Genomic DNA, 57,671 nt, shown 5'->3' on the forward strand with positions numbered 1-57,671 from the left:
CGTAGTGCCACCTTACTACGATTCAATGATTGGTAAATTAATCACTTATGGTGAGACCAGAGAAGTGGCTATTGTTCGAATGCGCCATGCATTAGACGAGCTGGTCATCGGTGGAATTAAAACCAATGTTGAACTGCACAAAAGTATCATGGCCGATGAGGTCTTCGCTGCTGGTGGCGCTAATATTCATTACCTAGAGAAAAAATTAGGTATGGGTGGACACTAACTTTTTGTAAGAACAACCATTAAGTTTAAAAAGAGCGTTTATAGCTCTTTTTTTATGTCTGTAGCATAGCTGCGGTTACCTGCTCTTTTTCTAATGTTATACTATTTAAAATTTATAATATTGAGTTTGTTTATGCCTTGGATCCAACTAAAAATAAATAGCCAAGCAGATTATGCTGAGCAAATTGGCGAAATGTTATCAGCCAATGGTGCCCAAGCTGTGACTTTTGTGGATGCTAAAGACACACCTATGTATGAACCTAAACCTGGTGAAGTGATGCTCTGGCCAGACACACAAGTAGTGGGATTGTATGACGCACAATATGATATGTCTCGGGTAGTCAGCCAGCTTAGCAAATCCAAATTATTAGGCAAAAACTTCAATCACAAATTAGACCAATTAGAAGACAAAGATTGGGAACGAGAATGGATGGTAAATTTTCATCCTATGCAATTTGGCGAGCGTTTATGGATTTGCCCCAGCTGGCGTGATGTGCCGGATCCAAATGCAGTGATTGTGATGCTCGATCCCGGATTAGCTTTTGGTACTGGTACACACCCCACCACCAGTTTGTGTCTAAAGTGGTTAGACAGTTTAGAACTGTCTCAGGCAACAGTAGTGGATTTTGGTTGTGGCTCAGGCATATTGGGTATAGCAGCACTGAAATTAGGCGCCAAGCGTGTGGTAGGCATTGATATCGACCCCCAAGCGTTACTCGCCAGTCAAGACAATGCAAATCGCAACTATGTAGGCGAAAAAATAGAATTATATCTGCCACAATATCAACCTAAGTTACAAGCTGATGTGGTGTTAGCCAATATTCTCGCAGGTCCATTAAGGGAGTTAAAGTCGGTTATCAGTGCCTATTGCAAACCCGGTGGTAAGTTAGTGTTGTCAGGTATTTTGGATAAACAAGCAGAAGAAATTAACGCTTTGTATAGCGATGTATTTGATATGCAACCTATTGCTATTGATGGGGAGTGGGCGAGGGTGTCTGGGGTTAAAAAGTAAAAGTTATTGAGGACAAATTTGTTTAGATAGCACTAACGAAAAATGCTGTGACTTATCATACAAAGTTCGAACTCTTCCTTGTTCGAAATTCTTCGAAAATCCTATTTTATGCTACTATCATCAGAGATATTTGTCAGCAAGGTGCTGTAAATTGCTTACAGCCTAATAGATTATTTTGAATTGGTTGACTCAGCTGGAAGGTGTATTCGAGAAGATAAAGCAGGATATTTTGACGTTCATCACAGTCCCATTCTTGAACGTTGAGGTATCAACAATAAACAGTGGTTCATTCATGCCACTGAATTTAAAAAATACTTCAGCACCGCAGTAGGTAGCGAGTATATGCTGCGACAATGTAAAAATTATACTAACCATCAAAAAATACGTGGCAAGGAAAAAGCTAAAGTATCATTTAAAGGGGCTTAAACCTCGCTAAATCAAAAAAATACCACTACCCAGTAACGGTGTAAAACAAGGTGGCATGTGATTTGCATTATCAATTGAATGCGGAAACTTAAGTACTGATTTACCTTCCAAAGATCCAACCAAGTATGTATCCACTCCCTTAAATGTAAAATATTTTGGTCATCAAGGTGCTACAGATTTAACGAAAGTGCTAGCTTACAAAAATGGATGTTTGGTTTTTGCCATCGGAGTTGAATTACTATGAGGCTTAGCTATTTGTCAAAACAAAGCTTGTACCAAAACTTTCTGGTAACCTTTAGATAGATATAGTTATACAAACATCAATTTTAGCCACTCAAACAACCACGAGACCTTGATATGGCCGACTACGCCTCAGCAAACACATCACCTGCTACAACTGAATTAATAGAAAAGCCTATAACGCACTTAAAAGAATCAAACAACGCACTAATTGAGCAGGCTGGAAACGTAACCGACACAAGTACAACTACGTCTGAAGTTGAACCGTCGAGTTTACAAGACTTTGATGTGGTTGATAGTATCAGTCAGGAATTAGAGCAAGTGAATGCGATTTATCAAATGGTGGTAGAGTTTTTCGTAGGTTATAGCTTCCAGATAATTGGTGCTTTGCTCATTATGCTGGTGGGTATACTCGTGGCTGGTAAAGTAAGCAAAATGGTTGAACGTTTATGCCTTAAAAAGAAGCTAGATGTCACACTTTCAAGCTTTATCGCCTCTACCATCAAAATTATCATTGTGGTTTTGATTGGTATTATCGCACTAGGTAAATTAGGCATTAGTGTCACTCCCTTTGTGGCAGCGATTGGAGCGCTATCACTTGGTGCTGGATTAGCTATGCAAGGGCTGTTGGCTAATTATGCGGCGGGTCTCAATATTATTATCGCTCGCCCTTTCATAGTCGGTGATACTATCGAAGTGCAAAAAGTGACCGGTTTAGTGAAAAAAGTTCAACTTGCTTACACAATGTTGATAGACGAAGACGGTACAGAAATAACAATCCCAAACCGGCATATAGTTGGTGAGATCATCCACAATTCTTACTCCAACATGCTGGCAGAAATAAGCATCGGTATTGCCTACAGCGAAGATGCACCGAGAGCCATCCTGGTCATCATGCAAGCTTTAGCTAAAATTGAAGAATTACAAGATATTCAGATGCCGTTAGATGAAGAAGGTGTGCCAAAAACCGAGCAGAAATTACAAGTCGGTATAGGTAGCTTTGGTGCCAGTAGTGTTAATCTCTCGGTTCGAGCCTGGTTGCCTACTTCCAGATTTCACCAATTACGCTTCAAGTTGAACGCTGCAATTTATGCCGCTCTCAACGAAAATAATGTGAAAATCCCATTCCCTCAACACGAAGTACGTATGTTAAATGATTAGCAGGAGTATTGTTAATTTCTAAAACCAAAACAGTCGGACTGAATACATAGGGTAAATAGTGGCGACTATCGGAGTCGAGATGTGAGGTTTGGCTGCTTATTTCATTTTTTGAGTTGGTATTTAAGCTTTAAGCTTCGTCTATCGGTAGGTTGCGCAAACGTCACCTTAAAAATCAGAATTCGCTACGTTCTGTAATTTTTTCGATGAATTTTATTAGGAAAGTGGTGCCGACTACCGGAGTCGAACTGGTGACCTACTGATTACAAGTCAGTTGCTCTACCTACTGAGCTAAGTCGGCACACAGGAAAATGTTACAAGGTGACGCTAATTTTGGAATGTTGGTAGTCTGCTTTGTTGCAGCTTATCCCAAAAAGAAAAGCTATTTTATTCATAATTAATATGTTGTCAATCAAATAAAAATATTTTTCAAAAGGTCGTTTAAAGTTTCAGCAATCTGGCTGCTTCATCTTTTAGCATTGGAAAATATTCAATCGGTACGTACTCAGACAAAGCCTGCATTGTTTTCCCTAGTTCAGCATAGTTATCTGCACATAAGTTGAAGTGCCCCATCTTACGCTTTTTGCGAGGGGTTTTACCGTACCAGTGAAGATGGCAGCCGGGAATACTCAGCATGTCCCTTGCAAAATCTTTGCAACCTATGATGTTTATCATGGCGGTAGGTGATGTGACTTTCGTTGAGCCTAATGGTAACCCCCTCACTGCTCTAAGATGGTTTTCAAACTGGCAAGTATCTGCACCTTGCATTGTCCAATGCCCAGAATTATGGACTCGTGGTGCTATTTCATTAACCAATAGTTGTTCTCCAATTTGGAAAAATTCAACTGCCAACACACCAACGTAATCTAGTGATACTGCTAGTTTGTTGAAGATATCTTGTGCTTGTTGGTTAAGTGCATGGTCAACTTGCAGAGCAGGAGCAATAGAAACATGCAATTGACCATGATGATGTAAGTTTTCTGCAAGTGGATAATAGGCAATTTCGCCCTTATTGCTTCGAACTGCTACCAATGAAAGTTCGCGATCAAAACTGAGCATTTTCTCAACCACCAAAGGAACTTTATGTAAGTCTAACTTGGACAACTGCTGTTTCAGTTCAGGCAATTCGTTTTTATTTTGTAAACGCCATTGGCCATAACCATCATAGCCATCTCTGCTTGCTTTGATAATTAACTTTTCGCCAAGCTTTTCAACAGCCGCCTCTAATTGTTCAACATCGGTAACGACTTCAAACGGGCAGTTGGTGATAGCCAGTTTTTCGAGTAATTTTTTCTCGCGAACTCTATCAGCCCCCGTCAAAATTGCCTCTACACTGGGTTTGAGTTTGCCACTACCATGGACTAACTCGAGTAAATTTTCAGGAATATGTTCAAATTCAACAGTGATGGCGTTCACTTCTTCAATCATCCGTTCAAGTGAGTTATTGATTATTTGTTTACTCACCGGATCGACAATTTTATTATCCGCTACATCTACTGCCTGAACACTTATTCCAAGTGGATAACCAGCCAAAGCCATCATTCTGGCTAACTGCCCTGAACCAAGAACTAATATGCTCATTTACACAATCTCATGTCAGTTTTTATCATAAAGAGGGAAGGACTAATTCGTCTTGTGCAATTACAGTGGCGGTTTGTTCTGCTCGAAAGTCTTTGATTGCTTGTTGCACATCTGGATTTTGCAAGGCGATTACCTGTGCTGCTAACAATCCAGCATTGGCAGCACCGGCTTCACCAATCGCTAAAGTGCCTACTGCTACTCCTTTGGGCATTTGCACGATAGATAGTAAAGAATCAATACCGTTCAATTGACTTGAGCGAACAGGTACACCAAATACAGGTAAAGTAGTATGTGCTGCGATCATACCGGGCAAGTGCGCTGCTCCCCCTGCACCGCCAATAATGACCTGGTACCCTTGTTCAGCTGCTTTTTCGGCAAAATCTGTGAGCAGATTCGGGGTGCGATGTGCTGAGACAACTTTGGCCGTATAACTCACGCCAAGCTTTTCTAACATGAGCGCTGCGTTTTGCATGGTAGGCCAGTCAGACTTGGAGCCCATTACTATTGCCACGTTTGGCATAACTTTCTCTCTTAAATCACATTTTATGATTTAGGGTAAATCAATCCCCTAAAATTTTGGACACATATTGTAGCTTATAGCTTGCAGCATAGAAACCACCCTAATGGTAGTTTTGCTAACGTCTATTGGAGGGCCTGTTTTAGTGCAGTTTCATGTAATCCAATGTTAAGTCTGTTAGTAATTTTACGCCTGTTTTCATACCTGAATCGTCGACATAAAATTCTGGCGTGTGGTGGGCTGGGGCATCGGCTTCGGATATATCTAAGGGCTTACCGCCAATCCACATATATAGCCCTGGTATTTTTTCTTGAAAAAACGAAAAGTCTTCTGCGCCCGTCACGGGTTTGCTATAAATAACATTCTCACGGCCAGCACTTCTAATCAGTGTAGGGACCATTTTTTCAGTTAGTTCAGGATCGTTGTAGGTGATGGGGTAGTTGTAATCCAAAGGCAAAGTTACTTCAACTTCAGCACGCATACTGTCAGCAATACCTTTAACCTTTCTGGGAACCGCTTCATACATGTGTTCACGGGCCGCTTTATTTAAGGTACGAATGGTACCTACTAATTCAACTTCACTGGGGATAATATTTGAGCGGTTACCACCATGAATAGAGCCTATTGTAACCACGGCGGCTTCATCAATGAGTTTAATTTCACGGCTGACTATGGTTTGTAAACTCATAATAACTTGCGCGGCTGTAGTAATAGGATCCACGCTTAGCCAAGGATAAGCGCCGTGGGCTTGTTTCCCCTTTATGACAATTTTGAACGGGTCAACCGCAGCCATTGTGCCACCTTCTTTGTAACGTATTTTGCCTACGTCGGTATCAGCACTAATATGTAACCCGAAAATCACATCTACGGTTGGGTTATTGAGAACACCCTCTTCAATCATCAGTTCAGCACCACCTTTTTCGCCTCTAGGCGCCCCTTCTTCGGCGGGTTGAAATATAAACTTCACTTTACCGCGAAGTTCACTCTTCATGTTCACTAAAATTTCTGCAGCACCCATTAGCATAGCGATGTGGGTATCATGTCCACAGGCATGCATGACTGGCACGTCGTTACCCTCAAGCTCACCACGTTTAGTCGATTTCCAGGGTAAATTATTTTGTTCTAGTACAGGTAGTCCATCTATATCGGCACGAAGCGCCACTACCGGCCCTGGTTTGCCACTATCAAGTACTGCTACCACCCCAGTTATAGCAACGCCTGTTTGTACTTCTAATCCAAGGTTTTGCAGGTGTTTAGTAATATACTTTGCCGTTTCAAATTCGCGGTTAGATAGTTCTGGATTTTGGTGTAAATGATGTCGCCACTTAATCACCTGAGGTTCTATATTCTTAACCATTTGCTCTACGTTCGAGGTGGCCGATATTTTAGGCGTGAAAATTAAGAATATTAATAAGACGGGTATTAACTGTTTCATTGATAATCGACTGTAAGTGAATGAATATCTAATATGTTAAAAGCAAATCCGCTTGTCAAACATTAAGAATAATTATTACAAGATATTCCTAAAAAGCCATAAAAAAATCCGCTTGCAGTTTCCTGAAGCGGATTGTTGTCACTTAACAAAAATATTAGCTTCTTTGTTTGCGCATAGCAGTAAAAAATTCATTGTTTGTTTTAGTCATAGACAACTTACCGATAAGAAATTCCATCGCGTCTATTTCTGACATTTCATGCACTATTTTGCGTAATATCCACATTTTTTGCAATTCGTCTGGTGTCGTTAATAACTCTTCACGACGAGTACCAGAACGATTGTAGTCGATCGCAGGGAATACGCGTTTTTCAGCAATTTTACGGTTCAGGTGTAATTCCATATTACCTGTACCTTTAAATTCTTCGTAAATAACCTCATCCATTTTAGAGCCAGTATCAATCAATGCTGTGGCAATGATTGTTAAGCTACCACCTTCTTCGATGTTACGTGCGGCACCAAAGAAACGTTTAGGTTTATGCAATGCGTTGGCATCTACACCACCGGTTAATACTTTACCTGATGAAGGTATCACTGTGTTATAGGCTCGAGCTAAGCGGGTAATTGAATCGAGTAAAATGACCACGTCTTTTTTGTGTTCAACTAAACGTTTGGCTTTTTCGATTACCATTTCAGCAACTTGTACGTGGCGACTCGCCGGCTCATCAAACGTAGACGCTATGACCTCACCACGCACCAGGCGTTGCATTTCGGTCACTTCTTCTGGTCGCTCATCAATCAACAGGACCATCAAAAGACATTCTGGGTGGTTAGCAGCAATAGATTGTGCGATATTTTGTAACAGTAATGTTTTACCTGCCTTGGGTGGTGCAACTATTAAGCCACGTTGACCGCGGCCAATGGGGGAGGCTAAATCTAAAACTCGTGCAGTAATATCTTCACTACTACCATTACCACGTTCCATGATTAAACGTTCATTAGCGTGTAATGGCGTTAAGTTTTCAAATAATATTTTATTACGTGCATTTTCAGGGCGGTCATAATTGACCTCACTTATTTTTAATAATGCGAAATAACGTTCGGTATCTTTTGGAGGACGTATTTTGCCTGAAATCGTATCGCCAGTTCGCAAGTTGAAGCGCCTGATTTGGCTAGGCGAGACATAAATGTCGTCTGGACCTGCCAAGTATGAAGAATCGTTGGAACGCAAGAATCCAAAACCATCTTGAAGAATTTCTAGTACGCCATCACCAAAAATATCTTCACCGCTTTTAGCGTGAGATTTAAGGATAGAAAAAATAATGTCTTGTTTGCGTGCGCGAGCCATGTTTTCTAGCTTCATGTCTTCGGCTAGGCTAACCAGTTCACTGATAGGTTTATTTTTGAGTTCGGTAAGATTCATAATTGGTGGGTCTTTATGCTAAAAGCTTGTCTTAAAAGCCAGTTTGATTGATTGATTCAAAGGTAATTACTAAAGTACATCTCTGATTTGAGCGAAGTGTGGGTGTGTTCAGGTTTTTAACATATAAAATTTAGCACCAAATAATTCCTGAGTCCAGTGAATTGTCTACTTGTCAGACGATTTAACGCCATCCTGAATATTTCTGCCTGCGGTCTAGGCCCTTGTCAAAAACATAAGTAACAATTTGTTTACAATAGGAATAGGCTCTTCAGGCAAGTTGATGGTTTAGCAACTACAAAAAGCTCAGCAAGTGCTGAGCTTATATATTTAATTATTTATGATAATAAATATTAAATATTTTCGTGCAAAAACTCTAAAAGTTGGGCTTTTGATAACGCGCCTACTTTCGTTGCTGCTACGTTACCGCCTTTAAATAGTAATAAAGTAGGTATACCTCTTATGCCATACTTAGGCGGCGTTTCGTTATTTTCATCGACATTCAGCTTGCCAACTGTTACTTTGCCGTCAAATTCGTCAGCCACTTCATGCAGTATAGGTGCGATCATTTTACATGGACCACACCATTCTGCCCAAAAATCAACTAACACAGGACCAGCTGCATTGATAACATCAGCCTCGAAACTGTCATCAGATAACTGGATGATTTTGTCGCTCATTATTTTCTCCGTAATTTTTCTCTCGCTGACATGACTCAGCGTGGTTATGATTGTTATATAGAAACTGGTTTTTAATGCAAGCAATGATAAGCTATAAGCTATGCCAACTACACATTTAACCGATACAAAATTTTCAGACTTACCTATTCAACAGCAGGTTGTATATGCGTTGTCTGAGGCCAATTTCAACCTTTGCACACCTATTCAAGCGTTGAGTTTGCCGCCCTTACTTGAAGGTAATGATCTTGCCGGTCAAGCGCAAACGGGAACAGGTAAAACCATTGCATTTTTGGTGGCCACTTTCCACTATTTGTTGACCAACCCTCAAGACTCAAAACGTCAACCTAGGGCAATCATTATGGCGCCCACCCGTGAGTTAGCTGTGCAAATTTTTAACGATGCAGAACTACTTAGCCAGCACACAGGTTTATCACTTGGTTTAATTTATGGGGGCGAGGGCTATCAAAGTCAACGGGAGAAATTGCAAGGTGGTGTAGATATTATTATCGGCACCACGGGTCGTATTATCGATTACTATAAACAAAATATCTTTTCATTAGCCGCTATTCAGGTTGCGGTATTAGACGAAGCTGACCGTATGTTCGACCTTGGTTTTATCAAGGATATTCGTTATTTATTTAACAGAATGCCCAAACCTACTGAACGTTTGAGTATGCTATTTTCTGCTACCTTGTCCTACCGCGTTCAAGAGTTGGCTTATGATCACATGGATAATCCTACTCATGTTCAGATTGAGCCAGAAAGAAAAACTGCTGAACGGGTAAAAGAAGAACTATTTTACCCGTCAGATGAAGACAAACCATACCTTCTACTCACTTTGATGGAAGAAGAATGGCCAGACAAAGCTATAGTGTTTGCGAACACTAAACATGGCTGTGAAAGAATTTCTGATTGGTTAGAAGCTGACAAGCATAGGGTGGGTTTGTTAAGCGGTGATGTACCTCAGAATAAACGCCTAAAAATACTAGAGAATTTCACCAGTGGTGTGCTTGATGTATTAGTCGCTACAGATGTTGCAGCTCGTGGTTTACATATTCCTATGGTAAGTCATGTCTTTAACTACGACTTACCAGACGATGCAGAAGATTATGTGCACCGTATAGGTAGAACGGGTCGTGCTGGTGAAAGTGGCAGCTCTATTAGTTTTGCTTGCGAAAAATACGCCCTAAACTTACCGGCGATTGAGGAGTATGTTCAACACTCAATACCAGTGACAGATTACAACCCAAATGATTTAATGCGTGACATCACCCCACCTAAACCACGTTTTAAAAAGCGTATGCAAAGTGGTAGGAGTCACCAAAATCGTCCTTCAAGTCCACGCCCTAATCGGAATAGATGAATAATAACATCGAAGTCATTGCCCCCTTCGCTCAGCCTGAGCAATTGTATGCAGCTGTAGATCTAGGCTCCAACAGTTTTCATATGGTCATTGTTCGGGTTGTGGCTGGTAGTGTGCATATTATTGGTAAGGTGAAGCAAAAAGTGCGTCTTGCCGCTGGGCTAGATGAAAATATGCTGTTAGACCAATCTAGCCTCGAGAGAGGATGGCAGTGCCTTGAAACATTTGCCGAACGTTTACAGGATATTCCTCTTTCAAATATAAAAATCGTTGGCACTGCTACTTTACGTTTGGCAGCTAACGCTGACGTATTTATAAAAACAGCTGAAAAAATTCTCAAACATAAATTGAATGTGATTGATGGTGAGGAGGAGGCTAGGCAAATATATTTGGGTGTGGCTTACACCTCGGCTAATCAAGGCAATTCTTTGGTTATTGATATTGGCGGCGCAAGTACAGAAGTGATTGTTGGCAATGATATGACCCCAATTCATTTAGTTAGTATGAATATGGGATGTGTGACGTTTAAGGAGCGGTTTTTTACTGATGGTAATATATCGGAGCAGAGTTTTGAGCTTGCGATTAATGAAGCCAAGTCTTTATTAGAGCCAGTGATAAATGATTTTATTAGTTTTGACTGGCAGCAATGTTTAGGCGCATCAGGTACTCCCCAAGCTATTACTGAAATTTTGGTGACACAAGGGATCAGTGACTCTATACGCATTGATTATCTGCGTAATTTAAAACAGCAATGCATTGACTGTGTGACCATAGATTTATTACAAATAGATGGTTTAATCGAATCAAGACGAGCGATTTTTCCTAGTGGCTTGGCTATACTGATTGCCCTTTTTGAGCAATTAAATATCCAAGAAATGCATATATCAGGTGGGGCGCTTCGCGAAGGCCTTATTTATGGCATGTTAGATAACATGCAGCAAAATGATCGAAGATTGCAAACTCTCGAGCAATGTATTGAACGTTTTCATATAGATCCTGAACACGCTTATCGCGTCAAAGGTATTGCGCTTAGTCTGTTTAATCAAGTACAAAACCAGATGTTCTTAGGCAAGGTAGAGTGTGAAGCGATGTTGATGGCATCTGCCATGTTGCATGAGACTGGTTTGCATATCGAATACAAACTGCACCATCAACATGGCGCTTATATTCTTAGTCATTTACCCATGGTGGGTTATACACAACACCAACGTGCTGGTATCAAAACATTAGTGCAAAGTCACAGACAGGAAATTAACCTCGGTTTGTTTGACTCTTTCCATCCAGAGGTACGCCAAGCACTTTTGGTGTTAGTTAGAGTATTACGCTTATCATGCTTACTCTCCATTCGCCGCAAAGACAATTTGCTAGCAGATTTTAATCTAATTATTTCAGATGAAAAGTGGACACTCACTTTTCCTAAAGGCTGGTTAAAATCACACCCATTGATTGATGCGGAGCTAGCCAACGAAAAATGGCAACAGCATAAAGTAGGCTGGACATTAGAGTGTTTTTAAATTTACCTTGTTGATTTAGAATAACAAAAACAGATAAAAATTAAGAGGTTGTTGTTTAATTATGAAGCCAAGATCTTCTAGTCTGGTTTCAACAGTATGGCTGCCTGCTTTGCAAAATAAGTCAAGATACCATCTGCGCCAGCTCGCTTAAAAGCAATCAGAGATTCTACAATTACCTCATCTTCATTGAGCCAGCCATTAGCAAACGCCGCTTTGTGCATGGCGTATTCGCCACTGACTTGGTAGGCAAAAGTGGGCACTTTAAATTCGTCTTTACAGCGCCTGACTATATCTAGATAAGGCATGCCGGGTTTGACCATCACCATATCTGCACCCTCTTTTAAGTCCAAAGCAATTTCGCGCATAGCTTCGTCCGAGTTGGCAGGATCCATTTGGTAACTTTTCTTATTACTACCTTTAATATTACCTGCCGATCCCACTGCGTCTCTAAATGGCCCATAATAGCTTGAAGCGTATTTAGCCGAATAAGCCATGATACAGGTGTTAATAAAGCCATGACTTTCGAGTGCTTGGCGAAGTGCACCGACACGTCCATCCATCATATCAGAGGGTGCAACGATATCAGCGCCTGCTTGTGCATGAGATATTGCTTGTTTGACTAAAACCTCGATAGTTTCATCGTTTAACACATAACCTTGCTCGTCAATCAGGCCATCTTGGCCGTGAGAGGTAAAAGGGTCGAGTGCTACGTCTGTGATAACAGCAATATTAGGTATCGCTTGTTTGATGGCGCGAACTGCTCTTTGCGCTAAGCCATCTGGATTATAAGCTTCGCTTGCACACAATGTCTTGGCTTGCATGGGTGTCACGGGAAACAATGCAATAGCAGGAATGCCAAGTTCTACAAGTTCATGTGCCTCTTTGACTAGCAAATCAATAGATAAACGCTCTACACTGGGCATAGAGGAAACGGATTCTTTTTGATTTACACCTTCTAACACAAACATGGGGCAGATTAGATCACTGACGGTTAGTGTGTTTTCGGCAACTAACCTGCGGGTGAAATCCTGTTTGCGTAATCTGCGCATACGTGTATTGGGAAATTGTTCAATCATGATTAATCCTGCTATTGGATGAAGTCTAAATGGAGGCCTTGCACATTATTTCGATCTGCATTTTTGGCGACGTATAATTGTTTATCTGCCAAGGCTAAGATATTGTCTTCAGGTTGGCTTAACTTGGCTATTGCGGTACCTATACCTGCGCTAATAGTAATATTGACTGATATTTCTCCTGCTTGAATGGTGGTTTTTTGTATTTCAGATCTAAGCTGTTCAGCTAAGGCTAAAGCACCTTTTAAGTCTGTGTTAGGCAAAATCAGGGCGAATTCTTCGCCACCAAAACGAGTTACATCATCACTGGGCCTTTTTAAGACTTTTTTAAGTGTGTGGGCAACTGTTTTAATACATTCGTCGCCGACTAAATGACCATATTGATCATTCACATTTTTGATATAGTCAATGTCCACCATCTCTACAGATAATTGGGTTTGTTCACGTCGACTTCTACGTATTTCTGCCTGATATTTCTTGTCAAAATAGTCACGATTATGAAGCCCTGTTAATGCATTTAGGGAGTTTCTTTCTTGTAGTTCACGATTTTTATCAGATAATTCACGGAGAGTCACTTCTAACTCTAAGGTGCGCTCTTGTATTTTATATTCAAGCTTTTTTGAAACATCTACTTGCAATGCTAACATATTTTTTTGTGTACTCAGGGTTTGACGCTCTCTGTTCAATAACGCTGCTTGTGTATTGAGTAACATTTGGTGGTGTTGATTGTGATTAATAGCCAGAATAAGTGCTAAAAGCACCGATTCTATGCTTGCACCTAGCATCAATAAGTAAGATGAAGGCATGTTAAGATTCATGATATTTAGTGTGTCTAGGCTAACGGCAAGAGCGCAGACGAAAAGTACGCACCATGCAAAAGTATAATAGCCAGCGATGGCTAGACCTTTTACCCACAACCAGATTGCCACGACCAGAATAAGTAATCCACTGGCACAAAACATCAGCAAAAATGTTTTAATAAAAACTGGTAAAGGTATAAAAAAACTAATAATTAAGCCGAATAGAAAAATATAAGCTGTTGTTTTGAGTAGTGCACTTAGCTTGGTATTAAACGCTCTGACATTGAGTAAATCTTCGCAAAATAAAATCGATAAATACATGGCTAAACTTCCAAAAATACCCACTGCATGTTGCTGTAGCCAGGGGGAGTTAGGCCAAATATAGTGATAGCCTAAGCCTTGAAGTGCTAACAAGGTTAAGCCCAAGAAAATAACATAACCGGCGTAAATCAAAAATATTGATGTGCGCGTTGTGATAAAAAAAAATAGGTTAATTAATCCTATTGCCAATATCAGACCAAAAAATACACCCATGATTAAGCCACTTTTACTGGTAAATTCTAAATATTCATTTTGCGTCCAGATATGTACGGGAAGATCCACTAGACCTTTTGAATAAGTGCTGACGTATACTTCTATTGAATCCCCACTTGTTGGGACTGGAAATATAAAATTTTCATGTTTGATTGTGCGTTGCAAGAAAATCAAAGTGTCACCAGCCTGATACGCTACTAATATTTTTTTGTCCTGTGTAAAGCAAATATTAACTCTGTCCAATAGTGCATGCTCAATTTCTAAGAATCTGGTTCTGCTGGTTATATGTGATTGATGGTAAACTTAAACCAATATAACTCATCAGAGAGACTTAAGCGTGTTAGATTTTGGCTTGGCTGTTGTCAAATAGTATCTGTGGCACTGAGAATACTAGCAATCGAATACTGTTTTTTAGTATCCACTAAGTGAGCAACGCCTGGCACTACAGTATGGCTTGGGCGTATTTGACTAGAAAAATTAGCTGTTGTAAATATGACTGCAGTACAAAAAATACTGAAGAACCACAATAGCCAGTTTTTGCTAAGGATGACCCTAAAAGGTTTATTCGGCTAGACCAGCACTCATGGTTGGGATTTTAAATAGTGCTTGTGTATTAGCTTGGCTCGCTAATTTTAATGTGGTTAAGTCCGTGCCCATCAAATTGGCTGCTTCCTTTGCTACGAATGGCAGATAAGCAGGTTCGTTATTGCCATTGTCCACTTTGTGGTTATTGGGTAAACCCTTAGGGCGTAAATAGGGGGCGTCGGTTTCCAATAAAATACGATTTAGGGGAAGTGATTTAACTGCTTCGCGTAATGTTTGCCCACGCTTAAGATCACAGACCCAACCGGTTATGCCAATATACAAGTCTAGTTCTAAGTAACGATTCATCTGTTCAATGTCGCCGGTAAAACAATGTACTACGCCACCTTTTAGTGTTTTACGATATTTTGTTAATAATTCAACTTGAGCTTTAAATGCATCGCGCTCATGTAAAAAAACAGGCAAGCCCAATTCACAAGCTAATTTAAGTTGTTGTTCAAAGGCAAACAGTTGTTGGTCTGGAGTAGAAAAGTTTCGATTGAAATCTAAACCACATTCGCCAATAGCCACCACAGATTTAGAATTAGCTAAATTTTGGAGTTCATTTAGCGTTTCATCACTAAACTCGTTAGCGTGGTGGGGATGCACACCAATAGTCGCAGACAAATGGTGGGGATATTGTTGGGCTAAATGAACGGCTTGTTGGCTCTTATCTATATTAGTACCGGTAATAATAATATGGCTAACATCAGCGGTTAAGGCGCGTTTAAATACTGGCTCAAAAAACAGTCTTTTGTCAGTAAAATTGACACCAATATCAGACCAAGTCATTAACCTATCTCATTCGTTTAGCACGGATACGCTTATTTGCGTTTTCTTTACTTATAAAAAAGGAGCCAAACGCACCACGCTCGATAATAATTACGTTGTTTTTTCGTAAATTCAAACGGGTGCTATCTGTTTGACGCCATACCTGCTGATTATTAAGGGTAATCACTAGCTTTCCGTAAGGTGTTTTTTCGATCTTGTTTATTGTGGCTTGGATCTGATTGATGAAATTCTTTGAGCGCTGATTATTTTCTTGACCAAATTCTGCCTGTTGTTGATTGGTATTATCTTCTTGCTCGTTAGTGATAACTGGTAAAGAAGCTTGGTGTCTTACCTTGTCCTGTTGTTGATTAGCATTGTCTGCTTGCTCGGTTGTGATGACTTGCAAAGGAAGTTGGTGTTTTACCTTGTGCTGTTTGGGTTGGATGTTTACATTTTTATCGACCACTGCGTCGTAGCAGGCTAAGCGTTGTATATCATCGTTATTTTTAGTGCATAACGATAATTTATCTAAGAGTGTATTGGCTATACCAAATGGGCTCGCCAGTATTAATAACAATCCAAATATACTTAAATAATTCATAGTTTATCCTGTTGTTCGATTTCTGTTTTTTTTCGAGAGTAAATGCCACCAAACACAATGCCAAATTCAAATAAGATCCACATGGGTATGGCAAGTAGCGTTTGCGATATGATGTCGGGTGGAGTCAGTAGCATACCTACAACAAATACACCTACAATTACATATGGGCGTTTTGCTCTCAATGCATCTGGTGTTGTAAAACCCGTCCAACACATCAGCACTACTGCCACAGGTATTTCAAAAGCCAGCCCAAATGCAAAGAAAATCTTAAGAACAAAATTTAGATAACTACTGATGTCAGTGCTGATGACTACCCCTTCAAGCTCCAGACTCGTAAAAAACGAAAAGGCTAAAGGAAAGACCACGTAGTAGGCAAAAGCCATACCTAGATAAAATAATAAGGTACTCGAGAATAACAACGGAGCCACCAAACGCTTTTCGTTTTTATACAACCCAGGCGCTACAAACCCCCAAATTTGGTAAAGTACAACTGGGATAGCAATAAAAAATGATAACACCATAGTTAGTTTGAAAGGTGCAAAAAAGGGAGATGCTACATCGGTGGCAATCATCTGTGCGTTTTCTGGTAGCGTGTCTAACAATGGGGTTGCCAACCAGTGGTATAAGTCTTGTGCAAAATAAACCAAGCACAAAAATACGATAAAAACGCTAACAACGGCTTTTAATACACGTCCTCTGAGCTCAATTAAATGAGCAATTAAGCTATTTGCATCAGCCATGTTAGTTACTCTTTTGAATAGGGTTTTTGAACGGACTTAGCTGCATCACGAAGTTCATCAACAGATTTTTGTAGCTCAGGAGATAGATTTTTAAGGTCCTTTTGCTCGGCTTTCTTCAAATTTTCATGTAATTCATGAACTTTGAACTGTTGCTCGACTTCTTGACGAAAGCCGCTGGCCATGCCCTTGATACTGCGCACAGTTTTCATAGTCGATCGAATGGCCCCGGGTAACCTTTCAGGTCCCAAAACGACTAGACCTAATACAGCAATAATTAACAGTTCGAAAAAGCCAATATCAAACATTAATTATGCTCTTTGTGTTCACTCTTGGTTTGCTGAACAGTACTTTTTGAATTTTCAGCATCTCCAGAACTTTCAGTGGTTTTATCTTCGACTGTCTCTTTAGTAACGAAATCAGCATCCAAATCCTTTTCCTTATCCTCATCGCTCATGGCTTTCTTAAACCCTTTCATCGCAGAGCCTAAATCTCCACCTAAACCGCGAAGTTTTTTAGTACCAAAAAGCAATACTACGATAACCAAAATAATCAACAACTGCATGGGGCTAATGCCAAACATAAAATACTCCTAGAGACTGTATGTTTTTCATTATACTTAGCTTATTAAAAAGGTCACTGGATTTGATAGCGAAATCTAGGCTGTTTGACTTTTTAATCACTAATTGCGTTAATCTAAAATCTGAAACGTCAATGGTTTGCCCATCAAATCACTGTTTAGGGATGTTTGTGCCGGGAGGATAAGTGTGAAAATATTTCTTTTATTCTTTTTGAGTATGGGTTTTTTATCAAATCTTAAGGCTGAAGAGCCACAGCAGGAATATGCATGGTTAGATACCATGCACCAGAGTATTGCATCTTCGGTCAACACAAGCGCTTTATGGTTTGATGATTTTTTTGCCTTAAACGAATTTAAAGCTCGTGAGGAAGCATATGGTGAAGCGCGCATTCGGTTAGGTTGGGAGCCCAGAAGCCGCAATGTAAATGAGTATGAGGTACGCTTTAAAGTAAGGGTGAAATTGCCCAATTTGAAAAATCGTGTTGATTTGGTTTTATCAGATTATGACGATGACAGGCCGGGTAATGATATCCAAGCCTCGGGAGTTGATGACTTTGTCGAGCAGAATCGTTTTAGTTTGGCTCTGCGCTGGAGAAGTAGTCCTGAGAGTGGATTGTCACATCGTATCGGGGTGGGCCGTCGGTTGCAGCCGTTTTTCAAAAGTCGTTATCGGAATTCCCACCTTTTGACTAATCAAACCATTTTACGCTGGGAAACGTCTGCTTATATGTATAGTGATGATGGCTTGGGAGCTGATTTTTCTTGGCAATTAGGTTATACCGCTACCAAACAATCAATATATAGATGGAATAATCATTTTTATTTCAGAGACCGGACCAACGATTGGCTCTGGCAACATAGCTTACAAAAGCTTACTCAATTTGATGAAAAAAACGCATTAATAGCAGGAATTTATATTGAAGGACTCACCCGCCCAAATTATCGTCTAGATGAATATTTGATAAGCTTAAGATGGCGTAAAAATGCACTACGTAAATGGCTATTTTACGAAGTTGAACCTTTTATATTGTGGAGGAGGGATGAGAGATTTTCTGCCTCTTACGGTATCGCCCTGCGAGTAGAAGGTTTTTTTGGTAAATTGTAAGCACCGCTGTCAGATAAAATATTTCTAACGTTGTTTAGATAAAAAGAGTATGAGCCTGCAATGATCGACAGACTTTATTTCCGTTTATTTTTAAATGCAAAAAACCAGCAACCTAGCCCAATTAAACCGAAACAAACACTGGGCCACCAATTATTTTGATATATAGGTAAGATTGCACCGATAATAAAAAAAGTGGCGCCCATTATCATCAGTAAAGTGCTGGTGTGTTGTTGCTTAAATTGCTCTTGCTGTGTTTCGAATTGTGTCCTTTGTTGTTCAGGTAACGTTTTAACTTGTTTTAAGGTGTCATAAACTAAGTCCGGTATTTCTGGTAATTTCTCAGACCAATAAGGCAAATTAGTTGAAATCTTTTGATACATGGCCTTGAGGCCAATTTGTTCTTTCATCCAATTCTCTAAAAAGGGTTTTGCGGTTTTCCATAAATCAAGCTGTGGGTATAACTGACGCCCTAAGCCTTCGATATACAGCAAGGTTTTCTGCAAGAGTACCAGCTGTGGTTGTATCACCATATTAAAACGTCTGGCGGTATTAAATAGTTGCAGCAACACGTTACTAAATTCAATTTCAGCTAAGGGTTTTTGAAAAATAGGCTCGCATACTTTGCGAATGGATGCTTCGAAATCGTCGATGTCGGTATCCGATGGTACCCAGCCTGAGTCGACGTGTAATTGTGCTACTTTGCGATAATTACGATTAAAAAAGGCGATAAAATTTTCGGCTAAATAACGTTTGTCTTCGCTATTGAGTGTGCCGACTATGCCAAAATCTATGGTTATATATTGGGGGTCATTAGGATTAACAGTAGACACGAAGATATTGCCAGGGTGCATATCTGCATGGAAAAAACTATCACGAAACACCTGAGTAAAAAACACCTCTACACCGCGCTCTGCCAATCTTTTCATGTTGGTGTTACGGGCAACGAGTTGCTTGATATCAGATATAGGTGTGCCGTAAATTCGTTCCATAACCATGACGTTTTTATGGCTATAGTCACTGTATATAGTTGGCACATATAGAGCTGTTGAGTTTTCAAAATTTCGCTTGAACTGAATGCCATTGGCAGCTTCATGGGTTAAGTCTAATTCATCAATAATAGTGCGTTTATATTCCTCGACTACCTCTACTGGACGAAGACGTTTACCATCGGGTAACAACTTTTGCAAGGCACCTGCTGCGGTGCGCATAAGTGCGATATCAGATTGGATGGTATGTTGTATATTAGGTCGAATAACTTTAACAATCACATCTTGATTGCCATCTTTTAACTTTGCGGCATGCACTTGAGCAATAGACGCAGAGGCTAACGGGGTCGCTTCAAACTCACTGAACAAATCACTGAGTTCAGTTAAACCGAAGGCGTCGCGAACAATTTGTTTTGCTGACTCAGGGTTAAATGGTTCTACTTGATCTTGTAAGATAGACAGTTCGGTTGCCACATCTGGTGGTAGCAAATCTTTGCGTGTAGACAACATCTGACCAAATTTGATAAACACAGGCCCCAAAGTTTGCAATGCTAACCTGATACGGGTGCCTTGGGATTTATCAGGGTGTTTGTTGCGAAGCCAGAAAAATCCAAACCGGCCAAACTTTACATACCAAGGTAACCATTTGGCAGGAATAAGCTCATCTAATCCGTGTTGCAACATCACCTTGTTGATTTGGTAAAAGCGTAGAATTCTCACGTTAGGGCTTTATTCCTGTATCGACTTTTTTCATTTGTTCTAATGAAGCAATTCTGGCAGATAAACGTTCTGTGGCACTGCGAAGATCAGTTACATTTCGACTAAACTCTACCATTTCGATAGGTTTGACCGCAATTGAATCACTTTGGGTTAAATGTTCCCCAAGCTCAATTGCTCCTCGTTCTATTTGTGATTTAGCGGTGTCAAATAATGCTCTCATGCTTGTAAACGTCTGGTGAGCCACTACATCACCTGTGTAACGAGACAGCTGCTCTTCCCAATCAACATCCAAATCTTTGAGTAATGCACTAAAAGTTTGTGCCACGTAAATGTCGCCAGTAAGGTTTAGCTGCTTTTGTTGAATTAATTGAGTGAGTTGGCTGCTATCTTTGATCTTAGGTAACGTCTCTAAATTTAACTCAATCAAACAATCTACTGCTTCAGGGGAGGAGTCGAATTCATTTTCCGAGATCATCACAGAGCGCACATCAATTTGCTCGGAAAAGCTAAACAATAATGGCCACGGCAGTTCTTTAATTGTCACTTGCAACGACTTTCCGGATAATTTTTTCAAGCGCTGTTGACTATCATCATCGAGCTCAAGCAATTGATTCATTGCCAACTCGATACCTGATGCTACTAATTGGGCAAAGGGCATATTAAAATTTAAAACCTCTATGTAACGCGACTATACCACCGGTTAAATTTTGATAAGTCGTTTGCTCAAATCCTGCAGTATCCATCATAGTTTTAAGCACTTCTTGCTCAGGATGCATACGAATAGATTCAGCCAAATATTGGTAACTGTCTGCGTCATTGGCCACAAGTTGGCCAATTTTAGGCAGTAAGTGGAATGAATACATATCGTAAGCTTTGTTCAGCATATCGTTACTGGGTTTAGAAAACTCTAAAACCAACAAACGACCGCCAGGCTTTAACACGCGATACATGGATGCCAAGGCTTTGTCTTTATCAGTGACGTTCCTCAGTCCAAAAGCTATGGTGATAATATCAAAGCTATTATCAGGAAAGGGTAAAGCTTCAGCATTAGCTTGCACATATTCCACATTGCCCACTATACCTTTATCACGTAATTTAGCGCGGCCTACTTTCAACATGGCATCATTAATATCGGCCAACACTACCTGACCCGACTCACCCACAATACGCGAAAACTTGGCCGTTAAATCTCCGGTTCCACCGGCTAAATCTAATACTTTATGCCCAGCACGCGCACCGCTGCAATCAATGGTGTAACGTTTCCATAAACGATGCACACCCAAAGACATTAAGTCATTCATAATGTCGTACTTCGCTGCTACCGATTGAAACACTTCTTTCACCATATTTACTTTTTGGCTGGACTCTACCTGCTTAAAACCAAAGTGTGTGGTAGGTTCTGAAGGCTGAATAGGTCTAGGGGTATCAGTTGTGTCAGGGCCGCTCATGGGAAATCCTTGATAATATTGTGTGGTTAGTTTACCGAATAAACGCTCACGCCAACAGATAAGAATGATGGAATATTATTGACTACGTAATTGAGAGGTTTTTTGTTAGAAATCATGTGAGTGGCTAGACGTAACCCATTCAAAAATAGCTAAGAAAAATAGGAGCCCTTTTCCGAATTACCCAGGAAATATCAATTTCTGACAAAATTTATTCAGCTGTTTGAGATGACTTTTTGATTCTAAGAATAGCTGAAGCCACAAAAATAAAAAATCAGCAGTAAAAAGTGCAGAGCTTTAAATACTTTCAGGGTTGTGGTTAATCCTGTTTGTTAAACTTAGCGATATCTGAAGTCAAATCGTGCCGAGTGAGTGCCGCTTCTTTTTTAGCTTATGAACTAAAAGGCCACTAATTTTCACCTGTCACTAAGGGTTATTGATAATTATCGCCCACACTTTTAGAGATAATCATACTTAATTCCTGTAAAGAGCGACCGCTTTGTTGTTGAAGTTCATTAAAACTAGCTTGAATGGCAGTCAGGCTGCGTTTTGATTGCGCTGAGCCAGAGATAATGTTGCGTTTAGTAAAATAACCCACTACGTCATTGCTGAGTAAAAAAGTATCTTTACCTATTGTACGTAAACCATAAGGACCCGTATTGCCACCGAGTCTTGCACCATGTTTTTTCAAATAAGCCCACAAACCGATAATATCTTCGTTTGGCCAATCGGCTACAAATTTGGCAAAGCTACCATGCTCACGAGCGACAGAATCAATCATGATGGCGTTGTCACGAATGGTTCGGACCTTTGTATAATTTCGAATAATACTTGGGTCAGTTGCTTTTTGTTCGAGCATTTCATCGGGGATCAATAAAATTTTTTCAATATTAAAATCAAAAAACACCCGTTCAAAATTAGGCCATTTATTTCTTACTACTCGCCATACAAATCCAGATTGGAAGACTTTTTTACTGAACTCAGCTAAAAATCTGTCATCTCCAATTGTGCTCAGCACTTGAGGGGGGGATGGCTTATCTAAGCCAGCGGCCAAAACCTGGGGGCCTCCTTTTCGTTCGCAGGCCCGTTGATAAATGGCACTAAATTTTTCTAGGTTCTGCATGTGTTTTTACTCTAAATAATGGCAGTTGCAGCAATGGCGTCGAATACCAAACCCAATGAACATATAAGTAATGCAAAATTGGGGTGGAGGATCAAAACAATGCTGCAATGTATTCAATCATAACGAGTAAACTATGCTGCAATACCTGAATGGCGCAATAATGCATCCACTTCTGGTTCGCGTCCTCTGAAGGCCACAAACATTTCCATGGGTTCTTTACTTCCTCCCATCTCTAAGATGTTAGTTAAAAAATCATGTCCGGTTTGTTGATTGAAAATACCTTCCTCCTCAAAGCGGCTAAATGCATCAGATGATAATACTTCAGCCCATTTATAACTGTAATAACCCGCTGCGTACCCCCCTGCAAAAATATGCCCAAAGCTATTTTGGAAGCGGTTAAAGCTTGGGGGGATAAGCACTGCTACTTGCGCACGTACTTTGTCTAAAAATTGCTGCACGTTAGTCTCCCCTGCAACAAAGTTTTCGTGCAAACTAAAATCAAAAAGACTGAATTCTAACTGCCTTAACATTTGCATCGCTGATTGGAAGTTACGTGCCGCCAACATGTTGCTGAGTAAGGTTTGAGGCAGCGCTTCGCCTGTTTCGAAGTGCCCTGAAATAAAGCTCAAGGCTTCGGGTTGCCAGCACCAATTTTCCAAAAATTGACTAGGTAATTCCACTGCATCCCAGGCAACGCCATTGATACCCGATACACCACCTACATTTATTTTGGTTAGCATATGATGTAGACCATGACCAAATTCATGGAATAAAGTGACCACTTCATCGTGGGTAAATAATGCGGGTTTGTCACCTACAGGGCCATTAAAATTACAGGTTAAATACGCCACTGGATATTGTTGAATGGCGTCTGCTTTTTGTCTGCGTACCTGGCATTCATCCATCCAAGCACCGCCGCGCTTTTTCTCACGAGCATATAAGTCTAGATAGAAACTTCCGCGAAGTCCGCCTGTTTGGTCATGAATATCATAAAAACGCACATCTTTGTGCCATGTATCAATATCGTGACGAGCACTAAAAGTTAAATTATACAAACGTGACACCACTTCAAATAAGCCTTTTATAACCTTATTTTCGGGGAAATAAGGACGTAATTGTTCATCAGAAATTTTATAGGTTTGTTCCTTTAGTTTTTCGCTATAATAAGCAAAATCCCAAGCTTGTAACTTATCTGTTTTGAAGTGTTCTTTGGCATAGGCCGTCAAGGTATCGATATCTTGTTGCGCTTGGGGTTTAGAACGTTTAGCTAAATCCTGTAAAAAGCCATTTACCTGTTCACTAGAATTTGCCATTTTGCTGGCCAATGAATATTCTGCAAAATGTTTAAAGCCTAATAGTTGCGCTAATTCTTGGCGTAAACTTAAGGTTTCGTTGATGATCTCGGTGTTGTCCCATTTACCAGCATTGGGTCCTTGATCAGAAGCCCTTGACGTATAAGCACGATACATCTCTTCTCGCAACTCACTACTATTGGCGTGGGTCATAATTGGTAAATAGCTTGGGATGTCCAAAGTAAACAACCAACCTTCTAGCTCTTTGCTTTCGGCTAATTGTTTGGCTGCGCCTTTGGCAGAATCAGGTAAGCCCGCTAACTTACTCTGGTCAGTAATATGTTTTTGCCAGCCTAAAGTGGCATCCATTACATTGTTGCTAAAGGTTGAACCTAAGTCAGAAAGACGACTTTTCACCTCAGCATAACGCGTCTTTTTTTCGTTGTCTAAAGCGACACCAGATAATTTGAAGTCGCGTATAGCTTGGGTTATCACTTTTTGTTGAGCTTGTGATAAGTCACAAAATTCATTGCTTGCTTCGATTTTGCAATAAGCACTGTACAATTCAGCGTTTTGGCCTACCCAAGTGCTGTATTCTGACAAGGCAGGCAAACACGCATCATGTGCTTCACGTAATGCATCATTGCTTACCACAGAGTTCATATGGGATACAGGTGACCATTGGCGGCTTAACATGTCGTCTATTTCTTCAATCGGAGCCACAAGGTCATCCCAGCTGTAATGACCTATGCTCAGGACCTCATTGATTTTGGTTTTACAGGCCCCAATAGCTTTTTCGATAGCGGGTTGAATATGCTCAGGTTTGATAGCCGAAAATTGAGGTAGGCCAAATAAATCTGTCAGCGGGTTGGTCATAAAGGACACTCTTTTAATCGAAGTTGAGTCTTAAATTGGGTTAGATTAGCGAAATCTCAAGAGCTGACCGATGCTTCTAACAGATAAATTTTATATGCTGCAATTAAAACATAGCAACGAGGTTCTTTTTACATTCACAACACATATGGATAAAATAGATTGCATCAATTGAAAAATTGCGATGTTTTTTTGTAAAATAAGCATTTTGACATAAATATTTTTAACTAGGCAGGCTCATGGCAGATTTTGATTATATATGTATTGGTGGTGGTAGTGGCGGTATTGCATCGGCAAATCGCGCAGCTAAACATGGTAAAAAAGTAGCATTGGTAGAAGCAAATGCCATTGGTGGCACTTGTGTCAACGTGGGCTGTGTTCCGAAAAAAGTGATGTGGTTTGGCGCACATGTTGCCGAAGCCATTAACCTGTATGCACCTGATTATGGTTTTGATGTCACCGTGAATAGCTTCAATTGGCAAACGCTAGTCAATAGCCGAGAAGCTTACATTAAGCGTATTCACGCTAGTTACGGCAGTGGTTTTGAAAAAAATGGTGTGACACTTATCAATGGTTTTGCGAAATTTGTTAATAGAAACACCATCGAAGTGAATGGCAAGCACTATACCGCTGAGCATATTCTTATCGCCACAGGTGGTCGTCCTATTTTTCCTAATATTACTGGCTCCGAACTAGGCATTGATTCTGATGGTTTCTTCGACCTAACAGAGCAGCCGAAACGCGCCGTTGTAGTGGGAGCAGGGTATATTGCAGTAGAGCTTGCTGGTGTGATGCATGCATTAGGGACAAAAACTGATTTAGTGGTGCGTAAACATGCCCCACTTCGTAGCTTTGATACTATGCTGTCTGAGACATTGGTAGAGCTTATGGCTCAAGATGGTCCTACATTGCATACCCACGCCACACCCACTCAAGTGATAAAAAATGCAGATGGCTCTTTAACCATTGAATTTGCAAACGGTGAATCAATCGAAACTGATTGTGTGGTTTGGGCCATTGGCCGTGAGCCAGCAAACGATAAAATTGGCTTGGAAAATACCGGCGTTGAGCTAAACGAAGGTGGATACGTTAAAGTCGACAAATTCCAAAATAGCAACGTTGATGGTATTTATGCAGTGGGCGATAACATCGGTTATGTTGAACTCACCCCAGTAGCAGTGAAATCTGGCCGTTTGTTGTCTGAACGTTTATTTAATGGTCAGACTAATGCCCATATGGATTACACCTTAATCCCAACTGTCGTTTTCAGCCATCCACCCATTGGCACAATTGGCCTGAGTGAAGCAGAAGCTAATGAGCAATACGGTGAAGATAATATCACTGTGTACAACTCAGGTTTTGCTGCCATGTATACCGCCGTGACCAAACATCGCCAAATGACACGTATGAAGTTAATTTGTGCAGGCGTTGATCAAAAAGTGGTAGGTTTACATGGTATTGGCGCAGGCATGGACGAAATACTCCAAGGTTTTGGTGTGGCCATGAAAATGGGCGCAACTAAAGCTGACTTTGATGCTTGTGTGGCTATCCATCCAACTAGTGGTGAAGAGTTTGTTACTCTAAATTGATTATTGATGGGGTACTTATATTTAAAAGCCTGAATATATCCATAGGATTTATTCAGGTTTTTTATGGTTGACTAGTGTGAGAAAAATATTTTAAAGAGCAATACTTTAATCATCAAAACCATGGACAATTCATAACAATAACAAACCAATGTAACTTTCAAGCAACTGACTTATAAAAAATATTTATCTGCATTATGTTCGTGTCGTTATAGGGTATTCTTAATCTATAAGCTTATATCTAAGGACGAGTATTATGCATGGACAAGCTACAATTTTTTATTGTGCATTAGCCTTCACCTCTTTTGTGTCCATCTCCTATGCACAAGAAACAATCGAAAAATGTGTTATGAAAGCATACTTCACTGGAGATGGCAGTCTTACTTTGGGCGAAATTAGAAACGCTTGTAGCGGTATGAAGATTTATGAAGATGAGGTTGAAATAGCAAAGTTAAGTATTACATCCGATTCCACTAGCAGTGTTGGTGCCATTTCAAGTCGGATAATCAAAGAACGACAAACCGAATTTGAACCTTATGTAATTACCCCTCACAAGATAAATTACATACTGCCTGCTATAACGACTGATGGGATAAACAAAGAGGTTTATTCTGGTTTCGAGGGCTATAAAGAGAACCTTGAGGATATAGAAACTAAATTTCAGTTGAGCTTTAAGGTACCTTTGAATTACGAGAGTATATTGATTGAAGGTGATGGTCTGTATTTTGGATTTACCATACAGGCATGGTGGCAGATATATGCGGAAAACATCTCAAAACCCTTTAGAGAAACCAATTATCAACCTGAAATTTTCTATCTGACACCGCTAGATTGGCATCCATTTGGTGGAAACACCGGAATGATTGCAGGTATTGAACATCAGTCTAATGGCCGCGCCCAAAACCTATCCAGAAGTTGGAATAGAGTGTACGCCAATTTTTTGTTTGAAAAAAACAACTTTGCGCTGTCATTCAAACCTTGGTTAAGGTTAAGTGAAAATGAAAAAGCGTTTAAACTCGATCCAAAAGGAGATGATAACCCTGACATAGAGGATTTTTTTGGCCACTACGAATTAAGTATGGTCTATAAATGGCATGACCTAGAATTCAGTATGAGTGGACGCCAAAATTTCTCTACAAGTAAAGGTTCGTCTGAGTTTGGTTTTACGTTTCCATTGTGGGGTAAATTGCGAGGATATGCCACGGCATTTAGTGGGTATGGTGAAAGCATGATTGATTACAATCATAGTCAAACTCGGTTTGGCTTAGGTATTGCCCTTAGTAATGTGCTCTAAGGAAAAATTGTAACAGATCTGGTGTCTCAACTTTTAAATGTTGCTTGTTATTAAGCCACACTTCGATGGCTAACTGCCCTTACGGTGTTATTGTAAGCAGCAAAATTTGATAACCAGAAGGGCAGCAATCGGTGAATTAGAAATACTCCTTGAACTTATCATGGATTACCTAATCGTTGTTTGCGGCATTACCATTTCAGCATTGAGGTGGGAGTTGGTAATGAACATTGTCACTTACGTAGTTGAATAAAATATTCCCTTACAAGTGATGTGAGGCAGAACTGCCTTTGTCTAGGTAGTCCGAATATGGTTATCACGTCATCATAATAAAGCCTATCATGCCATTGACACTGAATGGGCTTTACTCCTAGTAAAATTACGTAAACGTTTATTAGAAACCAAAGTGAAAAATTATTTTGAGCGCAGATTTACTGGTTTATTTCTTCGCTAATCCTGAAAGTTGAATTTAAACTGGTACATAATAGTCTGAAAATACTGGTGACGTATTTTCAGACTATCTAAGTGGTACTTAGCCTTGCATACTCTCTAAGGTTTTGCCTTTTGTTTCCTCGACCATTTTTATAACAAAAATCACTGATAACAATGCGCATAGTGCATAAAATCCATAAGCACTGGCCAAGCCGATAGTGGTTAGCATCATTGGGAAGGTCATGGTTATCGCAAAGTTGGCTATCCACTGCGCAAATCCAGCAACAGCTAATCCCGAACCACGGATTTGATTAGGGAACATTTCACCTAGCAATACCCACATAACTGGACCCCATGATAAGTTGAAGAAAAACACATAAGCATTGGCCGCAATTAAGGCGAGTGTTCCATTTTCACCTAAAACTAAATTACCATTTTCTGCAACATCGGCATTGGCAAATACCCAAACAAGTGTGAGTAGGGTAATACTCATACCTATTGAACCGATAATTAAAAAAGGACGTCTTCCCAGTTTATCGATTAAGCTGATGGTTATGACGCACGCAATAATACTCACAGCACCGACAATCACGTTAATCATCAGTGAGTCTGATTCTGAAAATCCTACGGCTTGCCATAATACCGCTCCATAATAAAACACCACGTTGATGCCCACTAGTTGCTGAAACATGGCTAAGCCAATGCCTACCCAAACTATGGTCCTGACTTTTCCACCTGAGACCAAGTCAGATAATTTTGGATGATGGTTTTCTGTAGCAATAGATTGTTCAATCTCGCTCAATGTCAGCTTTGCTTGGTTAGCCCCATACAGTCTTGTCAGGGTATCTAATGCTTTTTGGCGCTTGTTCTTTATCACTAAAAAGCGTGGACTTTCTGGGATAGCAAGTAAAGACAAAAAGAAGATGACCGCTGGTGCAAGTTCAATCCAAAACATCCAACGCCAAGTTTGATAACCGAGCCAAAACACTTCTGTAGAGCCGCCGGCAGCCTTAGCGAGTAAATAGTTGCTGATAAATGCGCAAAACAAGCCAAATATTATGGCTATTTGCTGAATAGTGGCGAGTCGACCGCGCATTCTGGGAGGCGCAATTTCTGCTATGTAGGCGGGGGCCATTACAGACGCAGCACCGACAGCAAGGCCGCCGATAATGCGATAGAAAATAAATTCTCCAGAGCTTAGTGCGATACCAGAGCCCCAAGCGCTAAACACAAAAAATACCGCCGCAATGATAAGTAAACCTTTACGGCCAAGCCAATCTGCCAAAGTGCCTGCGGCAAATGCACCTACAGCACACCCTAAGAGCATACTGGCGACATTAAATCCCTGACCAATAGACTCAGACTTAAACGCTTTTGTCAGTCCATCTACTGTGCCATTTATGACGCCACTGTCAAAGCCAAACAAAAATCCGCCAATGGTGGCTACAGTACTTATGAGAATAATAAAAAGTAGATTTTCTTTTTGAGAAGGGTTGTTCATCTTTGAATTTCACTTTTTTAGGGTTAATAAACAGCCACAGCACAATATTTGGCTGCGGCTCGTTATACAGAATGAGAGGATCGAATTATGTATTCAGGGCTTTTTACTAAGTCTTATTTGGTTATTGCTGATTTTTTTGAAGACCACATTAAAGTTGCTTTCCAAGGCGGCCAATAAGCCACTGATATCGGATGTTTTGAAGAATCCTGCAATCTGAAGACTTTTAGTATCCTCATCGCCAAAATCAAACTGATAGTTGGTGTAACGAGACACTTCTTGCATTGCATCAAATAGACTTTCACCACGGAAAATTAGGTTGCCTTGTTGCCACGCTAAATCAGAGGCAAGCTTCGCTGCATCACTTCCAATGATAGTGGTATTACTGGCTTTCAGCTGGGCCTTCTGCCCTTTGCTGACTGAAAATGATTTGGGAGATAAATACACATCGCTTAGTTTGAGAGGTGCAGCGGTCCGACTGTTTATATCTGACACTAATACCTTGCCATCAGTCACAATCAATTCCACGTCTTCACTGCCAAGTTCGACATTAAAAGCTGTACCAACCGCTTGAATTATATTTGAACCGGCATAGACACTTAAAGGTTTATGCTCATTATGGGCAACTGCCACATGCATTTCTCCTCGCAATAACTCGAAGACACGCTGCTTGTCGGTGTAGGTCACTCTCACTAAGCTGTTAGTGTTTAATTTTATTCTGGTCTTATCCTGCAAAAAGAAAGTCGATTGTTCACCCACCCTCGTTTCATAGTCACTATTAAACTGCACAATCTGTGTTGAACCTTGTCCAAATAAAACATCTGCATTAAGCCATAATCCTAGCGACATGAGCGATGCAAAAATGACACTTGCGGCCCATGCAAATATCGGTAGTTTATGTTTGGGCACAGATCGAGGTTTACGCGGAAACAACTCACTTAGTTGTGAGAGAGATTCCATTTTGTCCCACAATTTCACCAACTGCATAAAGGTCTCAAGATGAGTGTGAGATAAATTTAACCACACTTTTAGGTCAATCTGCTCTTGTTCAGATAATCCTCTGTCTAACCGAGTAATCCATAAACTTGCCTCATCCATAGGGTCTTTGTTCATTTCAATTACATTGCTCATTTTTGACCCCCTTGAATATTTGCTGCAGATCTGGACTGACTTGATCTAACATTTGTTTGGCTGAATCCCAGCATATAACTGGCGCATCTTTTAAATCCTACGGCGATATGTTTTTCCACCGTGCTCTCGCTTAACGTCATTTCTTTGGCTATTTCTTTTTGAGAATATCCATATACTTTTTTTAATACAAATACCCGTCTGCACTGCACAGGTAATTGACGAACAGCCTCACAAAAATGGGCAAACTCTTGGTTGCTCGCGTGATTTTCAAACACTGCATCGTGCATAGAAGCGTCGACATCAAAATCACAATCAGTTTCTGCTCCATCGGCCAGTCGCGTCTCCGCTTTTTTCAGATGGTCGTAAGCTAAATTTCTTGCCGTTTTCATTAAAAACGACTTGGGTTGTTCAACAGGCTCCCGCTTATCCATCTGACAAATTCGCACATAAGTTTCTTGAACGATATCTTCAATTTCTTTAGGCGGAACTATGCGTGACAACATGCTTGCCATGCTATCCCGTGCAGCCATAAAAATTGGATGCCAAGATGTGTGCTTTGTTGATCTTTTTTGCATATTATATGCTATTTATCGCCGACATTAAGCTTCCTGTGTTTATTAGACGATCATCAACAACTATTCCGCCAGTTTAATAATACCTATTTTCAATTAATGCTGTGAGCTTTGCTACAAAATAGAAATTAAGTGTAACTTTTTTGTTAATCCATGTTAACGTTTTAAGATAATTTAAATTTTGAAATCCCCACAATATATACGCACATAACGTTTTGTTAAATCTATGAGATGTAAGAGCTTAAATAACACGGTGACACTCAATACTAAGCTGAAATTTTTTGGTTGCTGTGTGGTTCTATTTTTGTTCAGCCAGATGCTCTGGGCTCAATCTAAACAAACCTTCCTGGATTTCAATATTGATTTCAGTTATGCCGATGTTTCGTTAATCGAATTTGCTAAACAAGCTGACATCACTATCATCTTTCCCTATGAAAAAGTGCAATACCGGCAGGCTAATGCTTTAAAAGGCAGCTTTAGTATCGAACAAGGAATGAGCAAGCTTCTTGACAATACTGGGTTGGCTGCTTCTTTTGAGCGGGATGGCGTGGTGACAATCAAACGTATTTCTATTCGCGATACATTGGTTGAAGACAAATCATTGTTGCAGGACATAGTCGACTTGCTAATAGGCAGAGGCGATAAAATCATGACCTTTCCTGAAGAACCATCATCTATCGAACTTATCGAGGTGCGAGGTATCCGTGGCAGTATGGATTGGGCGTTGGACATTAAGCAAGAATCAATAGGCGTTTCTGAATCCATTCAATCAGAAGAAATTGGTAAGTTTCCAGATCTTAATTTGGCTGAGTCATTACAAAGAATAACGGGTGTCTCGATTGATCGTTCTGAAGGTGAGGGGCAATTTGTCACAGTCCGAGGCTTAGGGCCTCAATTTAATACGGTTTTGAGTAATGGACGTAGGTTAGCGACAGATAACCAAGGACGTGAATTTAGTTTTGACACTATCGCGTCAGAACTGGTGACTTCGGTAACAGTAGACAAAACTTTTTCTGCATCCCAACCATCAGGTGGTATCGGTTCAGTTATTAATATAAAGACAGCAAGACCAATGGCATCCAAGGATTTTAAAGTAGCCGGCAGTCTTAAAGCCACGTCTGACAATAACAGTCAAAAAACAACGCCTCAAGGCACCGTTTTTTTTAGTCATAGTAATGACAAGTTGGGATGGTTAGTTTCTTTATCACATCAAATGCGCAAAGCACGTATTAACGAAGTGCAAACAGACGGCTGGTTGTTAAATACTGACATTCCGAGCGAGCAGATAACCTCCACAGCAGACAACATTTTTGTACCCAGAAACTATGATCAACGTGTGCGATTTGACCAGCGCACTCGCACTGGTGGTACCTTAGTTCTGCAGTATAAGGCTTCACCAAATCTGGATATTAGTCTTGATTATTTACAATCAGACTTTAATGTAAAAACCGATTCAACATCCTTGGGGCATTGGTTTACATCGAGTAATTTAGAAAATGTTGTGACCGATGAAAACGGCACAGCGACATCATTTTCTCAGAATGTAGGCCACGCTACAGACTTTCATGCCCGCACATTCGACAGGCCATCGAGTGTGAATGCATTAGGTTTTAATAGTAGTTGGCAAGCCTCCCCAAAAGTGTTGTTGGAGTTTGATGTTTCTAGCTCTAAAGCCAGTACCAAAGATAAGATAGGTGCAGGCAATGCTCTGACGTTAATCGGTTACCTCAATCGGTCCTCTTTTTCTATATCAGAAGGTAATATTCTACCTCATATAACGGGCTTTGATTCATCAGATCCAAGCATCGTTGATGCGTTAGGGGATGTCACTGGTGTGTCTGATTATTTGGACCCAGTCAATGGTAGAGCTCATGTGATGATGCGTCGCGGGTGGAATATTGAAGATAAATTTGACCAACTAAAAACGGATATTACACTTTTTGATGGGCTTGATTCTAATATAGATATTAAGTTTGGCCTGATGTATTCAAAGCAATCAAAACGCAACGAACGGTGGGATAATGAAAAAAATGCAGTGCATTGTTCGTTTTGTGGCTATTTCCCAGAGCCAGACCTTCCTAATGGTTTTCAAACAGTATTTGATGCGGGTAGTGATTTTCTAAGTAGTGTCAGCGGCAGTGAAAATTTGCCAACCCGTTGGTTAAGACACGATGGTGAAACCCTTTTTAACTTTCTGGAGTCTGCCAGTGATATTAATTTCGATGCAGTGATACGAAATAACTCTTTCACGGTTACTGAGAATGTCACGTCTGCTTACCTTCAAGGACAACATAGAACAACATGGCGTGATATTGAACTATCCTCACAATACGGGGTGCGTTATGAAAACACCGATATCGTGGTAACGGGCTTTGAGTCAGACTTGTTAGCCCTGACGATCCTTGATCAAACTGAACTGGGTCAACTTAACTCTCCGGGTCGAATTATTTCACGCTCTGCCTCTTATGATAATTGGCTGCCCAGTGTATCAATAAAAGCAGAATGGCAAGATAATATCATTGCCAGGTTTGGTCTATCACGATCGTTAACACGACCCACTATGGGGCAGTTGTCACCGAGTTTGGTGTTAAATACAACTCGTCAGGGTGGGGATTTACGAGCCAGCTCGGGAAACCCAGACCTTAAGCCATTTGAATCTACCAATTTCGATCTATCGCTTGAATGGTATTACCAACCATTGAGTTATATATCTGTTAGTTATTTCAAAAAGAAAGTGAGCAATTTCATCATTAGCACGATAACACAAACGACTATCAATGATGTCACTGACCCAAGTACAGGGGCCGATTCCAGTGCCCCAGATAGCAAAGACATACTAGCCGAATTTGATTTAACCACACCTATAAATGGTCAGACGGCAACGGTAAGTGGATTTGAATTTGCGATCCAGTATGACTTTGACAGTGGTCTTGGTGTGGTGGCAAATATGACATTGGTAGACAGTAATGCAAAACTGGATCCTAATGATATTTCACAAAAATTTGCCCTCACCGGTCTGAGTGACTCACAAAATTTGATCGTTTACTATGAAAAAGGTCCTGGCCAAATTAGGCTAGCATGGAATCATCGTGACGGATTTCTGCAATCATTGGTGCAAATACAAGGACCCGAGCCTACTTACGTACGCAGCTATCAACAACTTGATGTGAGCGCCAGTTATGCTGTTAATGACAATGTTTCAGTGTTTGTTGAAGGGGTCAATATTACGGAAGAAAATGTGCTGAAACATGGTCGATACTCTAATCAACTGCTTTTAGCTCAGCAGCCAGGCGCCCGCTACTCTCTGGGTTTACGCGGCAATTTTTAATTTAAGCTAGATATAACTACATGTATGAAGTTAGCTCACCTCGATATATTTGTCATCAACCGCCGGTCACCATTCACCCATCTGACGTCACACTCATACCCCATTAAGTAGAACCCAATCCAAAAGTTATCATTAGTCAGTTTTTTTCTTAATGACAGGCAGCTGGTTTTTACTAGGTAAGTGAAACTGTTTAAGAAGCTAACTTAACCGCATCTTAATTGTATCTTAGACAAAACTAGCTTTAAAAATAATTATTTATTTTAAATAAATTATATCGACTAGAGGAAAAAAGATTGCCAATCGTCTGAAGTGTATCTCGATGTAAAAAAGATGTAAAAAAGTTGGCGGCAATTTAACAATATTTAAGCGTTATTGCTTTTGCCTTATTAATAAAGCACACACAGGCACACAAATATGATTCAAAGAACTCACAAAATATTTAATAAATCGTTACTCGCTAAAAGCATTACTTTAATGCTTGGTACAGCGATCGCGTTACCTTCTGTAGCACAAGAAATAGACAATACCGAAGTGATCCAGGTTAAGGGCGTTCGAGGTAGTCTGTCTCAATCAATGGACATCAAACGTCAATCTTCAGGTGTTGTTGACGCTATTTCTGCGGTAGATATGGGTAAATTCCCTGATACCAACTTAGCTGAATCTTTACAGCGTATTACTGGTGTGTCCATTAACCGTGTTAACGGTGAAGGCTCAGAAGTCACTGTTCGTGGTTTTGGCGGTAACTTTAACCTAGTAACTCTTAATGGTCGTCAAATGCCAGCTGCTAACGTAGGCAGTATAACTGGTAACCCACAAGATAAAGGCGCGGCAGGTACTAGTCGCTCATTTGATTTTTCAAATCTTGCTTCAGAAGGTGTCAGTGGAATAGAAGTTTATAAGACAGGCCGCGCGGGAATAAGTTCTGGTGGTCTTGGTGCTACTATAAACATCAATACCCTTAAACCATTAGCTGTAGGTAAAACGATGTCTTCGGTTGGCGTCAAAGCAGTTAAAGATGAAAGTGGTGATGGCGTGACGCCCGAACTCAGTGGTGTAGCGAATTGGGTGAATGACGATTCAACTTTTGGTGTATCACTGTTTGGTTCATTCCAAGAACGCGACTCTGGTAGTCGTCACATGAGTACTGAAGTATATGAATTACGCACATATAACGGTGCAGAGGACTTAAATTCTCTTACCATCCCTGGTGCAACAGTGATAAATGAACCTAACATTGGTCAAATTATATCTATACCTAGTAACATTGGTCTAGGTACTAACCAAGATAATCGTGAACGTACTAATGCTATGTTAACGGTACAATTTGCTCCGATGGAAGACTTAACCTTAACTGCTGATGTGACTTATGCAAAAAATGAGAAAGAGTCAACATCACTTATCGATGGTATCTGGTTTGCTAGGCAATTCAGTTCTGTTGAATTCGATGGTAATCCAGTCGTATCCACGCCTGTTAAATTTTCTGAGACGGGTGGCGCAAATAACGCAGTTATCGGTAAAGATTTCTTCTTTCAAAACTTAGCATTAGCTACAGAAGATGAATTAAAGTCTTTTGGTTTTAATGCTGATTATAACGTCAATGATGACCTTAGCTTAAGCTTTGATGTTGCATCATCAGAAGCCACAAGTGGTGGCGCCGGTCCTGATGGGCTTAACGTAATTCGCTTCAATTTAGCGGGTGCAACAGCCGGTTGGCAAACCGTTGATTTTACTCAACCCATTCCTGCAGCAAGTATCTTAGTTGAAGATAGTATCAAAGGTGGTAACGGTAACGGAATTTTTGATAAAGCGGATATTGGTTCACAGGTGAGTCAAACAGACAAGTCTGAGCAAAAAACGACAGTTGACCAGTTCCGTTTTGAAGGTCAATGGATAGGCGACGATGTGGTTGTTGATTTTGGTGTGGGCTATCTTTCAACAGAAATGAGACAAACACGTCAAGCATCAACTGACGCGTTGGGTGATTGGGGTGTAACTAGTCCAGGTGATATTCCAGAGGGGTTATTTGACGTAAGCTGCACGGCTTGTGCCTTTGAAGATTATGATGTATCGGGTGTGGCAGGTGCTGATGCTAATTCACCAGGTGGAACAACAATAGCCTTGGGTAGTGTTTCCTTCGGTGGTGATCCCCTTGCTCTACTTAATGCGGTGGGTCCTCTTTATGACGTATCTTTAGCGGGTCGCTCAATCAATACTGATGATGATAATACGGTTAAAGAAGAGATTATTTCTGTTTATGTACAAGCAGTTATGGATTATGAAATTGCTGACATGCCTTTAAACATTGTTGCTGGCTTGCGTTATGAGCAAACTGATGTGACTTCTTCGTCAATTCAGTTTTTGCCTACCCAAATAATTTGGGAAGCGGATAACGACTTTTTACCTGTGTTAGGAGCGTCTGTAGAGACTATCTCAGACAAAAATGATTACTCTAACTTTTTGCCTAGTCTTGATTTGACCCTTGATGTGAATGATGATCTTAAGGCTCGTGCCTCTTTTAGTAAAACATTGGCGCGACCTTCTTATGAACAATTATTCCAGTCGACTTCAATCTCACCTCCTCCACGTATAACAGCATTGGGCGGTGTAGCAACAGGTTCATCAGGTAATGCACAATTAGATCCACTTGAGTCTACTAACATCGACTTATCTGCAGAGTACTATTACAGCGACTCAAGCATGGTATCAATCGGTTATTATAGAAAAGATGTTGAAAACTTTGTGGGTATCGCGCAATCTGAAAAATCATTGTTTGGGTTGTTAGATGCTACTTCTGGCGCCGCTGGAACAACCTCAGGTGATGCAATAGCAGCATTGAATGCTGGTGGTTATGATATTACCGAAGTGAATCTGTTTACCATGTCAGCCGTTTTGCAAAATCCAGCGGACTTTCCTAATGGCGCAGCAGATTTTCAAGATCCTGTTGTTAATCCAAACTTTGAAGGTGAAGTATTTGCAGCTTATGATGTTTTTGCACAAGCTGGGGATCCATTATTACAATTTCAGGTAACGGGTCCTGTTAATGACAAAAGTGCTGTGATAGATGGTTTTGAGTTTGCATGGCAACATTTCTTTGGTGAAACTGGTTTTGGTTATCAAGTAAATTACACCACTGTTAATGGTGATATTGGCTTTGATAATGGTGGTGCTATCAGTGTTGACCAATTTGCTTTAGAAGGGTTAAGTGATACAGCTAACGCAGTATTAATCTACGAAAAAGAAGGATTTTCCGCTCGTATTGCATATAACTGGCGAGATGAATTTTTAAGTACGACTAACCGTGGTAAAGGCCCGCGTAACCCAGTATATGTGTCTGAAACTGAGCAAGTTGATATTAACGTTGGCTATCAAGTGAACGAGGATTTATCTGTAAGTTTAGATATTATTAACTTGTTGGAAGAAGGTCAGCGTAAGTTTGGTCGTAGTAAGAACAATATTTTCTTTGTTCAAGAAGCGGACAGACGCATGGTATTAAGTGCAAGTTACAGCTTCTAACACTTAAGACTGCCCCCCAGTCGGTTTCTTTGACTGGGGTGTGCGTAATTAAAATTAAAAAATTACATTATCAAAGAGTGAAACACCTAGTGTTTCACTCTTATTCGTTGCGTCGGTATTTCTGGCAATGCTAGTATAAATAAAGCGTAATTCGATAAAAACAACCAGTAAAGTGAAACATGCTATGAGTAAGGCAACGGTCTTAAACAATGTCGATCATAAAAGTTTAAAGGTTGATACTCGACCTGAATCAAATGATAACAACCAAGTAAACCGTTCATTGGTGCACGCTACGGAAATAAGCGAACTGCACAAAGAATTTCCTTTGGTATTTTACAAACACCCAGGCACTGAACAGTTACAATTACATGCCATCCTCGGTCTTGAAAAAGACGAAAATCTATTTATTAGCCAAAGCGGCTGGAACACTCGCTTTGTACCTGCACTATTGGCCAGAGGCCCTTTTAGTTTGGGTTATAAAAAAGTACTAGAAGAAGGTGAGTCACCAAAAGATCCGGTTATCTGCATCGACACCGACGATCCCAGAGTCAATACTGAACAAGGTGAAGATATTTTTCTGCAATTTGGTGGGGAAGCGCCTTACCTCGAATATGTCAAAAAAGCATTGCAAACCATTGATAGCGGAATACAGTTTGATAAAACGCTGTTTACTCTGGTTGAGTCAATGGACCTATTGGAACCCGTGTCGATTCAAATCAAACTCAGTAATGTAGAAGAAATAAATTTTAGCGATTATTATACAATTAACCAACAGAAATTGACTACATTGGCTGGCGAAAGTCTGAGCAAACTCAATCAATATGGGGTGCTGAGTTTGTTGTATTTTGTGCTCTCTTCAATGGGTAATTTCCAACAGCTAATCGCACTCAAAAATGCAAAGTCGGCAATGTTTTAACGCTCTTCGAAATAAGGCACAGCCTGCGTGATAAAAAAACAAAATAAAGTAAAAGTACTGGAAGGCATAACGCCAGATTGCATTCCCTTTGATGAGCTGTTTGCACAGGAACAACCTGTCATTTTAAAAGGGCTGGTTAAGGATTGGCCTTTGGTCAAAGCGGGGCAACAATCACCTGACAAAGTAATGGAACAATTAGAACAGCATGACAGTCAACGTCCGATGCTAGTTTACAAAGGGCCACCTGAAATAAAAGCACGCTTTGGTTATGACAAATCTTGTACGGGCTTTAACTATTCCAGTGAGCGAACTACCATTGTTGAGGTGTTTAATGCCATTCGCAGTCAATTGACGCAGCAACAGCATGATTACTTCTATATCAATTCACTTAAGTTAAACGAAGGTTTTCCTGCGTTAAGTGAGAGCCATAACCTGACTTTTGAGCATCCCGAATTCACGCAGAATCAGCCAGTTGCCAAAATCTGGTTAGGCACAGAATCTGTTGCTGCGGCCCATTTTGATCAGCCCAAAAATATCGCTTGTTGCGTGGTGGGCAGACGACGTTTTACCTTGTTTGCTCCAGAGCAAGTGCACAATTTATATCCTGGGCCATTAACCCCAACACCTGGTGGGCAAGTGGTCACACTGACAGATCTAAGCAAACCAGACTTCACACGTTTTCCACGTTTAAAACAGGCCCTAGAAAATGCCTATGTTGTCGATCTTGAACCAGGGGACAGCTTATATTACCCGAGTATGTGGTGGCATGAAGTCGAGGCTTTTGATCGCTTCAATGCGATGATTAATTTTTGGTGGATGACGGTTCCACCTTACTTGGGTAATCCAATGGATGCGTTAATGCATGCCATGCTCAGTGTAAGAGACCGCCCGTCAAGTGAAACGGCAGCATGGAAAGCGTTATTTGACTACTACATTTTTGCCGACCCTGATCAGGTCCGAGACCATTTGCCGCCACAGAGCCATGGGGCATTGGCAACCATGGACCATAATTTAAGTAGGCGTTTGCGCGCAATGTTGCGTAACAATTTAAACCGCTGAAGATAAGAGACAAAATATAAACATGAATGCAAAAACTAAAGTCGTAGTAGCAGGGGGCGGAACAGCGGGCTGGTTAACGGCATTTAGCCTGGTCACTCGTCTCGGTAAGCTATTGGACATCACCCTGGTCGAGTCTGACCAAATTGGCACAGTGGGAGTGGGAGAAGCCACCATTCCTACCATGCGCACATTTCATGGCTTAATCGGTATTGATGAAAAGGAGTTTATGGCTGCCACCCAGGCCACCTTTAAATTGGGGATACAGTTTGATAACTGGGGCCAACAGGGTGACAGTTTTTTCCACTCTTTCGGTGAAATCGGTCAACGTTCCTGGATGGCTGAATTTCATGAATTCTGGATGGAAGCTAAAGCCCAGGGTTTTGGCGGTAGCTTGGATGAATATTGTCTCGAATTAAAAGCCGCCAAAGCCAATAAATTTTCCACCATGGTTGGTAAGAAACCGGTTAACTTTGCTTATCATATGAATGCTACAGCTTACGCTGCCTATTTACGGCAGAAAAGTGAAAAAGCCGGTGTCAAACGTATAGAAGGTCGTATCAAGCAAGTACAAAACGATGAAGCAGGTAATATTTCATCGCTCCTATTGGAGGATGGCGAACCAGTATTAGGCGATGTGTTTATTGACTGCACTGGCTTTCGAGGATTACTCATTGGCGATAATTTGGATGTGGGGTATGAAGACTGGAGTCATTGGCTGGCCGCCGATAGTGCCATTGCGGTGCAAACGCAGGCAGTAGAAGCTCCTCGTCCTTATACTCGAGCCATCGCTCATTCAGCAGGGTGGCAATGGCGTATTCCTCTGCAAAATCGAGTGGGTAATGGCATTGTGTATGCCAGTCAGTTTCTGTCTGATGATAAAGCCCAGGACACTTTATTAGCCAATCTTACCGGTCAAACAATCACAGAGCCACGGCAACTTCGTTTTAAAACAGGTAGGCGTAAAAAAGCGTGGCATAAAAACTGTATTGCCATTGGACTGTCTAGCGGGTTTTTAGAGCCATTAGAATCAACCAGTATTCATCTGGTCACCACTGCAATACTTCGACTCATGAAGTTATTTCCTTTTGGTGGCAATACAACCATGCTGGCAGAACAGTTTAATCGTGAGGCTCAGTTAGAACTTGAGACAGTTCGTGATTTTGTTATTTTGCATTATCACCAGACTCAACGTAATGACAGTAAGTTTTGGGATCATTATCGCACTATGGCAGTGCCTGACTCTCTTGTGCATCGCATGGCAATGTTTCGTGAAAATGGTTATGCATGGCCTGATGATGTGGGTTTGTTCCGAGTAGATTCATGGGTACAAGTCATGATGGGGCAGGGGCTGATGCCCAAGCAGCACCATGATGCAGGCCGTGTTTTGCCAGCAGATGGATTGAAGCAACAAATGATGACCCTAAGAAATATGATCGATAACGCTGTTTCGCAAATGCCGGCGCATGGAGATTTTATTCAACGCTATTGCCCTGCTCAGGATAGGTAAAATATGAAAACGAGGGTAGTGATTGTTGGTGGTGGCACGGCTGGTTGGTTAACCGCCGGTATTATTGCTGCAAAACATTGCGCAGGAAAAATCACTGAAAACACCTTAACCCAAGAAACTGAAGTGATTCTGGTCGAGTCACCTGACGTTAAAAATTTGGGGGTAGGTGAAGGAACTTGGCCTACGATGCGCGATACCTTGCGCCAAATAGGTATATCTGAACGCACCTTTCTGTCTTGTTGCGATGCTAGTTTTAAGCAGGCGTCCAAATTTGTTGATTGGTCGGACGGTGAAAATGAACATTACTACCATCCGTTCACAGCACCAGTTGGTTATGGTGCAGTGAATATAGCTGAGCATTGGTCAGCGACAGCTAAAGACATTGATTTTGAAAGCTGGGTGTGTGCGCAGGGCACTATTTGCAAACAAAATTTAGCACCTAAAACCCCACAAATGCCTGAATATGCTTTTGCTTTGAACTATGGCTACCACCTGAATGCGGGGAAATTTGTAAAAATGCTGCACCAGCATTGTGTTGACAAGCTTGGCGTACAATACATTCAAGGGCATGTAGAGCATGTACTCCCGGCAGAGAATGGTGATATTGCATCGATTGTATTAGTCGGTGGTGAACATATTGAGGGTGATTTATTCATAGATTGCAGTGGTTTTGCTGCCATATTGATTGGTCAACATTATGAGATCCCATTTATATCGAAACAGCATATTTTGTTTAATGATACTGCACTGGCGTTGCAGGTAGATCACGCTTCAGATGAGGTGCCTATAGCGTCGTGTACAGTGGCAAGCGCGCAAAAAAGTGGCTGGGTTTGGGACATTTCTCTGCAAAATAGACGGGGTATTGGTCATGTGTTTTCCAGTGACTTTACCGATGATAAGCAAGCAGAACAGGCGTTACTTAAATACGTGCATAATGATCCCTTTCTTGCCAAACAGAAATTAAGCCCTCGGAAAATCAAATTTACCCCAGGCCATAGAGAAACTTTCTGGCATAAAAACTGTGTGGCGATTGGTGTTTCGGCGGGATTTGTAGAGCCCTTAGAAGCCACCGCCTTGGTGTTGATTGAAAAGTCAGCTGAGTGGATCAGTCAACAGCTTCCTCGTGAGCGAGGTGCTATGACGGTGCTGGCAAAAAGATTTAATCTGCTTACCTTTCAGCGATGGCAAGAAATAATCGACTTTTTGAAGTTGCATTATGTACTCACAAGCCGCCAAGATAGTGAATATTGGCGAGCCCATCAACAATTAGACTCTATTCCTGAAAGTCTGCAAGACGCGTTGTCTTTATGGCGAACTCAAGCGCCGGGTCTGTATGAATCGAACCAGCGTTTGGAATTATTTTCGTCTGCCAGTAAGCAATACGTGCTTTATGGAATGGACTTTCACACCGCTAGGGAACAATGTAATTTGGGGGGGCAAGAAGCGTCAATGGTAAAACGATTGCGTAATGAAACCCTGCATACCACCGAAAAATTGCTCAGTGCATTACCTTCAAATCGACAATTCTTAAGTGGTTTAAAGAAAGTATAAGGCAAACATAATTAAGGTATTTTTATGGATATGAGTTTGTTTTTTGTGGCGGGAGCGGGAATAGCCTTATTACTGTTTCTTGTTATCACCCTTCGAGTACCCGCTTTTTTAGCCTTGTTGATCACCAGCTTGTTGGTTGGGCTTGGTTCTGGACTGGAACCGGAACATGTTCTCAACTCCATTAAAAATGGTATGGGTGGTACGTTGGGGTTTGTGGCCATTGTGGTAGGGCTGGGGGCTATTCTCGGTCAGATACTAGAAAGCTCTGGCGGAATTGAACGCATTGCTGGCAGCTTAGTGCGTTCTTTTGGCCCTGAAAAAGTGCAATGGAGTTTAGGTATCACAGGCTTTATTGTCGCGATACCGGTTTTTTTTGATGTGGCATTTATCATACTGGCACCCTTGTTATACGGGCTGGCAAATCGTTCTGGGCGCTCACTTTTATACTACGCCATTCCGTTGTTAGCAGGGTTGGCTATCACCCATAGTTTTATCCCGCCAACACCAGGACCTATTGCCGTGGCTGAATTGATTAATGCCGACTTGGGCTGGGTTATTTTGTTTGGCGCATTAACAGGGATCCCTGCCATGATTATCGCAGGCCCATTGTTTGGCAAATTCATTGCAAAAAGAATATTTATCGCTGTTCAGGATGCACATAATACCCAAGACAAGCCTTCTGATGTGTCTTCCCCAAGTTTTGCCTGGGTGGCTTCCATTATCTTATTACCGCTACTGCTCATAATGTTAGCGACTACCGCGCCTTTTGTACTGCCTCAAGATAGTCACTTATTAGCCACACTTAAATTTTTAGGACATCCATTCGTAGCCTTAACGATTGCCACTATATTGGCAATGTTAATTGCCCACACAAAATGTGATTTAAGTCGACACTCACTGCTTAATATTGCTAATAAAGGGTTAGAGCCGGCTGGTGTCGTTATTCTGATTACTGGGGCTGGTGGGGCATTTAAACAGGTATTGATTGATTCTGGAGTAGGTCAAATGTTGGCTTCGGTGTTTATTGAAGCACAATTTTCAGTGCTTATTTTAGGGTTCTTAATTGCCGCTATAACCCGTATTGCGCAAGGTTCAGCAACGGTAGCCATGATCACGGGAGCCGGTCTCATCGCACCGGTTTTAGAGTTGCAACCTTTGTCTGCTGCGATGTTAGGTTTATTAGTGATTGCCATTTCATCAGGTGCAACCATTCTTTCACATGTCAATGATTCGGGTTTTTGGCTGGTAAGTCGTTACCTTGGCATGAGTGAGAAAGACACACTAAAGTCCTGGACAGTAATGACCACCTTGATCTCGTTGACAGGATTAGCCAGTTGCCTGCTGATATCCCTGTTTCTGTAAGTGACATTAGGCAAATTATAAACAACTCACATTGTGGAAAACTATGAATATTCGAACCGCTACTGAACACGATATTGACTCCATCGCACAAATATATTCGAAGTGCTTTGTACATGAACGCGATCACTTGGTATGGATAACGTCATCGTTCAATTCATTCCCCCGTGGTGTGTATTATGTAGTGGAACAGCAAGGTGTGATTGCCGGCTATATCCTGTGGTGTGTGAAAAATGGCTTTAGAGAGGCCACTATCATTGAACTTGAACAGATTGCTGTAGACCCTCAATACGGTGGTACTGGATTAGGGCGTAGTCTCATTACAGACTCGTTCGAAAAATTCAAACAGCATGTTGAAGATACTGGCCACAAAGTAGGCGCGGTGATGGTGACTACCACTGAAGGTCATTATGCAGAAAATTTGTATATATCTACTTTAAACGTGTCCAGAGCAGCAATATTGTGTGGATATGCATCAGGAAACGAAGTGATTTTATACAATAATTCAATTGAAGCTTGAGTAGCTGACTTTTCCGGTGAAGGGTAACTTTAAATCGTTTTCCACCACAAAGTGAACTGTTTGATATGCCTTTATATCTGGCAAGATACCCATAACCCAACGCAGTCTGTAATATGCTTATCTAGATAATTTATTTAACCTCAATATGTTGTCTCAACGTCACTGATATCCGTCACACTTTATTTTCTGACTTCCGTTGCTCCCGACTAAAAGATAAGTGTATTAGATATGTTGTGTGGTTTTGTGTTGCTGGGTATTTTATTTATGCGCATACAGTGCTTTGCCCAACTCAGTAGTTACTGCCACTAATTATTCTAAAAAATAGAACTAACTAAGCTAATTATTGCGTTATTTTTTGTTCAATAACGCCAGTATACTTTACTTAATAATTTAATAGAGGAAGCTAATATGTTCGTTTTAAGACAATCATCACAACGGGGCAGCGCAGATCATGGATGGTTAAAAAGCCAGCATAGTTTTTCTTTTGCAAATTATTATGACCCAGTACATATGGGCTTTTCAAAACTCAGAGTGATCAACGAAGATATTGTTCAGCTTAGCATGGGCTTTGGCACACATGGCCACCAAGATATGGAAATACTCAGTTATGTACTTCAAGGTGATATCGTCCATAAAGACAGCCAAGGAAATGTCAGGACCTTGCCCTCGGGCGAGTTTCAATTGATGTCAGCAGGAAGTGGAATTACCTATAGCGAATACAACCATTCAAACACAGGCATACTGCAATTTTTGCAAATTTGGATTGAACCCAATATAAAAGGGCAAGCGCCAGGATATCAGCAAAAAGACTTTGAACAGAATGAAGGGTTAACACATGTTATTAGTCCAAATGGGGCAAACGATACTTTGCAGGTGAAACAAGATATACATTTGTATCAATTGATTTTAAGTGCAGGACAGTCAACCCATTTAACCAGTACGCTTCCCAATCAGTATTTACATTTAATCAGCGGGAAATTAGATATCAATGGGTTTGAAATTGGGCCTGGAGATGGATTTAAGATCACCGATGAAGTAAAGCTGGTCTTTAAATCAATAGGTGAAGAGAATGTTAAAGCGTTAATTTTTGAGCTGCCTTATTGATGACCGTTTTATTGTGTTCTGATACTTGGGTTGCATCTGTAAATTTGAAATTGGAGCTTAGACAATTCGTAATGTCGGGTGGTTTTGAAGGATATGCCACTGTTGATCCGTACTAGGTTAAATAGGAATGAAAAGTATGTCGTCTGTTATTAATGTATTTGATCTAGACTTTCCTTGGCAAACTCAGGATTCCTTTTTATTTTGTGTGTTTCACAAAGATGATTTCCCAAAAGGTAACGGAAAATCTGGTCCTAAAGCGTCACTGGCTGGGCGCAATATTGGGCAAGACTTCAATTCCCTAGATGGTTGGAATATGTATCACGGTGACACTGTCCCCGGGTTTCCTGCTCACCCGCACCGCGGTTTTGAAACCATTACGGTCGTTAATGAGGGGGTAGTCGATCATGCTGATTCATTGAATGCCGCCGGTCGATATGGTGGTGGTGACACTCAGTGGATGACTGCTGGTAAAGGTGTTCAGCATTCTGAAATGTTCCCCTTGGTGAATGAAGAGCAAGATAACCCAATGGTGTTATTTCAAATCTGGATTAACCTTCCGGCAAAAAACAAAATGGTGGCACCACACTTCGCTATGTTTTGGACTAAAGATATTCCCGTTGTGGAATGTGCCGATGTCAAAGGCAAGGTCAATACTGTTAAAATTATCGCAGGGGAGTTTAATGGGTATCATTCACCCTCACCTCCACCAAAATCATGGGCTAATGATCCAGAAAATGGAGTGTGGGTGTGGAATATTAAAATGCCTAGCCATGCGCAATTTACCTTGCCAGCCTCAGGTGCAGGGCTGAACCGTGTGCTTTATTTTTATAAGGGTCAAGCAGCGACGGTTGAAAAAACGCCGATTAAATCGCAACAAGGTGTGCAGTTAATTTCAGATGCTGATGTGATATTACATTCTGCAGATGAAGCATGTGAATTCTTATTGCTACAAGGTCGCCCAATTAATGAGCCTATTGCTCGGTATGGTCCATTTGTCATGAACACTGAGCAGGAAATTCAACAAGCATTCTCTGATTACCGCAAAAACCAGTTTGGTGGTTGGCCTTGGCCGAGTCATGCCCCCGTGCATTTCGATGCCAAAGGACGTTTTGCAAAACATGCCGACGGCACATTAGAAGAGCCTGATTTTTAATCGGTGACCCAGCAGGCTTCACCTAAATCGGTTATTTTATTAGCTCTGACACTGCCAGTGATGCCTAACTAACCGCCTATAAATATTACATAAGCTTCTTTTTTAAATGTTGTTGCATGAAATTATTCGCAGCCCAAATGTCAGTTAAAGGTTGCTGCGTATTAGATTGCACATGATCGAAGGGAAAGGGACCAAACTCTGGGGTGCTAGTAAAGGTTTTTTGACCTCTATTGTTTGCAAAATTAATCACTTTTTGTCATAAATTCACATGGTTTTTTAAATGGCCTGCCCACAGTTTGTCTTGAGGATTAATGACTTGTGGGCCTTCTTCAAAACCTACTTGCCCATGAATGTGAAACACGTGTGGAAAAACACTTTCCAGACGAGATAATTGGTCACTTAAGTCAGACTCATGTACCACCATCCAGCGGCTAATATCTAAGTTCAATTTTATTTCTGGTAATGCTTTGATAATTTTTTCGGTATCGAATGTACTGAACGTGGGACTAGAACGTTGGGTTTCATGGGTAATAGTGATGTCGTATTGTTGTTCAAGTTTTAAAGCGTGTTCAAATAGAACTAAATTGTCCCTTAAGCTGAAAATATCTCGGCCTGTATGGGAATTAATAATTCAGCCTTCTGTTCAATGACACTATTAGCTTTAAATGGGGTGTTTTATTGAGTGTTCGTCACTTATTATATGCATCATTAGGAAGCAGTCAAAAAGTACTGTTATGTTACATAAAGGTGGCTATCTCATTGAGTGGCTTTTTGTTACTCGCATGGCGTGGCACAGTGGCATCTTCTGCGGGGTAACCCACAATCAACAACATATAGGGGCGTTCATTATCTGGACGGTCGCAGATTTTGGATAAAAAACTCATGGGTTTAGGTGTATGAGTAAGGGTTGCCAAGCCTGAGTGATGCAAGGCATTGATGAGAAACCCTGTTGCAATACCTACAGACTCATGCACGTAGTAGTTGCTTTGTTTATTGCCGTCTTGGTGCTGGGTATTTTTTTGACTGAAAATAGCAATGAGCCAAGGAGCATGTTCTAAATAAGGTTTATCAGCATCAGTGCCTAATGGTTTGAGCGCGTCTAACCATTCATCTCCACCACGACCTTGGTAAAAGCCTTTTTCATGCGCTTCGGCATGCTCGCGCACTTGTGTTTTAACGTTTGGTGAGTGAATAGCGACAAAATGCCAAGGTTGATGATTGGCACCATTAGGGGCAGTCCCTGCGGCTTTAATGCAGTTTTCGATGATAGTTTTAGCGACCGGACGATCACTAAATTTGCGAATACTATGGCGACGTTTGATATCAGTATAAAATGCTTCAGAGCGCACCAGCATTTCTGCTGGTGGATACTCAATAAAATCATTTAGTGGCGAAGCATCGTGAGTTTGCATGGCGCGTCTCTTTTTGTTTTTACCCACTGTATTTTATCGAGACGCCTTTTGCCAGTGGTTAACTGTAAACTACGCTACCTTTAATGCTGCTTCGCGACTCGACAAATATTCGTTGTAGGTACCTTGAAAATTAATGATTTCGTGATCTGTAATTTCAATAACCCGAGTGGCCAAAGACGAAACAAACTCTCTATCATGACTCACAAAAATAAGTGTGCCGTCGAATTTTTTGAGGGCGTTGTTTAACGCTTCAATCGCTTCCATATCCATATGGTTGGTGGGTTCGTCCATTATCAATACATTTATGTCTGACATCATTAATTTACCAAACAATAAGCGGTTTTTCTCTCCACCTGAGCAAACCTTGGCTTTTTTATTAAAATCGTCAGCCGTAAATAATAAGCTACCCAATAATGCCCGTACGGCTAAATCATCGTGTTTTGGGGTACGCCACTGTGACATCCAATCAAACAAGGTCAGATCGGTATCGAAATCAGCGGTGCTGTCTTGTGGGCAATAACCTATGCTGGCATTTTCAGACCATTTAACTACGCCACTGGTAGCTTGTAAATCATCCATTAAACAACGTAATAGGGTGGTTTTACCTGAACCATTTTCACCAATTATTGCTAGTTTTGCGCCAGCTTCTAAAATTAAGTCCGCGATGTTAAACAGAGGCTTGTCATCAAATTCATGACTCAGCTGCTCGAGGATCAATGCCTGGCGATGTAATTTTCTATGCTGTTTCAACATTATTTTGGGTGTGCGGCGACTGGATGATTTCACTTCATCTAAAGTGATTTTTTCCATTTTCTTAGCACGGGAAGAGGCTTGTTTAGCTTTTGATGCGTTGGCTGAGAAACGATTCACAAAGGCTTGTAATTCATCTATTTCAGCGCTTTTCTTGGCATTTTCTGTGTGTAATTGTTCTTGAATTAATGATGATGCCGCTTGATAAGCTTCATAGTTACCCGGATAAATGCGTAATTCGCCGTAATCAATATCGGCCATATGGGTACACACTGAATTTAAAAAGTGCCTGTCGTGAGAAATAATGATCATGGTGCATTTGCGTTCATTAAGCACCCCTCCAAGCCAATTGATAGTATAGATATCAAGGTTGTTGGTTGGCTCATCTAACAGCAAAATATCTGGATTAGAAAATAATGCTTGCGCTAATAAAACCCGTAATTTCCAACCAGGTGCTACCTGTGCCATTAATCCAAAATGATAGTGCTCAGCAATGCCGGCCTGTAATAAAATTTCACCGGCTCTTGACTCTGCTGTGTAACCGTCCATTTCAGCAAATTGGGTTTCCAATTCTGCTACATGCATACCGTCTGCTTCACTCATTTCTGGCTTTGAGTAGATAGCATCACGTTCTTGTTTGACCTTCCAAAGTTTAGTATCACCCATGATAACGGTGTCTACTACTGTGTATTCTTCAAAGGCGAACTGGTCTTGGCTCAGTGTGCCGACTTTATCTCCAGGCGTAATAGACACATTACCGGCGCTTGGCACTAAGTCTCCACTGAGAATTTTCATAAATGTGGACTTACCACAACCGTTTGCACCGATCAGTCCGTAGCGATTGCCGTGGCCAAATTTAGCCGAGATGTTTTCAAACAAAGGCGCAGCGCCAAATTGCATGGTGATATTTGCAGTAGAAATCAAAAGTAGTTCGTCCAGAAATAGAAAATTAATCGATATGTTTGCCAAATGGGTAAGCCATCAGGTAAACAAAGCCGCGCATCATACGGAAATACGATACTAATGTCGAGCCGAATTGATGATTATTTATACAGTTCGGGTATTGTTGTACTTCTTGTAAACTGCTTGTTAGCATCATGTTGCCGACAAGCTTTTAATCGATTATTTATGCCCCATCGCTTTAATTTAAAATCTATTTTTGGTGTGCTATTCATACTTTTTGTATGTGGATGTGCATCGCCACCGCCACCGCCGCCAACCATGAGCGAAATTGACCGATTAACCGCCAGAGCTGAGCGGGTCGAGATTATTCGTGATGAATTTGGGGTGCCACATATATATGGTAAGACAGATGCAGACGCTGTATTTGGTTTGTTGTATGCCCAAGCAGAAGACGACTTTAAGCGGGTAGAGCGAAATTACATTTGGGCTATCGGCAGACTGGCAGAAGTAGAAGGCGAAAAAGCCTTGTATAGTGACTTGCGTGCTCGCTTATTTATGAGTATCGAACAAGCAAAATTAGCCTATCAAAATTCTCCTGCAACACTTCAAGCTTTGTGTGATGCCTTTGCTGATGGTCTCAATTATTATTTGGCTACACATCCCAATGTGAAACCAGCTTTACTGACGCAATTTGAACCTTGGATGCCGATGTTTTTTTCTGAAGGTTCGATAGGTGGGGATATTGAACAAATTTCAGTGGAAGGCGTAGCTGCTTTTTATAGGGACAGGGCTGATCACACCGATACGCCAGATTTGGCTATGGCTGAGCCTAGCGGTTCAAACGGGTTTGCTATTTCGGGTAAGTTGACCCAATCGGGTGATGCTATGTTATTGATCAATCCCCACACCTCTTTTTACTTTCGTCCAGAAGTGCATGTGGTCAGCGAAGAAGGTTTACATGCTTATGGTGCAGTGACCTGGGGGCAATTTTTTGTTTATCAGGGATTTAACGAAAAAAATGGATGGATGCACACCTCTACCCATGTAGATTTTATGGATGAATATCTTGAAAGCATTATTGCACGTGGCGAGGATTTCTATTATCTATATGAAGGTGACGAATTGAAGGTTGATACCTCAACTGTCACCTTGAAGTATCGGGATGGCGACACGTTTAAACTGAAAACGTTTCCTACTTTTCGCACCCATCACGGGCCAGTCACGCATATGCTGAATGGGCAATGGGTAACAACAAGGATAAATTGGGATCCTGTGAATGCCTTACAGCAGTCATTCACCCGCACAAAAACCGCTAGTCATGACGAATTTCGTAATATGATGGATATGCGCACCAACTCATCAAACAACACCGTTTATGCTGATGCTGATGGCAATATCGCTTATTATCACGGTAATTTTATCCCTAAGCGCGATCCCAACTTTGATTATTCACAGCCGGTGAATGGCTCTAACAAAAAGACAGACTGGAAGGGTCTGCACACAGTCGATGAAACCATCAGCATACTTAACCCCGCTAATGGCTGGATCCAAAATGCTAATTCCACTCCCTTTACTGCTGCTGCTGAATTCAGTCCTAAGGCTGAAGATTATCCGACTTATATGGCACCCGATCCTGAAAATTTCAGAGGTATACATGCGGTTCAAGTGCTAACCGGTCAATCTGATTTTACGTTAGATAAGTTAATTGAAGTGGCTTATGACCCCTACTTACCCGGCTTTAAAACACTGATATCTGGTCTTATTACCGCATATGACAAATCAAGTAAGCCGCGCAAAGCGTTAGCTGAACCCATTAATGTTTTGCGCCAATGGGATTATCGTGTATCAGTAGACTCTGTTGCTATGTCTCTAGCACATTATTACGGTATGCAATATTTGGCACAAGGCACACGCCCTGAAGATAAAAGCTTTATGCAAATGATCGAATATTTTGGTAATGGCTCGCCGCGCTCACAGAGATTAACCATCTTTGATTCGGCAGTACAAAAGTTGACTGCAGATTTTGGGCAATGGAATACCCCTTGGGGTGACATCAACCGACTTCAAAGGCTTACAGGCGAGATTGACTTACCAGCGGATGACACACAACCGAGTATTCCCATCGGTATGGCATCAGGGCGCTGGGGTGCACTAGCTGCTTTTGGCGCACGCAGTGTCAATGGCAGTAAAAAACTTTATGGCTATCGGGGTAATAGTTTTGTCGCGGTGGTGGAATTTGGCGATAAGGTAACAGCAAAATCATTGTTGGCCGGCGGCCAAAGTGGTGATCCTGCATCGCCGCATTTTTACGATCAGGCGCAACGTTATGCCCAAGGGCAATTCAAAGATGTGGCTTATTACAAAGAAGATGTGTTGAAACGGGCTGTCGAGCGTTATCAACCGGGTAAGCGCTAATAAATTGCGTATTGCCCCTGGTCAATTATAAAAACAGCTGCTGACCTTTGAGGGTATTTTTACGCATATCTTCTTCGGGGTGGGTCTTGAGTAACTATACTAGCGAGTTAAATGTAGAGCCCAATATTTCGTAAATAAGCCTTGCTGCGAGCTTGGCGGTTCTGTTGTCAATATCATAGGTGGGATTCATCTCGGCAATATCTGCCAGGCGCCAGTTGTAGTCAAAAGCAGATTGTGACTGAGCTATCCAATGCAGCATGTTGATCACAAATTCTACTGAAATACCTAACGCGCTGGGTGCACTGACGCCAGGTGCAATACTTGCCGGAAATGCATCCAGGCAAACAGTGACATAAAGCTCATCGACTTCTTTTAACATTGGCTCAAGTAATTGTTTGGCGGCGTTAAGGTTGCAATCAATATCCAACAGATAGCGTGTTTTGGTTTGTTTGGCATAGGCAAAAAGTGCCGAGGTATTGGATGCTGCAGCGACCCCTAAACACGCATAATCAAACGGCTTCTGATGAGTTTGGCAATATTCGGCAATCTGTCTAAAAGGCGTACCTGAACTGGTTTGTTTAGAAGGATTACGCAGATCAAAGTGCGCATCAAAATTAATAATACCTATTTTTTTGTTGGGTTCAGCCCCAAGATGCTGAGTCAAACCCTGGTAACTGCCCCAAGCCATTTCGTGTCCACCTCCTAAGCCAATAACAAATGAGTGTTGATTAAGGCTTTGCGCGATTTGCTGGGCATAGTGATGTTGGGCATCGGCCAAGTGTGATGCAGCAACGATATTGCCCGCATCCCATAAACTACAGTCTGCATGCCAGGCTTGGTTGGCTAATGCATGACGTATTCCATTTGGGCCTTTTGCTGCACCTACTCGACCTTTATTGGCAGCCACACCTAAGTCACATTCAAAACCCAGTAAACTACAACTCTTGGTTTGTTTCTGGTTATTCATCACCTGATGCCATCGTAGGCCATGTTGACCCTCTTCAGTATCTTCGCGGCCTTGCCACTGGTATGTTTTATCGAGTGTTGTCATCATGCTTAACACCACTTTCCAGCAAACCACTTAGCAGAAGGTCGATGCTGGTTAATGGCATACACCAGCTCTGACGGATGTGCTATGTCCCATAAACATAAGTCTGCATCCATTCCCGCTTTAACTTGCCCCTTGTTTGGTAGGTTCAGTGCTTTTGCGGCATGAAGGGTAACACCATACAGTACCTCTTCTGGTGTCAAACCAAACAACACACTCGCCATATTCATTATGGTTAAAATGGATGCAATAGGTGAACTTCCAGGATTTAAATCGGTGGCTATGGCAATAGGCACCTTGTTAGCCCTAAGTGCCGCTACAGGCGGTTTTTGAGTTTCACTCAGATAATAAAATGCGCCGGGTAACAACACCGCAACCGTACCTGATTGTTTTAATGCGGGGATATCTTTAGGGTCTAAATATTCAATATGATCGACAGAAATAGCAGCAAATTCAGCGGCAAGTTTGGCACCCTTCAAATCAGAAAGTTGTTCAACATGAGCCTTCACATCGAGTGCGTGTGTTTGAGCGGCTGAAAAAATTTTGCGGCATTGTGTGGGTGAGAAACCAATGCTTTCACAAAATACGTCGACGCAGTTTGCTAATTGTTGTTGAGCGACAACAGGTATCACCTGATCGCAAATAAATTGTACATAGTCATCTGGACTTGAACGGTATTCTTTAGGCACTGCGTGAGCACCCAGGTAAGTGGTAACGATATTAACAGGTAAATATTCAGCAATATGTTTGGCGACTTTGAGCATTTTTAATTCGGTATGCAAGTCCAAACCATACCCCGACTTCACCTCAATACAGGTCACCCCTTCTTCTGCCAATCTTGCAGCACGCTTAATGGCACTGCTGAGGAGTGTTTGTTCAGATGCTGCTCTGGTGGCATTCACCGTACCTTGAATGCCGCCACCTTGTTGGGCTATTTCTGTGTAGGTTTTACCCTGTAGGCGTTGCTCAAACTCGTTGGCTCTATTGCCGCCATAAACAAGATGAGTGTGACAGTCAATAAATCCAGGAAGTAACCACTTATTTTCGCCATCGTATTTTTGAGTCGATTCATATGATTCTTCTGATGCATCGAATATGGCAAGTACTTTAGCGTTTTTTATGGCGACCGAAGATCCAGTGAGAATGCCATAGGTGTTGCCATTTTTTTGCATCGAAGCAATGCGCACATTGTCTATTACTACGTCACATTGCTTAGTCATAGCCTGTACCCTTTTTTTTATCTGCACATGAGTTTACTTGTACATACTTGTATATACAAGTATGTACAAGTGTATTAATATCAATTTATTCTTACATACTGAAGTGGTTGATGATGAATAATAAATCTTCGGTGCAAGCCAGATTTGTCCAAATTAAGTCTGCATTATTAGACAAAATTGAACTTGGCGACATGCGCCCGGGTGACAAAGTACTGTCAGAAAATCAGTTGGCAGCCAGTTTTGGCGTGAGTCGTATGACCGCTCGCCGCGCTTTGACCGAGTTAGTGAATGAAGGGACTTTAGCCCGTTCTCAAGGTATCGGTACCTTTGTTTCTGACAGCAGACCCATGAGTTCGATTCTTGAAATACGCAGTATAGACGACGAGATCACCCAGCGTGGGCATCGTTATTCAAACAAAGTGTTAGGTGTGGATACACTACATGCATCTGAACGACAAAGTGTGTGGTTAGGAGTGGCAGTCAACAGTGTGATTTTTCAAACTAAAGTCGTGCATATGGAAAATGGTCTGATTATTCAATTAGAAGACCGCTTGGTTAATCCTGCCTTAGCGCCCGAATATATCCAACAAGACTTTACTCAGACTACCGCCAATCATTATTTGAGCAAAGTAGCGCCTCTCACTCAGGCCGATCATTCTGTTGAAGCTATATCGCCCGATAAAGAATTAGCCGCTGTGTTGGCTATTGATATCACTCAACCCTGTTTGAAAATGAGTCGCCGCACTTATTCAAGCAAAGGCATAGTGAGTTATGCCCGTTTATATCATCCAGGTAACCGCTATCGAATTGGCGGACACCTTGATTTTCATCCTGCACATTAGGACATTTTTATGAATCGTCATGAACCCAGTCGCATTATCCGCGCACCTAGAGGCAATCAACTCAACGCTAAGAGTTGGCAGACAGAAGCGCCTCTTAGAATGTTAATGAATAACCTTGACGCGGAAGTGGCCGAGCATCCCCAGAGTCTGGTGGTGTATGGTGGCATTGGGCGCGCCGCTAGAGACTGGCAGAGTTACGACAAAATTGTTGAAGTACTCAAACGCCTGAATACGGATGAAACATTGCTTATACAAAGTGGTAAGCCTGTTGGTGTGTTTCCTACTCACGAAAATGCACCCCGGGTAATTATTGCTAACTCAAACCTAGTACCACACTGGGCAAATTGGGAACATTTTAATGCCTTAGATAAACAAGGCCTGATGATGTATGGGCAGATGACGGCTGGATCTTGGATATACATCGGTTCACAAGGCATAGTGCAGGGCACTTATGAAACTTTTGTGAGTGTGGCAAAACAACACTTTAATGGTGAGGCGAAAGGCCGCTGGATATTAACCGGTGGCTTGGGTGGGATGGGAGGTGCGCAACCCCTTGCTGCCACTATGGCTGGTTTTTCCATGTTGGCCATTGATGTGGACGAAAGTCGCATCGATTTTCGGATAAAAACAGGGTACTTAGATAAAAAAGCCCAAGACTTAGACCATGCTCTTGCGTTATTACACGAGGCGAATGTGGCAGGAGCAGCGGTTTCTATTGGTTTATTAGCCAACGCTGCAGATGTTTTTCCAGCATTGGTCATACGTAATGTGACGCCTGATGTGGTGACAGACCAAACCAGCGCGCACGATCCATTAAATGGATACTTACCTCAAGGCTGGAGTCTGACTCAAGCACAAAGCATGCGTCAATCTGATGAGTTTGCAGTTGTCAAAGCCGCTAAACAATCCATGGCTGTACAGGTTAAAGCCATGTTAGATCTGCAATCTAAAGGTGCGGTGACGCTGGATTACGGTAACAACATCCGCCAAATGGCATTAGAAGAAGGCGTAAAAAATGCCTTTGATTTCCCAGGGTTTGTGCCAGCCTACATCAGACCCCTGTTTTGCCAAGGCATTGGCCCATTTCGTTGGGTAGCATTATCTGGCAATCCAGAGGATATCTATAAAACCGATGCAAAAGTAAAAGAGCTTATTCCAGATAATGCACACTTACATCAATGGTTAGATATGGCCAGAGAGCGTATTCAATTTCAGGGTTTACCCGCTCGTATTTGTTGGGTGGGCCTGGGTGAAAGGCAAATGCTTGGTTTGGCCTTTAATGAAATGGTCAGAACAGGTGAACTATCCGCGCCCATTGTGATTGGCCGCGATCATCTAGACTCAGGTTCAGTTGCTTCACCTAATCGTGAAACTGAAAACATGTTAGATGGCTCTGATGCGGTATCTGATTGGCCAATACTCAACGCAATGCTCAATACCGCTGGTGGCGCAACCTGGGTAAGTCTGCATCATGGTGGTGGTGTAGGCATGGGTTTCAGTCAACATTCTGGTGTGGTCATTCTGTGTGATGGCACCGACGACGCTGCCAAGCGTATCGCCAGAGTGTTACACAACGACCCCGCTACCGGCGTCATGCGTCATGCTGACGCGGGTTATGACCTAGCCAAAGAGTGTGCGCAGAAACACAACTTAGACCTACCCATGTTAGAAAAGGTAAAAGATGAAGTGATAGAAAAACAAGGACACCAATAATGCAGCGAATTGTTATTCAACCGGGTCAACTCACCCTATCGCAATTAAGAGACGTGCA

General features: G+C 41.4%; 48 protein-coding genes and 1 tRNA gene (2 of these 49 cut by a window edge). 23 read left to right on the top strand and 26 right to left on the bottom strand.

The genetic code is table 11. The annotated features are described in order from the left end of the window. From accC to Q0Y52_RS16835, 3 genes are all read left to right on the top strand, one after another. Positions 1-226, top strand: partial view of an acetyl-CoA carboxylase biotin carboxylase subunit gene (gene accC, locus Q0Y52_RS16825; RefSeq protein ID WP_297823663.1) — the 3' portion only. It extends 1,124 nt beyond the left edge of the window; the window shows 226 of its 1,350 coding nt (coding positions 1,125-1,350); its start codon lies off the left edge, out of view; it ends in the stop codon at positions 224-226. Between the two features lie 132 nt (positions 227-358). Then, entirely contained in the window at positions 359-1,237 is an 879-nt protein-coding gene (gene prmA, locus Q0Y52_RS16830) for a 50S ribosomal protein L11 methyltransferase (protein WP_297823665.1), read from the top strand. Positions 1,238-2,020: 783 nt separating this feature from the next. Beyond that, a complete protein-coding gene (locus Q0Y52_RS16835) occupies positions 2,021-3,064 on the top strand; it encodes a mechanosensitive ion channel family protein (RefSeq protein ID WP_297823667.1) in 1,044 nt (347 codons plus the stop codon). A 222-nt stretch (positions 3,065-3,286) separates the two neighbouring features. Here the strand turns inward: Q0Y52_RS16835 and Q0Y52_RS16840 are convergent. The 6 genes from Q0Y52_RS16840 to trxA all read right to left on the bottom strand — a co-directional run bounded on the left by Q0Y52_RS16840 (position 3,287) and on the right by trxA (position 8,691). Next, positions 3,287-3,362 (bottom strand) — tRNA-Thr (locus Q0Y52_RS16840). A gap of 140 nt (positions 3,363-3,502) precedes the next feature. Continuing rightward, positions 3,503-4,642, bottom strand: a complete 1,140-nt coding sequence (locus Q0Y52_RS16845) for a 5-(carboxyamino)imidazole ribonucleotide synthase (RefSeq protein WP_297823669.1) — start codon at positions 4,640-4,642, stop codon at positions 3,503-3,505. Positions 4,643-4,667: 25 nt separating this feature from the next. Beyond that, positions 4,668-5,162 (bottom strand): 5-(carboxyamino)imidazole ribonucleotide mutase, encoded by a 495-nt coding sequence (gene purE, locus Q0Y52_RS16850; protein ID WP_297823671.1) that lies wholly within the window; start codon positions 5,160-5,162, stop codon positions 4,668-4,670. Positions 5,163-5,301: 139 nt separating this feature from the next. Further along, the gene (locus tag Q0Y52_RS16855) at positions 5,302-6,594 is read right to left on the bottom strand and encodes an amidohydrolase (protein WP_297823673.1); all 1,293 of its coding nucleotides are present in this window, start codon (positions 6,592-6,594) and stop codon (positions 5,302-5,304) included. 154 nt (positions 6,595-6,748) lie between these two features. Next, complete coding sequence (rho, locus tag Q0Y52_RS16860) at positions 6,749-8,014, bottom strand: transcription termination factor Rho (RefSeq protein WP_297823675.1); 1,266 nt, start codon at positions 8,012-8,014, stop codon at positions 6,749-6,751. Positions 8,015-8,364: 350 nt separating this feature from the next. Beyond that, complete coding sequence (trxA, locus tag Q0Y52_RS16865) at positions 8,365-8,691, bottom strand: thioredoxin TrxA (RefSeq protein ID WP_297823677.1); 327 nt, start codon at positions 8,689-8,691, stop codon at positions 8,365-8,367. 100 nt (positions 8,692-8,791) lie between these two features. Between trxA and rhlB the strand changes: the two genes are divergently transcribed. After that, a complete protein-coding gene (gene rhlB / locus Q0Y52_RS16870) occupies positions 8,792-10,054 on the top strand; it encodes an ATP-dependent RNA helicase RhlB (RefSeq protein WP_297823679.1) in 1,263 nt (420 codons plus the stop codon). Continuing rightward, complete coding sequence (locus Q0Y52_RS16875; protein WP_297823681.1) at positions 10,051-11,568, top strand: guanosine-5'-triphosphate,3'-diphosphate pyrophosphatase; 1,518 nt, start codon at positions 10,051-10,053, stop codon at positions 11,566-11,568. Before rhlB ends, Q0Y52_RS16875 begins: the two co-directional genes overlap by 4 nt. Positions 11,569-11,645: 77 nt before the next feature. Here the strand turns inward: Q0Y52_RS16875 and hemB are convergent, their stop codons facing one another. From hemB to tatA, 7 genes are all read right to left on the bottom strand, one after another. Continuing rightward, positions 11,646-12,644 carry a porphobilinogen synthase gene (gene hemB / locus Q0Y52_RS16880; RefSeq protein WP_297823683.1) on the bottom strand — a complete coding sequence of 333 codons (999 nt, stop codon included), beginning with the start codon at positions 12,642-12,644 and terminating at the stop codon, positions 11,646-11,648. A gap of 11 nt (positions 12,645-12,655) precedes the next feature. Beyond that, complete coding sequence (locus Q0Y52_RS16885; protein WP_297823685.1) at positions 12,656-14,218, bottom strand: diguanylate cyclase; 1,563 nt, start codon at positions 14,216-14,218, stop codon at positions 12,656-12,658. 318 nt (positions 14,219-14,536) lie between these two features. Further along, positions 14,537-15,349, bottom strand: coding sequence for a TatD family hydrolase (locus tag Q0Y52_RS16890; RefSeq protein ID WP_297823687.1), 813 nt, complete (start codon positions 15,347-15,349; stop codon positions 14,537-14,539). A 4-nt stretch (positions 15,350-15,353) separates the two neighbouring features. Further along, positions 15,354-15,929, bottom strand: a complete 576-nt coding sequence (locus Q0Y52_RS16895) for a hypothetical protein (RefSeq protein ID WP_297823689.1) — start codon at positions 15,927-15,929, stop codon at positions 15,354-15,356. Then, on the bottom strand, positions 15,926-16,669 hold the full coding sequence (gene tatC, locus Q0Y52_RS16900; RefSeq protein ID WP_297823691.1) for a twin-arginine translocase subunit TatC: 744 nt from the start codon (positions 16,667-16,669) through the stop codon (positions 15,926-15,928). The genes Q0Y52_RS16895 and tatC overlap by 4 nt, the downstream gene beginning before the upstream one ends. A gap of 5 nt (positions 16,670-16,674) precedes the next feature. Next, complete coding sequence (gene tatB / locus Q0Y52_RS16905) at positions 16,675-16,974, bottom strand: Sec-independent protein translocase protein TatB (protein ID WP_297823693.1); 300 nt, start codon at positions 16,972-16,974, stop codon at positions 16,675-16,677. Then, the gene (gene tatA / locus Q0Y52_RS16910; protein WP_297823695.1) at positions 16,974-17,249 is read right to left on the bottom strand and encodes a twin-arginine translocase TatA/TatE family subunit; all 276 of its coding nucleotides are present in this window, start codon (positions 17,247-17,249) and stop codon (positions 16,974-16,976) included. Before tatA ends, tatB begins: the two co-directional genes overlap by 1 nt. A 184-nt stretch (positions 17,250-17,433) precedes the next feature. On the opposite strand from tatA, the gene Q0Y52_RS16915 reads away from it, so the two are divergent. Further along, positions 17,434-18,351 (top strand): hypothetical protein, encoded by a 918-nt coding sequence (locus Q0Y52_RS16915; RefSeq protein ID WP_297823697.1) that lies wholly within the window; start codon positions 17,434-17,436, stop codon positions 18,349-18,351. A gap of 74 nt (positions 18,352-18,425) precedes the next feature. Here Q0Y52_RS16915 and ubiB read toward each other — a convergent pair whose 3' ends face one another. The 5 genes from ubiB to prlC all read right to left on the bottom strand — a co-directional run bounded on the left by ubiB (position 18,426) and on the right by prlC (position 24,793). Continuing rightward, positions 18,426-20,057 (bottom strand): ubiquinone biosynthesis regulatory protein kinase UbiB, encoded by a 1,632-nt coding sequence (gene ubiB / locus Q0Y52_RS16920; protein WP_297823699.1) that lies wholly within the window; start codon positions 20,055-20,057, stop codon positions 18,426-18,428. Position 20,058: 1 nt separating this feature from the next. Beyond that, the gene (locus tag Q0Y52_RS16925; RefSeq protein ID WP_297823701.1) at positions 20,059-20,715 is read right to left on the bottom strand and encodes an SCP2 sterol-binding domain-containing protein; all 657 of its coding nucleotides are present in this window, start codon (positions 20,713-20,715) and stop codon (positions 20,059-20,061) included. 1 nt (position 20,716) lies between these two features. Further along, positions 20,717-21,505, bottom strand: coding sequence for a bifunctional demethylmenaquinone methyltransferase/2-methoxy-6-polyprenyl-1,4-benzoquinol methylase UbiE (gene ubiE, locus Q0Y52_RS16930; protein WP_297823704.1), 789 nt, complete (start codon positions 21,503-21,505; stop codon positions 20,717-20,719). Between the two features lie 430 nt (positions 21,506-21,935). Then, on the bottom strand, positions 21,936-22,625 hold the full coding sequence (locus Q0Y52_RS16935; RefSeq protein ID WP_297823707.1) for a DNA-3-methyladenine glycosylase I: 690 nt from the start codon (positions 22,623-22,625) through the stop codon (positions 21,936-21,938). 131 nt (positions 22,626-22,756) lie between these two features. Next, positions 22,757-24,793, bottom strand: a complete 2,037-nt coding sequence (prlC, locus tag Q0Y52_RS16940; protein ID WP_297823709.1) for an oligopeptidase A — start codon at positions 24,791-24,793, stop codon at positions 22,757-22,759. Positions 24,794-25,029: 236 nt separating this feature from the next. Between prlC and gorA the strand changes: the two genes are divergently transcribed. The 3 genes from gorA (at position 25,030) to Q0Y52_RS16955 (ending at position 27,920) form a co-directional block, all read left to right on the top strand. Continuing rightward, a complete protein-coding gene (gene gorA, locus Q0Y52_RS16945; RefSeq protein ID WP_297823710.1) occupies positions 25,030-26,379 on the top strand; it encodes a glutathione-disulfide reductase in 1,350 nt (449 codons plus the stop codon). Positions 26,380-26,632: 253 nt separating this feature from the next. After that, the gene (locus Q0Y52_RS16950; RefSeq protein WP_297823712.1) at positions 26,633-27,670 is read left to right on the top strand and encodes a phospholipase A; all 1,038 of its coding nucleotides are present in this window, start codon (positions 26,633-26,635) and stop codon (positions 27,668-27,670) included. Between the two features lie 106 nt (positions 27,671-27,776). Then, entirely contained in the window at positions 27,777-27,920 is a 144-nt protein-coding gene (locus tag Q0Y52_RS16955) for a hypothetical protein (RefSeq protein WP_297823715.1), read from the top strand. A gap of 279 nt (positions 27,921-28,199) precedes the next feature. Here the strand turns inward: Q0Y52_RS16955 and Q0Y52_RS16960 are convergent, their stop codons facing one another. The 3 genes from Q0Y52_RS16960 to Q0Y52_RS16970 form a co-directional block, all read right to left on the bottom strand. Then, a complete protein-coding gene (locus tag Q0Y52_RS16960; protein WP_297823717.1) occupies positions 28,200-29,600 on the bottom strand; it encodes a sugar porter family MFS transporter in 1,401 nt (466 codons plus the stop codon). A 93-nt stretch (positions 29,601-29,693) separates the two neighbouring features. Then, positions 29,694-30,728, bottom strand: a complete 1,035-nt coding sequence (locus tag Q0Y52_RS16965; protein ID WP_297823719.1) for a FecR family protein — start codon at positions 30,726-30,728, stop codon at positions 29,694-29,696. After that, positions 30,725-31,303 (bottom strand): RNA polymerase sigma factor, encoded by a 579-nt coding sequence (locus Q0Y52_RS16970; RefSeq protein WP_297823720.1) that lies wholly within the window; start codon positions 31,301-31,303, stop codon positions 30,725-30,727. The genes Q0Y52_RS16965 and Q0Y52_RS16970 overlap by 4 nt, the downstream gene beginning before the upstream one ends. A 289-nt stretch (positions 31,304-31,592) precedes the next feature. On the opposite strand from Q0Y52_RS16970, the gene Q0Y52_RS16975 reads away from it, so the two are divergent. The 10 genes from Q0Y52_RS16975 (at position 31,593) to Q0Y52_RS17020 (ending at position 47,310) form a co-directional block, all read left to right on the top strand. After that, positions 31,593-34,628 (top strand): TonB-dependent receptor, encoded by a 3,036-nt coding sequence (locus tag Q0Y52_RS16975; RefSeq protein ID WP_297823721.1) that lies wholly within the window; start codon positions 31,593-31,595, stop codon positions 34,626-34,628. Between the two features lie 414 nt (positions 34,629-35,042). Then, the gene (locus Q0Y52_RS16980; protein WP_297823722.1) at positions 35,043-38,141 is read left to right on the top strand and encodes a TonB-dependent receptor; all 3,099 of its coding nucleotides are present in this window, start codon (positions 35,043-35,045) and stop codon (positions 38,139-38,141) included. 184 nt (positions 38,142-38,325) lie between these two features. Continuing rightward, the gene (locus Q0Y52_RS16985; protein ID WP_297823723.1) at positions 38,326-39,057 is read left to right on the top strand and encodes a SapC family protein; all 732 of its coding nucleotides are present in this window, start codon (positions 38,326-38,328) and stop codon (positions 39,055-39,057) included. A 27-nt stretch (positions 39,058-39,084) separates the two neighbouring features. Next, a complete protein-coding gene (locus Q0Y52_RS16990; RefSeq protein WP_297823724.1) occupies positions 39,085-40,116 on the top strand; it encodes a cupin-like domain-containing protein in 1,032 nt (343 codons plus the stop codon). 22 nt (positions 40,117-40,138) lie between these two features. Then, positions 40,139-41,623 carry a tryptophan halogenase family protein gene (locus Q0Y52_RS16995; protein WP_297823725.1) on the top strand — a complete coding sequence of 495 codons (1,485 nt, stop codon included), beginning with the start codon at positions 40,139-40,141 and terminating at the stop codon, positions 41,621-41,623. Between the two features lie 3 nt (positions 41,624-41,626). Further along, entirely contained in the window at positions 41,627-43,174 is a 1,548-nt protein-coding gene (locus tag Q0Y52_RS17000; protein WP_297823726.1) for a tryptophan halogenase family protein, read from the top strand. Between the two features lie 24 nt (positions 43,175-43,198). Then, a complete protein-coding gene (locus Q0Y52_RS17005) occupies positions 43,199-44,536 on the top strand; it encodes a gluconate:H+ symporter (protein ID WP_297823727.1) in 1,338 nt (445 codons plus the stop codon). Positions 44,537-44,579: 43 nt separating this feature from the next. Then, complete coding sequence (locus Q0Y52_RS17010; protein WP_297823728.1) at positions 44,580-45,053, top strand: GNAT family N-acetyltransferase; 474 nt, start codon at positions 44,580-44,582, stop codon at positions 45,051-45,053. Positions 45,054-45,461: 408 nt separating this feature from the next. Then, the gene (locus Q0Y52_RS17015; RefSeq protein ID WP_297823729.1) at positions 45,462-46,157 is read left to right on the top strand and encodes a pirin family protein; all 696 of its coding nucleotides are present in this window, start codon (positions 45,462-45,464) and stop codon (positions 46,155-46,157) included. A gap of 136 nt (positions 46,158-46,293) precedes the next feature. Then, the gene (locus Q0Y52_RS17020) at positions 46,294-47,310 is read left to right on the top strand and encodes a pirin family protein (RefSeq protein ID WP_297823730.1); all 1,017 of its coding nucleotides are present in this window, start codon (positions 46,294-46,296) and stop codon (positions 47,308-47,310) included. Between the two features lie 256 nt (positions 47,311-47,566). Here Q0Y52_RS17020 and Q0Y52_RS17025 read toward each other — a convergent pair whose 3' ends face one another. The 3 genes from Q0Y52_RS17025 to Q0Y52_RS17035 form a co-directional block, all read right to left on the bottom strand. Then, positions 47,567-47,758 (bottom strand): hypothetical protein, encoded by a 192-nt coding sequence (locus Q0Y52_RS17025; RefSeq protein WP_297823731.1) that lies wholly within the window; start codon positions 47,756-47,758, stop codon positions 47,567-47,569. 289 nt (positions 47,759-48,047) lie between these two features. Continuing rightward, the gene (locus tag Q0Y52_RS17030) at positions 48,048-48,722 is read right to left on the bottom strand and encodes a nitroreductase family protein (protein WP_297823732.1); all 675 of its coding nucleotides are present in this window, start codon (positions 48,720-48,722) and stop codon (positions 48,048-48,050) included. 69 nt (positions 48,723-48,791) lie between these two features. Then, positions 48,792-50,396 (bottom strand): ABC-F family ATPase, encoded by a 1,605-nt coding sequence (locus Q0Y52_RS17035; protein WP_297823753.1) that lies wholly within the window; start codon positions 50,394-50,396, stop codon positions 48,792-48,794. A gap of 99 nt (positions 50,397-50,495) precedes the next feature. Between Q0Y52_RS17035 and Q0Y52_RS17040 the strand changes: the two genes are divergently transcribed. Further along, the gene (locus Q0Y52_RS17040; protein WP_297823733.1) at positions 50,496-52,790 is read left to right on the top strand and encodes an acylase; all 2,295 of its coding nucleotides are present in this window, start codon (positions 50,496-50,498) and stop codon (positions 52,788-52,790) included. A 94-nt stretch (positions 52,791-52,884) separates the two neighbouring features. On the opposite strand, the gene hutG is transcribed toward Q0Y52_RS17040, so the two are convergent. Together hutG and hutI are read right to left on the bottom strand one after the other, a co-directional pair. Then, positions 52,885-53,841 carry a formimidoylglutamase gene (hutG, locus tag Q0Y52_RS17045; protein ID WP_297823754.1) on the bottom strand — a complete coding sequence of 319 codons (957 nt, stop codon included), beginning with the start codon at positions 53,839-53,841 and terminating at the stop codon, positions 52,885-52,887. Between the two features lie 5 nt (positions 53,842-53,846). Next, positions 53,847-55,058: an imidazolonepropionase gene (hutI, locus tag Q0Y52_RS17050; protein ID WP_297823734.1), complete on the bottom strand. Its 1,212-nt coding sequence runs from the start codon at positions 55,056-55,058 to the stop codon at positions 53,847-53,849. A gap of 110 nt (positions 55,059-55,168) precedes the next feature. Here hutI and hutC point away from each other — a divergent pair, with 110 nt between their 5' ends. The 3 genes in view from hutC to hutH are tightly spaced (at most 9 nt apart) and all read left to right on the top strand, a layout consistent with a single transcriptional unit that may run on beyond the window. Further along, entirely contained in the window at positions 55,169-55,900 is a 732-nt protein-coding gene (hutC, locus tag Q0Y52_RS17055) for a histidine utilization repressor (RefSeq protein WP_297823735.1), read from the top strand. A gap of 9 nt (positions 55,901-55,909) precedes the next feature. Beyond that, complete coding sequence (gene hutU, locus Q0Y52_RS17060; RefSeq protein ID WP_297823736.1) at positions 55,910-57,613, top strand: urocanate hydratase; 1,704 nt, start codon at positions 55,910-55,912, stop codon at positions 57,611-57,613. Next, positions 57,613-57,671, top strand: partial view of a histidine ammonia-lyase gene (hutH, locus tag Q0Y52_RS17065; protein WP_297823737.1) — the beginning only. 1,465 nt of this gene lie beyond the right edge of the window; the window shows 59 of its 1,524 coding nt (coding positions 1-59); the start codon lies at positions 57,613-57,615; its stop codon lies off the right edge, out of view. The genes hutU and hutH overlap by 1 nt, the downstream gene beginning before the upstream one ends.

This window comes from uncultured Paraglaciecola sp. (assembly GCF_943787955.1).
In the GTDB taxonomy this organism is placed as follows: domain Bacteria; phylum Pseudomonadota; class Gammaproteobacteria; order Enterobacterales; family Alteromonadaceae; genus Paraglaciecola.

Excerpts from the sequence above, each read along its gene's own strand:
- prmA (WP_297823665.1), top strand. The coding sequence starts at position 359 with ATGCCTTGGATCCAACTAAAAATAAATAGCCAAGCAGATTATGCTGAG.
- Q0Y52_RS16835 (WP_297823667.1), top strand. The coding sequence starts at position 2,021 with ATGGCCGACTACGCCTCAGCAAACACATCACCTGCTACAACTGAATTA.
- Q0Y52_RS16845 (WP_297823669.1), bottom strand. The coding sequence starts at position 4,642 with ATGAGCATATTAGTTCTTGGTTCAGGGCAGTTAGCCAGAATGATGGCT.
- purE (WP_297823671.1), bottom strand. The coding sequence starts at position 5,162 with ATGCCAAACGTGGCAATAGTAATGGGCTCCAAGTCTGACTGGCCTACC.
- Q0Y52_RS16855 (WP_297823673.1), bottom strand. The coding sequence starts at position 6,594 with ATGAAACAGTTAATACCCGTCTTATTAATATTCTTAATTTTCACGCCT.
- rho (WP_297823675.1), bottom strand. The coding sequence starts at position 8,014 with ATGAATCTTACCGAACTCAAAAATAAACCTATCAGTGAACTGGTTAGC.
- trxA (WP_297823677.1), bottom strand. The coding sequence starts at position 8,691 with ATGAGCGACAAAATCATCCAGTTATCTGATGACAGTTTCGAGGCTGAT.
- rhlB (WP_297823679.1), top strand. The coding sequence starts at position 8,792 with ATGCCAACTACACATTTAACCGATACAAAATTTTCAGACTTACCTATT.
- Q0Y52_RS16875 (WP_297823681.1), top strand. The coding sequence starts at position 10,051 with ATGAATAATAACATCGAAGTCATTGCCCCCTTCGCTCAGCCTGAGCAA.
- hemB (WP_297823683.1), bottom strand. The coding sequence starts at position 12,644 with ATGATTGAACAATTTCCCAATACACGTATGCGCAGATTACGCAAACAG.
- Q0Y52_RS16890 (WP_297823687.1), bottom strand. The coding sequence starts at position 15,349 with ATGACTTGGTCTGATATTGGTGTCAATTTTACTGACAAAAGACTGTTT.
- Q0Y52_RS16895 (WP_297823689.1), bottom strand. The coding sequence starts at position 15,929 with ATGAATTATTTAAGTATATTTGGATTGTTATTAATACTGGCGAGCCCA.
- tatC (WP_297823691.1), bottom strand. The coding sequence starts at position 16,669 with ATGGCTGATGCAAATAGCTTAATTGCTCATTTAATTGAGCTCAGAGGA.
- tatB (WP_297823693.1), bottom strand. The coding sequence starts at position 16,974 with ATGTTTGATATTGGCTTTTTCGAACTGTTAATTATTGCTGTATTAGGT.
- tatA (WP_297823695.1), bottom strand. The coding sequence starts at position 17,249 with ATGTTTGGCATTAGCCCCATGCAGTTGTTGATTATTTTGGTTATCGTA.
- Q0Y52_RS16925 (WP_297823701.1), bottom strand. The coding sequence starts at position 20,715 with ATGCCCTTTGCCCAATTAGTAGCATCAGGTATCGAGTTGGCAATGAAT.
- ubiE (WP_297823704.1), bottom strand. The coding sequence starts at position 21,505 with ATGAGCGGCCCTGACACAACTGATACCCCTAGACCTATTCAGCCTTCA.
- Q0Y52_RS16935 (WP_297823707.1), bottom strand. The coding sequence starts at position 22,625 with ATGCAGAACCTAGAAAAATTTAGTGCCATTTATCAACGGGCCTGCGAA.
- prlC (WP_297823709.1), bottom strand. The coding sequence starts at position 24,793 with ATGACCAACCCGCTGACAGATTTATTTGGCCTACCTCAATTTTCGGCT.
- gorA (WP_297823710.1), top strand. The coding sequence starts at position 25,030 with ATGGCAGATTTTGATTATATATGTATTGGTGGTGGTAGTGGCGGTATT.
- Q0Y52_RS16950 (WP_297823712.1), top strand. The coding sequence starts at position 26,633 with ATGCATGGACAAGCTACAATTTTTTATTGTGCATTAGCCTTCACCTCT.
- Q0Y52_RS16960 (WP_297823717.1), bottom strand. The coding sequence starts at position 29,600 with ATGAACAACCCTTCTCAAAAAGAAAATCTACTTTTTATTATTCTCATA.
- Q0Y52_RS16965 (WP_297823719.1), bottom strand. The coding sequence starts at position 30,728 with ATGAGCAATGTAATTGAAATGAACAAAGACCCTATGGATGAGGCAAGT.
- Q0Y52_RS16970 (WP_297823720.1), bottom strand. The coding sequence starts at position 31,303 with ATGCAAAAAAGATCAACAAAGCACACATCTTGGCATCCAATTTTTATG.
- Q0Y52_RS16980 (WP_297823722.1), top strand. The coding sequence starts at position 35,043 with ATGATTCAAAGAACTCACAAAATATTTAATAAATCGTTACTCGCTAAA.
- Q0Y52_RS16985 (WP_297823723.1), top strand. The coding sequence starts at position 38,326 with ATGAGTAAGGCAACGGTCTTAAACAATGTCGATCATAAAAGTTTAAAG.
- Q0Y52_RS16995 (WP_297823725.1), top strand. The coding sequence starts at position 40,139 with ATGAATGCAAAAACTAAAGTCGTAGTAGCAGGGGGCGGAACAGCGGGC.
- Q0Y52_RS17000 (WP_297823726.1), top strand. The coding sequence starts at position 41,627 with ATGAAAACGAGGGTAGTGATTGTTGGTGGTGGCACGGCTGGTTGGTTA.
- Q0Y52_RS17005 (WP_297823727.1), top strand. The coding sequence starts at position 43,199 with ATGGATATGAGTTTGTTTTTTGTGGCGGGAGCGGGAATAGCCTTATTA.
- Q0Y52_RS17010 (WP_297823728.1), top strand. The coding sequence starts at position 44,580 with ATGAATATTCGAACCGCTACTGAACACGATATTGACTCCATCGCACAA.
- Q0Y52_RS17015 (WP_297823729.1), top strand. The coding sequence starts at position 45,462 with ATGTTCGTTTTAAGACAATCATCACAACGGGGCAGCGCAGATCATGGA.
- Q0Y52_RS17020 (WP_297823730.1), top strand. The coding sequence starts at position 46,294 with ATGTCGTCTGTTATTAATGTATTTGATCTAGACTTTCCTTGGCAAACT.
- Q0Y52_RS17030 (WP_297823732.1), bottom strand. The coding sequence starts at position 48,722 with ATGCAAACTCACGATGCTTCGCCACTAAATGATTTTATTGAGTATCCA.
- Q0Y52_RS17040 (WP_297823733.1), top strand. The coding sequence starts at position 50,496 with ATGTCGAGCCGAATTGATGATTATTTATACAGTTCGGGTATTGTTGTA.
- hutG (WP_297823754.1), bottom strand. The coding sequence starts at position 53,841 with ATGACAACACTCGATAAAACATACCAGTGGCAAGGCCGCGAAGATACT.
- hutI (WP_297823734.1), bottom strand. The coding sequence starts at position 55,058 with ATGACTAAGCAATGTGACGTAGTAATAGACAATGTGCGCATTGCTTCG.
- hutC (WP_297823735.1), top strand. The coding sequence starts at position 55,169 with ATGATGAATAATAAATCTTCGGTGCAAGCCAGATTTGTCCAAATTAAG.
- hutU (WP_297823736.1), top strand. The coding sequence starts at position 55,910 with ATGAATCGTCATGAACCCAGTCGCATTATCCGCGCACCTAGAGGCAAT.